This window comes from Robiginitomaculum antarcticum DSM 21748 (assembly GCF_000365025.1).
Classification (GTDB): Bacteria; Pseudomonadota; Alphaproteobacteria; order Caulobacterales; family Maricaulaceae; genus Robiginitomaculum; species Robiginitomaculum antarcticum.
Window position 1 is genome coordinate 228,371 of the sequence record NZ_KB823011.1, and the last position, 56,423, is coordinate 284,793.

The window sequence follows — 56,423 nt, forward strand, 5'->3', positions numbered from 1 at the left end:
ATTGACTTTACTACTTGGCGCGGCGGCACTGCTTGCCTGCCAGCCCGGCGGTAGTGAGAATGCAAAAATTGAGCCGTCCGCGCCCGAACAGGTCGAGACGGTTCAGATTAATCCGAATGTCAAAATCCTGACCGATGGCGCTTTGGCGGGCACGCAGGGCTATGACATTATCGAAAGCCTGACGACGGAAATCGGCCCGCGTCTGGCCGGGACGCCTGAGGAAGCGCGCGCCCGTGAATGGGGCGTGGCTAAGATGAAAGATATCGGACTGTCTAATGTGCGTATTGAGCCGTTCACAATTAACGGCTGGGAGCGCGGCGTCGAGACCGGCATGATCATCTCACCTTATCCGCAGAAAATATATCTGACGGCGCTGGGCGGCTCTGTTGCAACGCCGTCCGGGGGCGTCGAAGCCGATGTTGTTTATTTCCCGACCTTTGAAGACTTAAAAAATGCGCCCGAAGGCGGGCTGGATGGTAAGATTGCCTATATTTCCGGACGTATGGAAAAAGCCCCTGACGGGGCGGGTTATGGCCCGGCTAACCAAAAACGCCGCAGCGGCGCGACAGAGGCGGCCAAGCGCGGAGCCGTCGCCGTGCTTATTCGCAGCGTCGGAACGGATAGTCACCGGTTTCCTCATACCGGACAGATGCGCTACGCCGATGATGTTAAAAAGATTCCTATCGCGGCACTCTCTGCGCCTGATGCGGATCAAATGGACCGCATGTTTGCCAAAGATCAAGATGTGCGCGTCAAGATTGAGCTGGGCCCGCGCGCCGTGGGTGACCGCCCGTCCGGTAATGTTGTCGGCGAAATTGTCGGCAGCGAAAAACCCGACGAAATTATCCTGATCGGCGGACATTTGGACAGCTGGGATCTGGGCACAGGCGCGGTTGATGATGGCGCAGGAATCGGAATCTCCCTTGGCGCAGCCAAAGTTATTATCGATTCGGGATTGCAGCCCAAACGGACAATTCGCGTTGTTATGTTCGGCGCAGAAGAGGTCGGACTGCTGGGCGGCTTCGCTTATGTTGAGGCGCATAAAGGCAAAGACCTCGCCAATCACATATTGGCATCTGAGTCAGATTTCGGCGCGGGTAAAGTCTACGAACTTCGCTCGGGCCTTAAAGGCGGAGATGCTTTTATTGGCGAGTTGCACAGTCAGATTGCCGCATTGGGTATCGAGAAAAGCACGGCGCAGACCAATGGCGGGCCGGATATTGGACCCATGTTTGACGAAGGCGTTCCCGCTATCCGTCTGCAACAGGACGGGACGGATTATTTTGACCTGCACCACACACCGGATGATACGATGGACAAGATTGATAAAGATGATGTCGCGCAAAATGTGGCTGCGTGGACAGCCATGGTTTGGACCGCATCAGAGACCGATTATGACTTTCGCGGCATGAATTAGGAGCGGATATGAAACTTATATTACTTAAATCAGCAACCCTTATCGCGGCCGCGCTTGCTATCGGCGCCCCCGCACAAGCTGCAGAGCCGCTTATTGATCTTTATAAGACGCTTCATGCTAATCCAGAATTGTCCCATATGGAAAGCGAGACGTCTAAAATGCTCGGCGCAGAGCTTGAGACGCTGGGCTTTGATGTCACTTATGAATTTGGCAGCACGGGCACGGTGGCGGTTTTTAAAAACGGTGACGGCCCGACGGTTTTAATCCGCGCGGATATGGACGCGCTTCCGGTAACGGAGGCGACAGGTGCCAGTTATGCCAGCACCAAGATTATGGAAGACCATAATGGAAATATGCAGCCCGTTATGCATGCCTGCGGCCACGATATTCATATGACGGTCTTTATGGGTACGGCGCGTGATCTTATTGCCCGTAAGGCAGAGTGGAGCGGAACGCTTGTCATGATCTTGCAGCCCGCCGAAGAGCTGGGGCAGGGCGCGCGCGCGATGATCGGCGCCGGACTTTTTGATAAATTCCCGCGTCCGGATTATAATCTGGCGCTGCATACCAATTCAGCTATGCCGGCTGGTACGGTCGGCTATACGCCCGGATACGCCTTGGCAAATGTTGACAGCGTTGATATTACCGTGCGCGGCATAGGCGGGCATGGTGCTTATCCCAATACGACCAAAGATCCCATCGTATTGGCCGCGCAGCTTATCCAAGGATTTCAAACCATTGTCAGCCGTGAAATCTCGCCGACCCAACCTGCGGTCGTGACAGTTGGCTCTATCCATGGCGGGACAAAGCACAATATTATCGGCGACGAAGTCAAAATGCAGCTCACCCTGCGCAGCTACAGCCCCGAAGTGCGGCAGCAGACTTTAGCCGCGATCCGCCGTATGGCGGATGGTATGGGCCGCGCATATGGCCTGCCCGAAGACAAGCTACCTATCGTTATCCATCAGGATGAATTTACGCCGGCAGCCTTTAATAATCCCGCTTTGTCAGAGCGCGCAGCCAATCTCATTGCGGGCGCCATTGGCGAGAAGAACGTGATCAAAGTTGACCCCGTTATGGGCGGTGAGGATTTTGGCGAGTTCGGACAGGTAGAACCGAAAATTCCGTCCTTTATCTATTGGCTCGGCGCAGTAGCGCCAGCTGATTATGCGGCCGCAAAAGCCAGCGGCGCGACATTGCCGTCCCTGCATTCTCCGACATTTCTTCCTGATGCGGCTCCGACTATTGACACCGGCGTCAAAGCCATGAGCGCATCTGCGCTGGGGCTGTTTAACGGCCAAGGCTAATAATTTCTAACCTACGGATTACATTATGTCTCTTCCAAAAGTTCTTCAGAACTTGCGCCTGCCTGTGGTTGGCGCGCCAATGTTTATCGTCTCGGGGCCCGAACTTGTCATTGCGCAGTGCAAAGCCGGAATTGTCGGGTCTTTCCCTGCGCTTAATGCCCGCCCGCAACATGTGCTGGATGAATGGCTGACGCGGATTAATATCGAGTTGGATCAGCACAAAAAAGATAATCCGGACGCGATCGTTGCGCCCTATGCGGTTAATCAAATTTGCCACGGCAGTAATAACCGTCTGATGGAAGATATGGCGACATGCGTGAAGCACAAAGTGCCGATTGTGATTACCAGCCTCCAAGCCAATAAAGACGTCTATGAAGCTGTGCATAGCTATGGCGGCATAATTATGCATGACGTGATTAATATCCGGCACACTGAAAAGGCGCTTTCTATGGGCGCGGACGGCATTATCGCGGTATGTACCGGCGCGGGCGGTCATGCAGGGACATTGTCGCCCTTCGCGTTAATTCCGGAGATCCGTAAAATCCACGACGGATTATTATTATGTAGCGGGTCACTGGCCACGGGCGGATCTGTTCTCGGCGCGCAGGCTATCGGTGCGGATTTGGGATATATTGGGACGCGTTTTATTGCGTCCAAAGAGGCTAATGCCGATGAAGGCTATAAGCAAATGTTGGTGGACAGCGCCGCCAAAGATGTCGTTTATTCCTCACTCTTTACAGGCGTCAGCGGGAATTATTTGGCTAAGTCCATCACAGCTGCAGGGATGGATCCTAATAACCTCCCCGAAGCGGATAAATCAGCAATGAATTTCGGCTCTGGCGGTAATAGCGATAAAAAAGCATGGAAAGATATTTGGGGCGCAGGCCAGGGCACAGGAAGTATTAATGATTCGCCGTCAATTGCGGATATAATTGATCGTATGGAATCCGAATATAAAGCCGCGAAAGTGCGAATAAGCTCAAGTTAATTTTCATTATTTGAAATTTACTAAAAAATTCCTGTATTTTTATTGTTCTTTTAACTTCAAAAGAATGAGAGCAATTGCTTTCTGTAGTAATTTAATGCTATTCTTGAATATAATGAACTGCTAATTGCTGTGAAATTCGTGCCTTAATTAACATTTGCGTGTTTTGCTTTTAAATCTTCAGGAAAGTGACTTGAATGATTAAAGAGATAAAGTCATAAATTGCGCGCCTAATAGAGAATTAAATTCAGTAAAAATAGGGAATCTGAATAATGGAAAATATATTTGCTAATTTGAGTACGGCCGAGATCGTTCTTATTGTGTTGGCCTTGCTGCTTGGGCTAATCTTAGGGTGGCTCTTCTTTGGACGTAAAAGTCATGAGGGGGATCTCTCACGCGAAGGAGAAAGCGCCATTCAAAACGAAGCTAGCGAATTGCGCGCGCGGGTGCGAGAGCTGGAGTCCGGAGTTAAATCCCGCGACACCGAGCTGGGCGAAATGCGCGGCAAACTTAAAGCCGCTGCTGCCGAGGGCGCTGCAGCCAGCGCGATTGCCTCTGCTTCAGATAATGACGCACCATCTGGTGATGATGATGCGACATACGCACTGGAATGGCGAAACCGCTATCTAGCTGCCCGCGTAAAATATCTTGAAGGTCGCGTATCTGATGGCGCAAAACCTGCAAAATCAAAGTCTGCGCCTAAAAAAGCAGCCGCTAAAAAATCGTCGAGTAAAAAAGCGACTACGGCCAAAAAAGCGACTACGGCCAAAAAAGCGACCACTAAGACAGTGGCAACGGATGATGCACCTGTGAAACGGGGCCGCGGACGTCCTCGTAAAGATGCAAGCGCAAGCGCAACTGCAACGACGGCCAAACCAAAGACCAAGACTAAACCGAAAACCAAAACCAAAACTAAGGCCAAGGCCAAGACCAAGACGGCAACAGCAACAGGCGAGAAGCGCGGTCGCGGCCGTCCGCGTAAGACCCCTGTCAAGCCGGAAAAAGGCTCCCTTGAGTGGTACCACGAAAATGTACAGCGTTATCACGGCACAGCCGCCAAGGCCGTTGTGAAATCTATCAAAACGCATTTAGGCGCTGCGATGGCAAGTCGCGACTCAGCCTTAGTCGCCTGTTCTGATTCAAAAGAAGTCGATACAGTCGTTAAAAATTGGTGCGTTGATAACCTTAAGCAAAGCAAAGACGCCGCTGAGGCCAATGTTGCCAGCGTTTGCGAAGAAATGAAGAAAGACCGGTTCAAAGACCGCGTCACGTTCTATTATTTATGCGCTAAAAATGCCCGCAAATTGAGCGCTATGAAATAGCTTAGACTTGCATCACTTACAAATTAACCCCGCCTTGTGCGGGGTTTTTTATTGGCACTTTCAAGCTCTTATAGCATTCAATCGCAGATTAATCCCCGCCTTCTTCAGGCCGTCTATATTGGATGTGTGAAGCAAAACCCGAATATATCCGCTTGGCCATGGCCGCATTTTTCCCGAATTGAAGTAGCCTGCCGTCATTGCGGGCAAGGCTATTACTGGCCTGCATTTATGAACGCGTTGGAAGACTTACGCACACATATGGCCCGCCCGATCATTATCCACTCCGCCCACCGCTGCGCGTTACATAATGCGCGGGTCGGCGGCGCGCCTTTATCGCAGCATTTAAAACTCGCCGTGGATATTAGCCTTAAGAGGCATAATTTGCGTGATTTGGCCCGCACAGCCCGCGGCGCAGGCTTTACCGGTTTTGGATTTTACACAACATTTTTACATCTGGATATGGGCCGGCCCCGTCACTGGTTTGGCGGCCTCGAAGCGAGAACATTATGGCAGACATACTTGGATTAGGACTGGACGCCGCAGCCGGCGGTGCATTTGGGTTAATCGGGACGGCGCTGGGCCGCGTGGCGGGTTTTTTCGAGCGCCGCCAGACCCACGCCCAAGAGGTGCGGCAATGGTCACATGAACTCGCCCTGCATGAGCTCCAAATGAAAGCGCGGCAGCAAGAGACTGAAATGCAAATGGCTATCGAGGCGCAGCAGGGCAGTTGGGCGGGACTTGAAGCCTCTATTAATGCCGATAGAGCCTTGGGGCAGGGTAGCCAGTGGGTGGTCAATACGCTGCGTCTGGTCCGTCCATCGCTAACACTGTTATTGTGGCTTATTACCGCCTATATTTTCGCGGTTACGAAACAGGACACCATTATCGAAGCCGCTGTTTTCGCGGCAACTGCGGCGACCCTATGGTGGTTTGGGGATCGCGCGCCCAAGCCAAGGTCAATGTAAGGCTAAATCGCCTATCCGCCGATATTACGGCTCATAATCGTCATCATAATAATAATCATGAGAATGAGGATAACGAACAAATATAGGATAGCTGTCGTGTAGCTGGCGATAATCGTTTTGATCCAACCGCGCCCGAACATTCGCTTGAGACTGATCGGGAGATAGAAAATCAATATGAGCAATATGGATTGAGCGATCTTATTACCGGGGATTGTTGTGCTGAGAATAATGCCGACAAAGATCAATAGAAACATGACGCCGTGAATATAGGCGGCGTGCACCAGATGATCGAATAGTAGCGCATCTTTTCCGCGAATAAATACTGCGCCGGACAACATAGCCACAGGCAACATAAAGAATAATATGCGCGGCAGCCAGGTTTTGAGCCCGGTGTTCAGCGTAGCCGGATTACGGATGATCTGCGTTATAAAATCTGACATGTCATTTGCTGAAATTATACGCTCTTCACCGTTGACACTATTAATTGTAATGGTTCGGTCACCGCTGTCTTTTGTCCGAATTTTAAGGTTTGGAGTATCGACCTCATCATCTCCCCCATGGTTGAAAAAACCGCCGCTGACTTTTTCCCGGACAATATCGAAATCAAGCGTTTCATTTCGACGTTCGATGGCCGCGCGCGGTTCGAAAAAATGGGCTTTGAAGCCCATATCATAATCGTCGGCAGTCAATTCGGCAGCGGCTTTATTTTGCGTAGTATCGAGCTGCGTTAACGACACTTCGAAACTGAAAATTTGCCGTCCCGTCAGGCTTAGAAAGCCAAATAGAATAATTGACATAAATATGTAGACGCGCACCGGCGAGGTCCAATGAGTGCGGCGGCCATTACAATATTCGCGGGCGACTTTACCGGGCCGTATAATCAGGTTCAGCCACGTGCGCCAAATCCGGTTTTCAAACGCAAAAAGCGATGTAAACGCTTCCCAGCCCATACCGAAGATCGAACGTCGCAAATCATCATTTTTCTGGCCGCACTCTTTACAATATAGACCGACTATTGGCGCGCCGCAGGAGAAGCAATTTAGACTTTGATTATTGTCAGGAACACCATCGCCACTTAAAAGGTCACTGTCGGCTAAAACAGCAAGAGCAACGCCTTCTTCTAAGTGATCATCCGGCATGATTTTCCAATTGTTCCCAAATCGCTATCGACAACGTCCCGCACGGGGTTTATGCAATTAGTTGCATAGCGTATAGCCTGTGCATAGGATAAAACTATAGGGGAATGTGGCATGTTTTCAAACAAGATCGTTGCCATAACAGGCGCGGCGGGCGGAATAGGCCTCGGTATCGCGAAGATGTTTGCCAATAATGGTGCGCGCGTCGCGCTGAGCGATTTGAAGGCCCCCGAAGCACAAGCTAAGGAATTGGGCGGCAAAGCCTATGTCTGCGATGTATCCAGCGAGGCGTCCGTAACATCATTTATTGAGGCGGCAGAGGCCGACCTTGGCCCGATCGATATTTATATCTCTAATGCCGGGGTTGGTTTTGGCGACGGCCCGAACGGCGAAGTTGCGGGCGGTAGCAATAAAAGCTGGGAGACCAGCTGGCAGGTCAATGTCATGGGCAGCGTCTACGCAGTGCGCGACCTTGTCCCCAAATGGATTGAACGGGGAGGCGGACGTTTTGTCATTACCGCCAGCGCAGCGGGTCTGCTCAACCAAATTGGCAGCGCATCATATAGCGCGACAAAACACGCCGCTGTTGGCCTCGCTGAAGCGATTGCGATTGCGCATCGCGCGGATAATATTTTCGCGCACTGTATTTGCCCGCAATATGTGCGCAGTAATATGACAAAGGGTCAGAAATTTGCCGAAGAGAGCAAGGATGGATTGCTGGAGCCCAGCGATGTCGCCGCAGCACTAAAAAACGCTATTGCTAATGATGAATTTTTGGTTCTGTCACACCCTGTTGTGGGTGAATATTTCAAAGGCAAAGCGTCGGATTATAACCGCTATATTCACGGCATGGCGAAGCTGAAAAGCAAGATTGCAGCCGAAGATTTACCACTACAAAACCAGGAGTAATTATGCCGCGTTTCGATTTTACTGACCAAGTTGTTCTTATCGCCGGAGCCAGCCGCGGTATTGGCGAAGCCATTGCCCACGGCTTTGCCGAACATGGCGCGCATGTTGTGTGCACATCACGCAAGGTTGAAGATTGTCAGAAAGTGGCTGACGCGATTATCACCAAAGGCGGAAAAGCCAGCGCGATGACGCTTCATTTGGGTCAGCTGTCCGACCACAAAGATGTGCTTGAGAAAATCCAGAAAACCCATGGCCGCTTGGATCATGTTATAAATAACGGCGCGACCAGTCCGCATTTCGGACCGGCCCACGAGGCCAGCCCCGCCGCTTTTGATAAGACGTTTGAAGTGAATACGCGCGGGCCCTATTTTCTCGCGACCAGCGCTTTTAAAATGCTCAAAGAAAATGGCGGCGGGTCCATCGTAAATGTTGCCTCCATTGACGGCCTTCAGCCTGCGGAATTTCGCGTTATTTACGGCATGAGCAAAGCTGCCTTGATTGCGATGACGCAGGGTCTGGCCAAAGAATACAGCCAGTATGGCGTGCGCGTAAATGCACTTCTGCCCGGTTTTACAGATACAAAATTGGCCAGCGCGCTCAAAGACAACCCGGCGATGGATTTATACGTTAAAATGAATCTGGCGATTAAGCGTATGGCGCAGCCCGAGGAAATGGTCGGCGCAGTACTCTATATGACCTCAAAAGAAGCCAGCTATTACACAGGGCAGTGCATGATCGTTGATGGCGGAGCCGTTATTTAATGAGCAGGACAGGACAAAACGCGGCTGATCCGGTTCGCAAGGGTGATGAATTTGACATCAAAGCCATGCATGAACAGCTCAGCAGTGAAATTGAGGGGCTGACTGGCCTGCCTGATGTACGCCAATACCCCAGCGGCGCGTCCAATTTGACTTATGAGCTATCCTATCCGGATCGCACATTAGTCCTACGCCGTCCGCCTATGGGAACAAAGCCCAAAAGTGGTCATGATATGTGGCGTGAATACCGCATCATGCGCGACCTAAAACCCGTTTTTGATGCCGTTCCGCCTGTGCTATATTATACTGATGACGAGAGTATCATCGGCGCGGAATTTTATGTCATGGACAAGGTTGCAGGCCCGCTTATCCATAATGAAATTCCCGAAGATTGGGATTGGGATGCTTCTGACGGGTCGAAGTTATGCGATGAATTTTTCACTAAGCTTGTTGATCTTCATCAGGTGGATTTCAAAGCGGCAGGCCTCGCTGATTTCGGCAAACCCACAGGTTATATCCAGCGCCAAATTCAAGGCTGGAATCGCCGCTATGAGAAAGCGTGGACTCCTGACGTTGAAAAATTCGAAGACGTTCGCAAATGGCTGGATGATAACCGCCCCGCCAAAGAGAACGGCCACGCCATTGTTCATGGCGATTTTCGCATTGATAACTGTATATTAAATGCTGACGATCCCCATAAAATATCAGCCATACTGGATTGGGAAATTAGTGCGTTGGGCGACCCATTGATGGATCTGGGCAATACGCTGGCTTATTGGATAGAGCCAAATGACCCGCCTTATATGCATATGATGGTGCGCCAACCCAGCCGCGCGCCGGGCATGATGACCCGCGCGCAGGTGGCTCAGTTTTACGCGCAGCGCACAGGGCATGATGTGTCTAATATTCCCTATTATTTTGTCTATGGCATTTTCCGTCTGGCGGTCATCATTCAACAAATTTATTACCGCTATTATCACGGACAAACTGATAATGCTCGGTTCAAAGATTACGGGCAGATGACAAATCTGCTCGGCACACTCGCGCGAGAAAAAATTGCTTCCGGCAAATTGTAAAGGACACTAGATATGACTGATATGAATCTTGGAATGAGCGAGCGCGTTAAGCCGCTGGTTGAAGCCGTACGCGATATAGTGCGTAATGAGATTATGCCGCTGGATGTGGAGTATCATCACGAGGTCGGTAAGCATCCGGATGGACGTTTTGCTTTTACAGACCGCCAGACTGAAATTCGCGAAAGCCTGAAAGCTAAAGCGCGCGAGCGCGGCCTGTGGAATTTTTGGCTGACGGATAGCGATAAGGGCTACGGATTGTCGACGGTCGAATATGCCTATCTGGCCGAAGAAATGGGCTGGTGCACCCTTGCGGCGGAAATCTTTAACTGCGCCGCGCCGGACACAGGCAATATGGAAGTTTTAGAGCGTTATGGCGCGCAAGAGCACAAAGATGAATGGCTGGGCGGTCTACTTGACGGTAAAATCCGTAGCGCGTTCTTGATGACAGAGCCGGATGTGGCCAGTTCCGACGCGACTAATCTGGATTTTTCGGCTGTTAAAGACGGCGATGAATGGGTCTTTAATGGTGAGAAATACTGGAGCTCGGGTGCCGGTGATCCGCGCTGCGCTGTTTATATCCTTATGGCCCGCACAGCGCCGCGCGATGGCGACATTCCGCGTCACAGTCAACATTCCATGTTCGCTATTCCCGCGGGACTTCCCGGGGTCACGATTTTGCGCGCCATGGAAGTCTTTGGTAATGACGATGCTCCGCATGGTCATATGCATATCCGGTTTGAAAATGTGCGCGTGCCGGCAAATGCCTTGCTGCTCGGCGAGGGCCGCGGTTTTGAAGTCTCCCAAGGCCGTCTCGGCCCCGGCCGTATTCACCATTGCATGCGCAGTGTCGGTCAAGCCGAACGCGCCTTAGAGCTGATGTGTAAACGCTCATTGAGCCGGACCGCCTTTGGCCGTCCTTTGGCTAAGCTGGGCGCAAATTACGATATCATTGCGCAGTGCCGTATTGAAATTGAGCAATCGCGTCTACTGTGCCTCAAAGCCGCATGGATGATGGATCAGGGCGATAAGCGCGCCGCTGCGCCATGGATCAGCCAAATTAAAGTGGCGGCGCCAAATATGGCCCTCAAAGTCATCGACGAAGCGATGCAAATGCATGGCGGCGTTGGCGTGTCTCAGGACACACCGCTGGCGGCCATGTATGCCGGTATGCGCACGCTGCGCTTTGCCGATGGCCCCGACGCCGTTCACCGTATGCAGGTTGCGCGTAAAGAGCTTCGTCAATATACGAACCAGAAAACATAGCTATTGGAGTTACCTTATGCCGTCATTTGATGTTGTATCGGAAGTCGACCTCGCCGAGGTCGATAATGCCGTTCAAAACGTAACGCGTGAAATATCGACGCGTTACGATTTCAAAGGCTCGTCCGCGCGTCTTGAGCATAAAGACGGCGTGCTGACCGTTCATGCCGATGACGAGCTCAAGCTCAAACAGATGCACGAGATTATTCGCGGGCAGCTTAACAAGCGCGGGATAGAGCCGGGTATGCTCGATTATCAAAAGATCGAGCCGGCGACGGGCATGAGCGTTCGACAAAATATCAATGTCAAACAAGGCCTTGAAAAAGAGCTCGCGAAAAAAATTGTCAAAGATATCAAGACTGAAAAACTAAAGGTTCAAGTCTCTATTCAGGGCGAAGAGCTGCGCGTCTCCGGCAAGAAACGTGATGACCTTCAATCCGCCATGGCCTTTATGAAAGCCATGGGATTAGAGCAGCCTTTGCAGTTTAAGAACTTTAGAGACTAGGTTTAAACTAAGTTAAACTCAAATTGGTGGCCGTTACTCGGCCATTATCACTTTGCCGCCCAGCACCGTGGCGACAGGCTCGACGGACAGGATTTCCGCTTCATCAATCGTCATGATATCGCCGTTAAAGACGGTGAAGTCAGCAACTTTTCCGACTTCAATTGTTCCCAAATTATCCTCTTGAAATGAGGCATAGGCCGGCCAAGCGGTGAACATTTTAAGCGCATTCAGACGCGATACGGCTTCCTCGGGATACCAGCCTTCGCCGGTAAATCCATTTTGATCTTTGCGGGCGACGGCGGCGTAGAACTCAATGCGCGGATCGCCGCGCTCGACCGGTGCGTCGGAACCGCCCGCAACAATCGTACCGCTATTGATTAGGCTTTGCCAGCTATACCCGCCTTTCAGGCGTTCTATGCCGATGCGGGCAGGGGCGAAATGCAAATCACCAATCGCGTGGCTAGGCTGCATAGATGGAATGACGCCAATCGCCGCAAAGCGATCCAGATCGTCAAGGTTTAAAATTTGGGCATGTTCAACACGCCAGCGCGGATCAACCACGCGGCGTTCGCTTTCGGGAACCGCATTAAAGGCCTCTTCATACCAGTCGAGAACCAAACGATTACCGCGATCACCAATGGCATGGGTGCTAACCTGTACACCTTCACGCAGTGCCATTGTGTAAATTTCAAGCGCTTCGTCCTTGTCGAGCATGATCAAACCGCGATTTTGCGGGTCGTCATCATAGGGCTCGAGCAAAGCGGCGCCGCGCGAGCCGAGGGCCCCGTCGACATAAAGTTTGATCGCGCGGGTCGTGACCAATTGGTCGTCCGCACGCGCGTCAGCAGACAGCACGTCAGGCGCGGAGCCGGTATAATCCATCGCATTATAAATGCGCAGAGGCATTTGCCCCTCATCGGAAAGTCCGGTCATGATGGACACATCATCAGGGTCGGCGCTCATATTATGGATGCCGGTCCATCCATAATCGGCATAGACATCGCCTGCGCGGATATAGGCGGCGCGGCGGCGCTCCGGCGTTTCTGTCGGAATAATATCCGCGAGCAGGCCTTGCGCTGTGTCGATCAACATGCCTGTGGGCCGACCGTCAAGTCCACGCAGAATATCGCCGCCAAAGGGTGCCTGCATCTCGACTGTGATACCCGCCAGCTCCAGAGCTTTGGAATTGACAACGCTGGCATGTCCGTCGGCGCGGCTCAGGATAATAGCGCGGTCCGTGCTGATTTGATCGAGATCTTCACGCGTCGGAAAGCGGTTTTCCGGCCAATGGGTTTCAATCCATCCGCGTCCCATGACAGGACTGTCTTCGGGGAGGGTGGCCATATGTGTTGTTGTGCGCCCGACTAAATCTGTGACGGACATTGTGCCCTCGAGATTAAGCGTAAGTTCCCGTTCCCCAATGCCGCGTAAATGGGCATGGGCATCGGTAAAGCCCGGATAAACATAACCCTTAAATATGGCGGATTGTGTTTTCTCGCGGCTATGTCCCGCGCAGGATAAATCAGTGCTGACGCATATGATTTTGCCGTCTGCCACCGCAATATCTCTCAAATCGGCTTGGGCGACATTGCCGGAATAGATCCCGTCTGCAGTGATATAAAGATCAGCAATGGGAAGTTTTTCAATGTCCTCCACGGCAACCTCAGAGGTGCAGGCGGAGAAGGTGATGGCAGCGCTAAAAAGCAGATAAGATAGTTTCATACGGCCTTAATAGGCCCTGTTTTACTCCGGCGAAAGTCTTTTATAATTTAAGCCGTCTGGATAACTTTTTCCGGAGTTTCTGAAAATACCGTATTAAACCCTGTCATCAATTCATTGAAATTCAGCGGTTTGGGAATGGCATAATTCATACCAATATTCTTGCATATCCGAACCTGTTGATAATCCGGGTCTGCTGTCAAGGCGATAATTTTGGTATCGGCATAGGGCGCGCCGCTATTTCTGATCGCTAAAGTAGCCTCAATGCCGTCCATAATCGGCATATGAATATCCATTAAAATGACATCAACATGGCGGGTTTTCAGAATTTCAATTGCGGCTTGTCCATCATCGGCAATTATCATTTCTGCAATTTTAGGCTCTAAGAGAGAACGCACGACCAGTTGATTAATCTGGTTGTCTTCAGCGACCAAAACGGTGAGGCGGCTAATATCGACATCCTTGTTAGCGTTACTATTGACGCTCGCAAATATCTGCGTTTTCTCAGACCTGTCTGAGGTATTCACGGGCGTATCACGCGTTTCTTGAGAGGCCGGGGGGTTCTTTTGCGCCTTTAGACTCTGACGCCGGATGTCTTCAGCGTCATCCATACTTACCCGCCTGACATCACCCGCGCGCGGCAGGGCGCGGCGTTCGCCTTCGCGGCGCTTTAGCGGCAACGTTAAAGCGAAAGTGGTCCCAATAGTGGGCTGGCTTTTAACCGAGACTTTACCGCCCATAACTTCGGACAAGCGCTTGACGATCGACATACCCAGTCCGGTTCCGCCGTAATCCGCAGAGGTTTGGTCAGTCGCCTGCTGAAAGGGCGTGAATACGCCGCGCAATTGCTCGGGCGTCATACCGATGCCTGTGTCACGAATAGCGGTGACAAAATAAGGTAGGCCACTACGCTCTACAACTGTGCAGATGACATCGACCTGACCATTTTTTGTGAATTTGATCGCGTTAGAAAGGAGGTTGTTTAGGCATTGATGATAGCGTAGCGGATCAATGATTAGCGTGTCGGGAACGTTATCTGTAATACGTAAGGTCAGCTTGGTACCGTTACTATTGGCTTTATCATCCCACAACGTCTTGATATTATGTAAGAGCGTACGGGGTGCAGTTAATTCCGGCATGACCTTGACCTTGTCGGCAGCAAGCTTGGCATGATCGAGCGTATCATCCATTAGTTTAAGCAGCATATTGGCGCTGTCTCGAATAATACCCAACTGCTCTGAAATAGTCTCACCGGCCTCTGTCTGCAACAAGGCTTCGGTCATACCCAGAACACCATTCATTGGCGTGCGGATTTCGTGACTCATATTTGCCAGATATTCGTTTTGGGCCTTGTTCATCCGCTCGGCATCTTCAGCCCGGCGGCGCCAAGACTGCAATGACACGCGCTCTTCGGTCTGGTCGATAATAAAACAATTTACTCCGATAGGCTTTCCGGCTTCCGAAAAAATAGGAATGCCTATATTGCGCTGATAGACGACACCGGCCTTGTCGAGAACAACGCGGTAGCAGAAATCCATAACAGACTGGCTCTTAAATCCTTCACTCCAAATTATCCGGATGCGGTCTACATCTTCCGGATGAAGAATCGACCATAATCCATCATTGTAAATCCGGGCCTTCTCACGGTCAGACAGGCGCGATAAAATTGAGTCACTGATAGTGAACTTATTGTCTTTAAAAGAATACTGCCAATATCCTGCTCCGGCCTGCACCATGGCCAGATCCATTAACTGTTCGCGCCGCTGCGTTTTTGTTATATCTTCAGTTAGGACAATTAAAACGCCATTTGACCCATAGGAGTGGCGTGTTTTGATGACGCGTCCATCCAAGGCAGTACGGCTAAATTCGGCGGTATCGCTTTCGTGAAGTGCTGATTTTGAGCGGATGTTATTCCACGTCTCTGCCAGGGTAATATCCGGACCGAAATCACCCCGCCGAATGGCATGCTCGACAATATCTTTACCGCTGCGGCCGGGCAAATATAAATCTTGGGGCATATCATTATGACGCAGAGTAGCAGCGTTGTGGGCCAGGACGTTCAAATTTGGATCAAAAATAACAACGCCGATGTCGAAGGACTCGCCTAAAGTCTTGATGAGGTCATCCAAAGTGACTTCGTTTTTTTTAGTTTTAACCGCTGTGTTCGACACGTTTTTATCTAGTGGTACGTTTTCAGTCATGCTCTTCCCTAACGCGTGCCCACACCGTTCCTTTTTGTGACACATAAAGGAAAAGAAACTGCTAACGAGATCCAACAGGTGATGAGTGGCCTGAGCTTAATATCTTGCTCTAACTTATAAACGTATGAAGTGTTCTGGATTGAGTAAAAACACGAGAGGCTGCCGCGCTGTTTATATTAGCAAAGCTTAAAAAAGTATCACAGCAAACTGCTTCATAACGTACTTAATGTGATGCGATTATGTATGGTATAAGGAAAATGGTGCCGCGAGGGAGAATTGAACTCCCGACCTCATCATTACCAATGATGCGCTCTACCCCTGAGCTACCGCGGCCCTGAACATATTAGGAAGAGGGCAGGCCATTAGCGCAAAGCTCTGCACTTGAAAAGCCCTCAATTGTTGACGCGCTGCACATTGCGGGCCTAGGACAAAGGCTATGAGCGATAATGATAAAACAACTGATAAAAAAGAGGCCGAGCGGCAGCGCAAAGCCAAGGCCCTGCGCGATAATTTACGCCGCCGTAAACAGGCGACTCGCAAAACGCCGCCGCCTGCATAGCGCTCATCGTAAATATGCGGTCATAAAAACGTACAGTTTCCACCTTCTTTTTGCCGCTTGAATTCGCCACACTGGCTTTGTGATTCTCAATAAATAAAGGCTGCCGACAATGGATAAAATCGTAATTACAGGCGGCCGCGCGCTTAAGGGCGAGATTGAAATTAGCGGGGCTAAAAACTCCGCTATCAAGCTTATGGCGCTGTGTCTTCTCACCGATGAGCCACTTGAGCTAACCAATATGCCTGACCTGATGGATACGCGATCCATGGCTCAATTGCTTGAGCATCTGGGCGTTAAGCATGCGCGTGGTCCTGGCGCGCGCATGACATTGCATGCTCCCGATCTGGCCCATACCGAAGCGCCCTATGATCTGGTGCGTAAAATGCGCGCTTCATTTAATGTTCTCGGGCCGATACTGTCGCGCGAGCACAAAGCGCGCGTTTCGCTGCCCGGCGGCTGCGCGATCGGCGCGCGTCCCGTGGATTTGCACCTCAAAGCCATGGAGAGCCTGGGCGCGAAAATAGACCTTGTGGACGGCTATGTCGTGGCAACCGCTAAAGGCGGGCTTAAAGGCGCGGAGATCACTTTCCCGTTCGTCTCTGTCGGGGCGACAGAACACACAATGATGGCGGCCGTTTTGGCTAAAGGCGAAACTGTTTTATATAACGCCGCGCGCGAGCCTGAAATTATTGATCTGGCCAACTGCCTGAACGCGATGGGCGCGCAAATCGTCGGCGCAGGGCGTTCAGAAATCCGTATTAACGGCGTCGACAAGCTGTCGGGCGTAAGCCATGCCGTTGTGCCGGACCGTATCGAAGCGGGCACATATGCGCTGGCCGCCGCGACCACAGGTGGCAAAGTCCGACTGGCCAATGTGCGCTCCGACCATTTGGGCGCGCTATGGCCGCTGATTGCACAGGCGGGCGCCAAAGTCACAATGGATGAGACCGGCGTTGTGATCGAGCGTAACCCCAAGTCGCGTCTGCGTCCCGTTGATGTTGAGACGCAGGCCTATCCGGGCTTTCCGACTGATTTACAGGCGCAATTTATGGCTATGTGCTGTTTGGCCGATGGCGTGTCGATCATCCGCGAGAATATTTTTGAAAACCGCTTCATGCACTGCCCCGAGCTTATCCGACTGGGCGCGAACATAAAAGTTACAGGACGCGAAGCCATTGTGCGCGGCGTGAAAGAGCTTCGCGGCGCGCCGGTTATGGCCACCGATCTGCGCGCCTCGGCCTCTCTGATTGCAGCAGGCCTCGCGGCGCACGGCGAAACCTCGATCAGCCGCGTCTATCATTTAGATCGCGGTTTTGAACATATCGAGGTGAAACTTGGGAATTGCGGTGCTAGGATCAAACGGATGAAGGAATAGGGGCCCGTTATGGCACAAAATGATCGTCTGAGATTACAGGCAATGGACGAACGCGATCTCGTTGTGGTTTCAGCTGCGTTACAAGATGGCATCGCTCAGGTCGGTGACATCAAATTTGATCGAAAAGCCCGGAGTTTCTCACTTATCTTTGCCCGCTTTCGCTGGGAAAAGTCCGACTACGGCAAAGGTGAGCGCATCGGTGCGGCTTTGCGTATAGACGGCGTATTAAATGTGCGTTCGCGCGGTATAGACCGCAGTAATCCCGAGGCCCGCGCTGTGCTGTTGTCTATGGAATTTACCGCAGGCAACACCGCGCCCGAAGGTTTGCTCACCCTTACATTTGCAGGCGATGGCGAAATCGCGCTCGAGGTTGAGGCGCTGGACGTCATGCTCGTTGACGTTACGCCATCGCGCGGCGCGGGCGTCAGGCCAGATCACGATACATGATCGAAACGCGGATCATCGCCGAATTGGTTATTGATAATGATAGCCTCCCGCCCAGCAGTCCGGAAATGGTGCATGAGCGGCGCGTGGCGATATTCGACATTCTCGAAGAAAATGAATTTGCGCTCATTGACGGTCCCGAAGGGCCTTACAGGGTCGATCTGGGCATGATTGAGAAGCGTTTAAAGCTGGGCGTGTCTCATATTGACGGCGCGCCAATCAAAGATGTTATGGTGTCGATGACCGCTTTTCGCCGCGTCATCAAAGACTATTTTATGATCTGCGAGAGCTATCATAACGCCATTCGCACAGCTATGCCGGCGCAGATTGAAGCTATCGATATGGGCCGCCGGGGGCTTCATAATGAAGGCTCACGCATGCTCTCAGACGCACTGCGCCAACATGCTGAAATTGATTTCCAAACCTCGCGCCGCTTATTCACGCTGATTTGCGCGCTGCACCGACGGCCAAAACGGGATGTCATGTCATGAAAAAGCCGCCAAGTTCTATCTTATTCATTTGCCAGCTCAATTCTATCCGCTCGCCTATGGCAGAAGCCCTGATGCGAAAGCATTATGGCGCGCGTAGTTTTGCTGATAGCTGCGGTGTTTATGCCGGAGATCTGGATGACTTCATGGTCTCAGTGCTGGCCGAGCAAGGCATGGATATGTCCGGCCACGAAGCGCAAAGCCTGGCGCAGCTTCAGGATTCAAATTTTGACGCCGTGATCGCTTTTACGCCAAACGCCTTTGAGGCGGCGAAAACTGTGTTCGAAGATACAGAGACGAAGGTGACCCATTGGCCGATGCCGGATCCGACACAAGGTTCGCTGGACGTGCGTGCGCTTATGGACAATTACCGCAGTGTGCGTGAAATGATTAAATCACGTCTCGTCGAGGCTTTTGGCCCGCCAGATTAAGTTTAAACTCTTGAGCTGTAGCTGGTAAAACACATAATAAAACTGGCATTTGGCTGATTAATAACTATATCCATTTCGAAGCGGCCTCTTTTGGGCCGTAAATTACGACAAGGAGCCATTTTGGCGAAAGAAGACTTATTAGAATTTGAAGGTGAAGTTATGGAACTTCTCCCGAATGCAACGTTCCGCGTGCGGTTACTGACCAATGATCATGAGATTATTGCCCATACCGCCGGGCGTATGCGTAAAAACCGTATTCGCGTATTGGCCGGTGACAAAGTCACCGTCGAAATGACGCCCTATGATCTGTCCAAGGGACGGATCACTTACCGCTTTAAATAAACGCGCCCGCGCGGCTATGACAGTCTCCCTTGTTCTAGCCAGCGCGTCCCCGCGGCGAAAGTCGCTGCTCGCGCAAATCGGCATTATGCCGGACGTCATAACCCCCTCAGATATAGACGAAACGCCGGCCGGCGAAGAGCTGCCGCGCCCTCATGCGCTGCGGCTTGCAGAGCAAAAGGCGCTTGCGGTTCATGTAGCAGGGCAATTTACCTTGTCGGCAGATACGGTTGTCGGCGTTGGACGTCGGATTTTGCCTAAGACTACAGACGAAGCCGCCGCCCGGGCCTGTCTGCAGCTGATGAGCGGACGGACGCACCATGTTTATACCGGCGTGTGCTTAATCGGGCCGGATGGCGCTAAGAGCGTCAAAGTTTCGGACACTAAAGTTAAAGTGAAACGCCTGACTGACGGCGAAATTGAACGCTATATCGCGACCAAAGAGTGGGATGGTAAAGCGGGCGGCTACGCCATTCAAGGTCAGTTTGAAGCGTATATTTCCTCTATTCAAGGCAGCTATTCCGGCGTCGTCGGATTGCCGCTTCACACCGTGCAAAATATGCTATCCGGCATGGGGTATAGCAAATGATTATCCAGCGTGAGCGCCGTATTGGCGAGATCCGATACGCCCTTGTCAAAGGTAAAGCCGGCGCGGTCGAATACCATCTTTTCCGTGACAGCCAGGCGGGTTACCCGCGCGCAGGTGATATATTTAATGCGCGCGTAACCACACTGGATAAATCACTCTCCGCAGCCTTTCTGGATTTAGGGTTTGGTCCTGCGGGATTTTTAAACTTCACTCTTGCGACAAATGCCCCCCGGCTTCGCGAAGGCATGATGATCCGCGCCGAGATTTTGCGTGAAGCGGAGGCTGAAAAGGGCCCCGTTGTCAAATTCACCGGCAGGTCTGACGCTGATAAGACCGGACGCATTTCAGGGACTTCCGTTGAGGATGAACTCATTGCGCGCTATCCCAATGCCAAAATCACAGATACGGTCATTGAGGGCTTTGATATATCGCGTGAGCGTGAATTTGCGATTTCGCAGGGCGGGACTTTGACGATTGAGCCGACCCGCGCCGTCACCGCCATTGACGTTGATACCAATACGGGCGGACAAAAACGTGATGTCGCTATCGCCGCAGCCAAAAGCGCGGCGCGGCTTGTGCGGCTATTTAATATTGGCGGACTGATTTTAATCGATTTTCCCGGTCTTCGCAAAAAAAATGAACGGGATCAGAGCTGGAAAGCACTGTCTACGGCGCTGGATAATGATCCGGCGACGACGAAAATTGCGCCTATGTCGCGTTTCGGGACAGTTGAGTTCACACGTCAAAAATCTGGACAGAGCCTGATACAAATGCAGCTGGATCGTTTCGGACAGCTTACACCGGAAACTTTGGCCTTGGACGGGCTTAACCGCCTTATCCGCGAAAGCCGCGTGCATGGCGGCGCCCAGCTGACCCTTTATTTGCCGCAGGCGGCGATGGACTGGCTGTCGAAAAATGAGATTGACTGGAATGATGCTGTGACGGAACGTATTGGCGCGCGGTTTCGTTTAGAACTCGGCCCCGCCATAGATATAGCCTCGGATCGATAATGACTGAAAACGCCGCCAAATGTCCTGTTTGCAAAAACCCTGCCCATGAGGCTTTTGCGCCATTTTGCTCGAAACGCTGCGCCGATGTGGATTTGCATCGCTGGATGAGCGGGCGTTATGCTATTAAAGGTCAAGACGGTGAAGCCGCCATTCCGGCAAATGATACGGGTAAGAATACTGACTTTACAGAATAATTTTGTCAAAAATCTTTTTATTATCAATGAAGTATAGGTCTATATTCATCATCTTTTTGTGTTGTTGGACTTTTCTGAGCTCCACATAACTAAATGTCGAAACTTCAATTCCGGCATCGTGATAGGCGTCGACGAGCGCCCGGCTGACCATGCTGACCGGCACGCAAACAGATCCGGCGCTCGCTGCAAGCAAATTGCGCATTTCGCCTTTAACCGGACCGTTGACAAACCATCCCGACCGCTCTCCATGAATATACCGGCGTTCACTATCGGGCACGCGGCCGTTGTGCGCGTGAAAAACTTTATGGACTGAACGGACAAGTGGGCCGGGGGATTTGCACCAATGCGAGAAAGATAGCGCAATATCGGGTTCAATAGTGTGCATGGCATACAGCGCTTCTGGCACCCACGAAACATATGTCACGCGATCATGTAAGCGGTAAAGGCGTACAAGACTTGCAATCTCGACTTCAAAACCTGCGTCTTTAATATCGATTAGAAACCGGGACTGTGTATTGCCACTTCCGACAATGGCTTGAAGTAGCGCTTCGAATGTCGGAAAGAGGGGAAAGTCGCCGCCAAGACCTTGGTAATCCGCGGCGGTAAAATCGGCGAGGCGGCGTTTTCTGCCGCGCCCGTCTTTGGCCGACTCGTCGTGATAAATCATCGGCGTGCCGCATGCGGCGACGCGGATATCAAATTCTAAATGCTTTACGCCGAAGGCCAGCGCTGCGCGCAGGCCTTCAAGCGAGTTTTCGCGGGTAGAAAACCCCCGAAACCGGTGGGAAATAAGGTCATCTAGACAAATGCTCATATGAAACCGCCCCCGCAATGCGGGGGCGTTAAATCTTATTCCATGTCCTTCGGAACAGGGAAGCCGCGTTTGCGCATAAGCGGCGCAATAGACACATCACGACCGCGGAAGGCGCGAAAGCCGTCTGCAGGGTCAACAGTATCGCCAACGCTCATAATGTTCTCGTATAGGCTTTTAGCGACGGCTTCGTCATAGAAACTTCCGGCTTCTTCAAACGCTTCAGCGGAGTCGGCCGTTAGCGTGTCTGACCACAGATAGCTGTAATAGCCAGCGCTGTAACCCCCGGCAAAAATGTGCCCGAAATGCGGCGTGCGGTGGCGCATAACAATCGCGCTGGGCATGCCAAGCTCAGCCAATGTTTCACGTTCAAACGCGTCGGGGTCAATTTCACCTTCGGCCATATGAAGTTTCATATCGACGAGAGCACTGGCTAGATATTCAACGGTTGAGAAACCTTGGTTAAATGTCTCGGCGTTTTTCATTTTATCCAGTAGATCCTGCGGAATTGGCTCTCCTGTTTCGTAATGTACAGCATAAGTGTTGAGCACTTCCGGAGTTTCAAGCCAATGCTCGTTAAGCTGGCTCGGGAACTCGACATAATCACGCGCGACAGCTGTTCCGGATTGACCGGGATAGGTCACATTAGAGTTCAGACCGTGCAAAGCGTGGCCGAATTCGTGGAACATCGTATTGGCATCATCCCATGAGATCAGTGTTGGCTCGCCTTCCACACCTTTTACAAAGTTGGAATTATTCGTGACGATGACTTTGACGTCTTTGCCATCCATGCGGTGCTGCGTGCGCAGGGCGTTCATCCACGCGCCGGAGCGTTTGCCTGTGCGCGCATAGGGATCAAAATACCACAGGCCTTGAAGATCGCCGTCTTTCATAACCTTCCAGACGCGCACGTCAGGGTGATAGACGGGAACGTCTGTTACCTGTTCAAATTCAAAATCATAGAGACGTCCTGCTGCGTAGAACATGCCTTCGCGAAGCTTTTCCATTTGCAGATAAGGTTTGACCAGGTTGAAATCGAGATCGTATTTATCTTTGCGAACTTTCTCTGCATAATAGCGGTAGTCCCACGGCTTAATAGTGATATTCGCGCCTTCTGTATCGGCCACGGATTGCATGTCGGCAATTTCCTCATTGGCGCGGGCTACTGCGGCGGGCCAGACGGTTTCCATCAAATCAATCGCGTTTTGCGGTGTCTTGGCCATGCGGTCTTCGAGCGCCCAATGGGCATGTGACTCATAGCCCAGCAATTCGGCGCGTTGCTGACGCAGGGTCAGAATTTCTGTGATGATGGCATTATTGTCATTGGCATCGCCATTATCACCGCGATTATAGTATTTATTCCAAACCTCTTCGCGTAATTGGCGGTTGGAACTATAGGTTAGAAACGGATCCATGGAGGAACGCGTATTGGTTACAACCCACTCATTATCTGCGCCCTGCGCCGCCATAGATGTGACGAGCCAATCAGGCAGTCCGGCCAGATCGTTTTCATCCGTAATGACAGTTGTATATTTTTCTTCATCGGCCTGTACGTTTTGACCGAATTGTGTGGTCAGGCTCGAGAGACGCGAATTTATCGCGGTTAGCTGCGCTTTATCTTCATCATTTAAATTTGCGCCCTGACGGACAAATCCAAGATAACGTTCAGTAACCAGACGCTTTTGAATCGGGTTTAAAGTCTCTGCCTCCATATTTTCATAAACGGCTTTGACGCGCGCAAAGAGTTTTTCATTTTGCGTGATACCGTCCGAAAAGGCTGAAAATTTAGGAGACATGCGGGTCTGAATGCCGCGAATTTCATCATTGGCCAGATTGCTGGCATGGACCCCGAAAATGCTTGAGGCGCGGCTTAGCGGCTCGCCAGCGCGCTCCATGGCTAAGATTGTGTTCTCAAATGTTGCAGGCTCGGGATTTTTCGCAATAGCGTCATATTCAGCCTGCGCCATCTCCAGGCCCATGATCAGGTTGGCTTCAAAAGTGGAGGCCTTAACCTCACCCCATGGCGGAACGCCGTCATAAGAACCGCTCCATTCTGCCAGCATGGGCTTATTGGCAATTGAAGCATCAACGGAATTCTCCACTTTCACCGTCTCATTATTGCTGTCGGCGGGCAGTGCTGTGCAGGAAATTAATAAAGCGGCCATTGCGGCGCCGGTCAGTAGTGCGGTTTTTGTCATGTCATGCTCCATTTCTTATATTTAAAACTTTGATTTTAACGTGCGAGGACTTTCATCGCGTCCTCTATTCCGGATAATGTCATGGGGAACATACGATCCTCCCCAATAATCTCTTGAATAATCTGCGTGGACTGGCTGTACTGCCAGTATTCTTTCTGTGTGGGGTTAATCCAGACCAAATGGTCGTAAATGTCCACTAATCTTTTCAGCCAGACCGCCCCGGCTTCTTCATTCCAATGCTCGACGCTACCACCGCGCATTGTCACTTCATACGGACTCATTGCCGCGTCACCAACGATAACAATGCGGTAGTCGGACGGGTATTTGTGCATAATATCCCAAGTTGGCGTGACTTCACGCATGCGGCGCATATTGTCTTTCCAGACATGCTCGTACAGGCAGTTATGGAAGTAGAAATAATCCAGACGTTTGAATTCCGACCGCACAGCGGAGAACAGCTCTTCAGCCTGCTTCACATAGCTATCCATTGAGCCGCCAATGTCAAAAAAGGCGAGGACTTTGACGGCATTGCGCCGTTCGGGGCGCATTTGAATATCCAGCCAGCCTTGTTTGGCCGTGCCTTTAATTGTGCCGGCCAGATCCAGCTCCTCTGCTGCGCCTTCGCGCGCAAATTTACGCAGGCGGCGCAGAGCGACTTTAATATTACGGGTCCCCAGTTCTCTATCGCCGTCAAGGTTTTTGAACTGGCGTTTATCCCACACTTTGACGGCTTTGCCATGACGGCCTTTGTTTTGGCCGATACGTATGCCTTCGGGATTATAGCCATTATTGCCAAAGGGCGAGGTGCCGCCCGTGCCGATATTTTTACTGCCGCCTTCATGCCGTTTATCTTGGTTTTCCAGCCGCTCTTTTAACTTTTCCATCAGCGCGTCAAACCCGCCCGCGGCTTCAATCTCGGCCATTTCTTCGGGCGATAGAAGCTTTTCCATTTGCGCCCTCAGCCAATCTTCGGGAAGATCGACGGCGTCTTGGCCGAAAAAATCCGGCATATAATCCATGCCGCGAAAGACATGGCCGAAGACCTGATCAAATTTATCCAGATCGCGCTCATCTTTGACTAAAGCCGCGCGTGAGACAAAATAAAAGTCATCGACGCTGTCATTGACAACGCCTTTATCCAGCGCTTCGATCAGTGTGAGATATTCACGAATTGAGACCGGAATTTTTGCGGCGCGCAGATCTTCGAAAAAGGTTTGAAACATAGCCTTGTCTAGCGCGTAATTATTCGCTTTCAAAGGGGTCAAAGCGCGCATAATATAAGCTATTCAATTCCGTGAGGCCTGTGCCTTTTTGCACCCGAAGGTGCGTCCATGATCCGAAACGCCGTGATGAGTGACCTTGGTGCGTTATGCGCTCTTGAGAGGAGCCTATTTGCGTCTGACCGCCTCTCGCGGCGCGCTTTACGTTATCATATCCGCAGCCGGCATGCTGTCATGATGTGCGACGTCGTTAATGACCGGATGCGGGGCTACGGTCTTGCGCTACGATATGAAAGTCAGCGCGCGGCGCGGCTCTATTCGCTAGCGGTAGACCCGGATTATCACGGGCAGGGTATTGCCGGGGGGTTAATTGCTGCGCTCGAAGCTACATGCGGGAAATCAGTCATTCGATTGGAAGTGCGCCGCGATAATAATCGCGCCCGCGCATTTTATGAAAAGCAGGGCTATGTTGCTACGGCTACGCGCAATGATTTCTACTCTGATGGTGAGGCCGCTATTCTTATGAAAAAAGGTTTGTAATCATGTCGCAAACACCGCGCATTATTTCCCATATCATTATTGTGGACCGCATTTTAGGCGTCATCAAACCGCTTAAAGGACGGCTAATATTGACGCCGGGCGACTATATAGCGGAGACATATCCGGCCGGCATCAAAGTGTTGCCCCGTACGCGCGTGATAAATCTGTGCAATGATTATGGATATCTGAAAACGGGTTATTATTGCTCGCTTATGGCTGATGCCCGCGGGCAGCGCTGCACGCCGTCCGTGTCCGAAGTCATACATTCCAATTGGAAGCGGCTCTATGCGGAGCGTTTCGCCGCTCTGGAAGCGGCGCTGAATGACGCAGATGTTATTGCAGAGTTGGACAGACAGGATATTTTGGATATCTATTTTGGCCGCGCGGCAAAGCCGGAGTTGCAAGAGTTTACGCGTATGGCGTTCGATGCATTGCGCCTTCCGGCCATGCGCATAACCCTCGGCCGCAAATCCGGACGATTGTCGATACGCAATATTTCTCCTATAAAGATCCGCGATATTACGGATGTAGAGAGATTTAATCTGGCGCTGGACGAATTTTCCGGCGCGCGCTGGTTTAATCCGCGTGCCCGCGAAGGCAGCGAGAAATACTGGTTGGCCATCTTGCATAACCCTCATGATCCGCTCGCCCCGTCAAATCCGGCTGCGCTGAAAAAATTCATTCGTATCGGCAAGACAATGGGCTTTTATGTCGAGCTTATCACAAAGGCCAATTTTGACAGCTTACTGGAATTCGACGCGCTGTTTATTCGCGATACGACGGCAGTCAATAACCACACCTACCGCTTTGCTGAAAAAGCTGAGCGCGAGGGCATAGCCGTTATCGATGATACGCAGTCAATCCTGCGGTGTTGTAACAAAGTCTATTTACAGGAAATGCTTCGGAAACATAATATTCCAGCGCCGCCATCGCAATTTCTCTATCGCCGCCAGAAAGACTTTCCGCAAATTCCCGATAGCGGGTTTCCAAAGGTCCTAAAAGTCCCTGACGGGGCCTTCTCGCTTGGCGTGTATAAGGTTAACTCTCAGGCTGAACTTGCAGAAAAGTCCAAAGAGATGTTCAAAAGCTCTGAAATTATCCTGATGCAGGATTTCGTCAAATCAGACTTCGACTGGCGGCTTGTGACCTTGGGCGGAAAGGTTATTTTTGCCTGTAAGTATCATATGGCGAAGGGGCATTGGCAGATTTACAATCATAAAAGTACCGGCAGCCAATATGGACAGGTAGATTGCGTCCGCATTGATGACGTGCCCGAGACCATATTGAACGCCGCTATTAAAGGCGCCAATATTATCGGCACAGGGTTATATGGCGTTGATCTGAAAGAGGTCGACGGTAAGCCCATCGTTATCGAAATTAACGACAACCCGAATATCGATGCAGGATTTGAAGATCAGCTCTTAAAAGACGAGCTTTACGCCGCTATATTTCGCCATTTTAAAACATTGATTGATCGCTAAGGTTCGGCATAACTGAAACGCTAAGGCAAAACGTCCCTGTCACTGACATTCTCCGTCATAAGCGATGTTGACGCCGGCGTTTCCGGCCATGCAGCTATTGCCATAAGTTTGTCCGTCGCATCCACAAACCGGCAGATATTGCATGGTGCAAACCATTTCGCGCTGCGGCATGCAAATTCCGCTCTGATCGGCATAGCCACAGCCTTTTTGAGCTTCAATGACGCAACGCTCATTCGGATCAGCGCAGGTAAAACCGGCAATCCCGCCGCACATCTGACCCGTCGCCTGTTGATTGCGGCGCGGCGGCTCGGGCTGCGGGTTAGAAGACGGCGGCGGACTGGCGCAGGCCGCTAATATAGCCATGGCCGTCATTAAGAACAGCGCGCGCATTACCGGCACTGGCCCGCATAGGCAGCGCTCACACCCTTAGCATTTGCCGCGCATTCATTGGAGTAGGTCTGTCCGTCACAGCCGCAGACGGGGTTGTAATCGGTTGTGCAAAGTTCAGGCGTGGCGCGGCATGTGCCGGGCGCATCTGCTGCTCCGCATATATCGCTGATATTACGGTGGCAATATTCGCCCGCATTACAGCTTTGCTGACCGGCCACCATGCCGCCGCAATAGCGTGCATTCGGGGGTGGCGTTTGCGTGCCGGGAAAGCCGGGCGGGGGTATATGCTCGCCTTGGGTCGGCGGCGGCCCCGGATCATAGACGGGCGGCTGCGGGGCGCAGGCGGCCAGCCAAAGATATGAGACGAAAATAACGAAGATCAAATATACTGGTTTCATCGCTTTATCCTTTTTTCGGGTCTAAAATTTACCCGTTTTTTTAGTTATGCCATGAAGCTTGTAAACTGTCAGAAACTATAAGCAAAATCAAAGTTAGGAAAAAGACGTTTTAATCCTTATCGTAACTGCGGAAGAAACGGCTGCCGAGCATAGTCAGCATCTGGTAATTGAGAACCCCTGCCGCATCGGCATAAGGTTGCAACTGATCGGCAAGCAGGGTGACAACCTGTCCGGGTTTGGGCGGACGGCGCGTGCCTGTCATGTCCAGTATCGTCAGGTCCATGCTAATGCGGCCCGCCGTCGATAGATTTTGTTTGTCCAGACGTCCTATGACCGTGCCATTGGGAACCAGAGGAAGACCGTCGGCATAACCGACGCCGATCGTGGCGATTGTCATATCGCGCGGGGCGATAAAGCTGGCGCCATATCCGGCGCTTTCGCCTTTTTTAAGCTCATTAACCTGCAAAATCGGCGCTTCGATTTGAACGACAGGGCGTGTGGTTTCCTGCGCGGGGGTCTTCGTCGCCGCAAGACCGTATAGCGCGCATCCCGGACGCACCATATCGAAATGAAAGTCCGCGCCCAGATAGACTCCGGCGCTATTTGACAGGCTGAGCGGCACAGGCGGGAAGGACTTAATAACCGCCGCGAACATTTCGCGCTGTTTTCGGTTTTTGCGGTTATCGGCATCAGGCGCGCAGGCCAGATGGCTCATAAGGTGATCCGGATTGAGCCGCGCGACGAGCGCCGTATCGCTTCGCAGCGCATCAAGTTCTGACCCGTGAAACCCCATACGGTTTATGCCCGTATCAAAATGAATCGCGCAGCGCGGCCGGGCCTCTTGCGACTTAAGCCCCTGATCCCATAAATAAGCCTGCGCCATATTATTGATAACGGGTTTGAGCTTGAAGGCGTAAAACAGCGGCAGTTCACGCGGCGTCGGGCCGTTAAGCACATAAATGCTCGGTGTCTTGCCAATATGATCGCGCAGCGCTTTGCCTTCATGCGCGGTGGAGACAAAGAAATTGCGGCATCCTGCACCGTATAATGCGCGGGCGACATGTTTGGCGCCAAGGCCGTAGGCATCGGCTTTGACCACGGCGCTAACCACGACGGGACGGCCCTTGCGCGCGCAAAGTTTTTTTATGGCTTCATAATTATCCGTCAGCGCCGTCAGATTGACCCTTAATAAGGCCCGACCTGACGGTTTGGGGACAAAGGGCTCGTCATCGCCACCACTCTTTTTAGGCGTAGGGGGACGCGACGCCGTTATCGGGCTTTTGCGTTTAAAGGGCGGGCGTGAATCAGGCATAATCTATCCTTAGCGCTGATTATGACAAAAGCGTAGTAGTGATGTAGAGTATTTGTCGGGGCTTTCAGGGGCGTACTAATATCGCCCCGTTTCAAAACAGGTGAGTAGATGCAACGTAGAATTCATAACGACCCTCGAAGGGTAACTCGCCCTCGTCATATTATCCGGAATAGGCCCTCATTGTTCGGCAGGGATATTTGACGGCTCATATAGATTTGCTAAGATCAACATATGAAAAAGAAGATATCAGGCGGTCTTGTACATGACTTACCCGCTGATTTAGGGGATGCGTTAATTGAAACACCGAACATTACCGCGCTCTGGGAAAACTTAACACCGATTGGGCGAAATGAATTTATTTGCTGGGTCGAAGATGCAAAGCAAGACAAGACGCGCGCCAGACGGATTAAGCGAACGGTAGAAGACCTGACCGAAGGCAAAAAACGTCCCTGCTGCTGGGCGGGCTGTATTCATCGCACTGACAAAATACCCAGCAAATGGCAGCAGGCGGTGTTAATAGATAAAAAGGCTAAAACCAAAATTTAAGTGTGGATTTCGGCCTTTGGCAGTCGTTTTGAGGACAGTACTTATAATCAAGCATCGATCACTAAGGTGCTTGTCTATTTTAGGTGTTAGGGTTTTAGTTGATTTACCATCAGCTATGTCAATCGGCCATCGCGCCAATCTCTACCCGTATTTAACCAAATTTTTGGCCAAGAAGGTGCGATGAAGCCATGTTCTAAATGTCGTAAATTACGCAATTAAATGGCGTTCAGACCGACATAGCCGGCAACCAGAATAATCATGGCTGCAAATCCCTTTCTGGCTATATTCACGCGGGAAGCCAGTTTTTTGGCTATAAAAACTCCAACGAGTCCGCCGAATATTCCGCCTAAAAGCATCAAGCCGAGCAGGTTATAATCAAGCCAGCCCGAAAGGGCATAATTGGCCGACGTTGTCGCGCCGAAAATGGTGACTGAAACCAGTGAGGATGCCGTGGCATTTGACAGGGTCATTCCCGTGGCCAACATCAAGCCCGGCACAATAAGAAATCCGCCGCCTATTCCGAAGAAACCGGCAGCCAGCCCAACAATGAGGCCTAACGGGGCCAGTTTTAGAATAAGCTTTGGCGTTATTGTGATATCAGGATCACCTTCAGATTTTGGCTTTCTGAACATGGATAGCCCTATCGTTGCCATAGCGATGGCAAACCCAATTAAGAGAGTTTGCCCGTCGATCATTTTTGCAAGGCTTGATCCGAGAATGGATCCGAAGAGTCCCGAAGCGGCAAATACGGTGGCGCAAGGCCACTTCACGCGCCCGCCCTTCCAGTGTCCAAAAAGACTGAAAAGAGCGATGGCGGCTACGGCCGCGGCAGATGTGCCAATCGCCATATGAGGATCAGATACCCCGACGACATATAATAAGAGGGGCGCCGCTAAAACGGATCCGCCGCCCCCGAATATGCCTAAAAATAAGCCGACAATAGCGCCGCTTGCAATAGCCAGTCCAATGATCTCTGCCGTGATTTCCATCTTAATTAAAAGCTTTTCGGTTCCACGGCATCCGCATCAGGACGCCGGCCATTGCGCAAGTTCCGCTCAGGCCTGAAAACATTAATCCGCCGCCAATAAAGGCGGAAATGCCAAATAGGACAGGGTGAACAAGGTAGCCTAAAACAACGCCAATGAGCGTTAGAAAACCGGCGGTAATCTGGACTTGACGATTAAGTTCAATCGGGACGGATGTATCTACAACAACCGGCAAATTTGCGCTTTTCCAAGCGTTTAATCCCCCTTCCATAATTGAGGCGTGACCCTCAACATGAGTAGCAAGCTGGTCGCAATTGACCTCTGTCCTGTTCCCCGATCGACAATGAAAAACGACATGCTTTCCCACGTCGAGATCAATATCTCCTTTAGTCAGAGCAGAGAGCGGAATATTAAGCGCGTCTTTGATATATTCGCGCGAATATTCATCCGCCTCACGAATGTCGATAAGTGTGATGTTTCCCGATGTCATGCCGCTGGCGACATCTTCGGGGCTGATTTGATTGAGTTGAGTCATATTAACATCTCCGGGCAGTAAATTGAGGCTAGCGTTTTCATAATGGTCAACGCAGCCGGATCAGAAACTGAGTAATAAATTATCTGACTTTCCCGCCGTGTCGCGACCAGACCTTGATCTCGAAGCACAGCTAAATGCTGTGAAAAAGCAGATTGAGAGAGGCCGGAATCTTTTTGTAAATCACCGACAGAGAGTTCGCCGCCGCTCAGGCGGCACAGTATCATGAGGCGCCGCTCATTCGATAGCGCCCGCAGCATCGCTGCGGCTTCGGACGCCTTGGTCTCGAAAAGCTTGGGATCTAAAAGTGCATTGGTCATATTCATGTCATTATATATATTAGCTATTGCTAAATAAGCAAGTACTAATATATATAATATGACAGAGGAGTTTATGATGATTAATACACAAGCCTTTTTTGACACGAAAACGAATACGGTTACTTATCTGGTATGGCATGATGAAAGCCGCGAAGCGCTGGTGATCGATCCTGTATTGGATTACGAGCCCCATGCCGCGCGTCTGGATACATATTCTGCTGACGGGGTAATAAAGGCCGTTGAAGATAAAGGCCTAACCTTGACGTGGGTGCTTGATACCCACGCACATGCTGATCATCTCTCGGCAGGTCATTATATACGTGAGAAAACCGGGGCTAAACTCGGAATCGGCGCGCATATTGAACAGGTTCAATCTTTCTTTCACCCCTTTTTTGGAGCGCCTAACGAGCCAATACATACTGAGACCTTTGATGCATTATTTAAGGATGGTCAGACATTTCAATTGGGTGATAACACCGTAAAAGTTCTGTTCACCCCAGGGCATACGGCAGCCTGTGTTACCTATTTGATCGCAGATATGGCCTTTGTCGGCGATACATTATTTATGCCGGATTACGGCACGGCGCGCGCTGACTTTCCGGGCGGGAATTCGTCGATATTATATAAATCCATTCAAAAGATTTTATCCTTGCCGGAGACCACGCGCATTATGGTTGGACATGATTACCGCCCTGAAGGTCGCGACGTGCATCGATGGGAAAGTACAGTCGCGGATCAACGCAAAAACATTCACTTAAACGGTAAAACTGAAGCTGACTATGTTGAGATGCGCGATGCCCGCGATGCGACGCTCAGCGCCCCCCGGCTTATCCTGCCGGCTTTACAAGTCAATATCCATGGAGGGGCTCTGCCGCCGGTAGAGCGTGACGGCCATATATATTTAAAGATTCCAATTAACCGGATCTAGGAGGGCAATCACGGCTGACATCAGGCAAGCGCTACTGGCGCTTACTTACCCCACATAGCCGTCATAACGGTCGTCCTGCACAAGATTGCCGAATTTGGTCAGCTCGGCTGTAAAGGACAATTTGACCGTTCCGATCGGGCCATGGCGCTGTTTGCCGACAATAACTTCGGCTTTGCCGTGCAGCTCTTCCATCTCGGTTTGCCACGCCATGTGCTCTTCTGTGCCTTCGCGTGGCTCCGTGCGGGATTTGTAATACTCTTCGCGGAAGACGAACATGACCACGTCAGCGTCTTGCTCAATTGAACCGGACTCACGCAGGTCAGAGAGCTGCGGGCGTTTATCTTCACGCTGCTCCACCTGACGTGAGAGCTGGGCGAGAGCCAGCACGGGAACATCAAGTTCCTTGGCCAGCGCTTTAAGGCCCATCGTGATGGCGGTGATTTCCTGTACTCGGTTATCAGAGCTTTTCATCAAGGCGCCGCCGGAGAGCAGCTGCAAATAGTCAACGACGATAAGATCAAGCCCGCGCGTCCGCTTCAGGCGGCGACAGCGCGCCACCAGTCCGCCAATTGACAAGCCGCCCGTGTCATCAATGAAGAGCGGGATAGCTTGCAGCTCTGCCGCGCTATCTCGAATGGCGTCGAACTGGTCGGGCGTGATTTCGCCGCGCCGGATTTTATTGGACGGGACGCCGCTATGTTCGGCCAGAAGACGCGTGGCGAGTTGCTCGCTGCTCATCTCCAGTGAGAACAGCGCGCAGACGCCGCCTTCAACGGCTTTTTCGTTACCCAGCACGTCTTTTTCGCTTTTGTAATTTCGAGCGACATGAAAAGCGATATTAGCGGCCAGCGCTGATTTACCCATAGAGGGCCGGCCCGCGAGAATAATCAAATCGGATTCGTGAAGCCCGCCAAGCTGCCTGTCCAGATCGACAAGTCCGGTCGAAAGCCCTGACAGCCCGCCATCACGTTCATAGGCGGCCCGCGCCATATTGATGGAGGCGGTGACCGCAGTTTCAAAACTGTCAAACCCGCTCTGCGCGCCGCCGGACTCCGCCAGGTCGAACAGTTTACGTTCGGCCAGTTCAATCTGCTCAATAGCTTCGGCTTCGGTTTCAGGGTTTTCGGCAAATTCACGGATTTCACCACCAACGCGGATCAATTCGCGGCGGATCGCCAGATCGAAAATCAGCTTGGCATAGGCCGGTCCCGCCGCACCGGACGGGGCATTATGGAGCAGGAAGGAGAGATATTCGACGCCGCCAATTTCCGACAGGCCTTCATCTTTTTCGAACCGGTTTTTAAGCACTACAGCATCGGCGAGAGAGCCGCGCTGGATCAGCGTCGCAATGACATCGAAAATGCGCATATGGACGGGATCATAAAAATGCTCGCCGCGCAGAAAATCCCCGAGACGGTTATAAACTTCATTATCGTATAAAATTGCGCCGAGCAGAGCCTGCTCCGCGTCGATATTATGGGGGGCGGTCTGGACGATATCGTCCCCGTCCATGTCGGAATATGTGTCGAGTGCTGTAGCCATGCACATACCTATACAGCCAAGGCGACAAGGTGAAGAGGCCTGCCGCTAAGCGATGTGAATAAAGTTAATGTTTTACGCAGATGCCCACAGCTAGGCCGCTTTTAAACGCCTCCTGTGGGTAAGTCAGTCTGTTTATGAACACCCTGTTGTACTACCACATGTTTCGCATTTTTGACAGGTTCCATTTCTTACAAGGGTGAAATGCCCGCATTCCGGACAGGCGTCCCCCGTATAACCGGCAAATCGGGCCAGCTGCGCCGCGCTGGGCGCAGATGATGCGCCGCCGGAGGATTGGCTTTTCGTCTCGCGGCTCTCTTCGGCTATGTCCTCCTGCACCAGATCATCAGCGTCATTAACCGGCGCGTCTTCGGATGTCGCGCGGAAGGGCACGATATTGGTTGGGTCGGGGGATGTTTCGCGGACAAAACCTTTGGAATAATTGGTCAAAGTGAGCTGCGGATCGCGGGTCTCACGGCTGCGCTCGCTCGCCCCGCCGCCCAGTGCGTCGGGCGTATTCTCGTCACCGCTATTATGGGCCAAATCTTCCCAGCCCAGATAGGAAATACCCAGCTCGCGGAAGATATAATCGAGTATCGAATTGGCCATTTTAATCTTGTCATTTCCCTGCACAGGGCCGGACGGCTCAAAGCGTGTAAAGACAAAAGCTTCGACAAATTCTTCCAGCGGCACGCCATATTGCAGACCGATAGAGATCGCGATGGCGAAATTGTTCATCAGGCTGCGAAAGGCCGCGCCCTCCTTATGCATGTCGATGAAGATCTCGCCCAGATGACCATCCGCAAATTCGCCCGTATGCAGATAGACTTTATGTCCCCCTACTGATGATTTTTGAATATATCCCGTGCGGCGGTCAGGCAGGCGGCGGCGCGCGGCGGGCTTTTCGACCATGCGCTCGATGATTTTTTCGACAATTTTCTCGGCCGCCTTGGCTGTACGCTGGGCTGTTGGCATATCCTCGTCCAGACTGTCGAGCGTCTTGTCGTCGAAAATCGCGCCGGATAAAGGCTGGCTTAGTTTGGAGCCGTCACGATATAGCGCGATGGATTTAAGTCCGATCTCCCACGCCTTACGATAGGCTGCGGCGCAGCTCTCAATCGTAGCATCGCTGGGCAGGTTGACGGTTTTGGATATGGCGCCCGAGATAAAGGGCTGCGCGGCGGCCATCATGTAAAGATGCGCGTCTGCTAATAAGGAGCGCGTGCCGATGCGTCCACAGGGCGTGGCGCAGTCAAAGACAGGTAAATCCCCGGCCTTTAAATGCGGCGCGCCTTCCAGCGTCATCGCGCCGGAAGCATGGATATTGGCCGCTAAGATATCATCTTCGCTAAAGCCGAGCGCGGGCAGCAAGTCATAGGCATGGGCGTCAAGTTGCGCCTCCGTAAGGCCCAGCGCTTCTTTGCAAAACTCGTCTGTGAGCGTGTGGCGGTTAAAACAAAACCGGATATCAAACGCCGTCTTCACGGCTTTATCAATGGCGGTCAGTTCAAGATCAGAAAATCCCTTGGCCGATAATGTCTCGTGATTTATGGCGGGCGCGCCTTTTAGACTGCCGCGGCCCAGCGCGTAGTCGATAATGTCTTTGCGCTGTTTGGCCGGATAACCCAGCGCGGTCAGGGCCTGCGGTACAGCCTGGTTGATGATTTTAAAGCTTCCGCCGCCGGCCAGTTTCTTAAATTTGACCAAAGCGAAGTCCGGCTCAATCCCGGTTGTATCGCAATCCATTAACAGGCCGATTGTGCCGGTCGGCGCGATCACGCTGATCTGGGCATTGCGCAGACCATGCGCTTTGGTCAGCGCCAGAGTTTGCGCCCAGATTTGCGCCGCGCGATCAGCGGCTTCGGGGAAGATGCAATTGGCGGCGTCCAGCGGAGCGGGCACAATAGACAGGCCTTTATAATCCTTCATCGCTGTCTTGCCGTGCGCCGCGGCGGCATGATTGGCGATGACCTTAACGGCGCTAACCTTATTACGTTTATAAGCCGCAAATGCGCCGTGATGCTGCGCTATTTGAGCCGATAATTGATAGGCCGCGCCGGACATTAAGGCGGTAATCGCGCCGGCACTGGCGCGGGCAGGCGCGCTGTCATAGGCAAGGCCGCAGCGCATCAGCATGCCGCCTAAATTGGCATAGCCCAGACCCAATGTACGGTATTCAAAGGAGCGCTGCGCAATGGCTTTGGACGGGAAAGCCGCCATCAGCACAGAGATTTCGAGCGTCAGTGTGAACAGACGGCTGGCATAGACAAAACCGTCCGTATCAAAATCTCTCTCTTCGGTTAGGAATTTAACTAGATTCAGAGAGGCAAGGTTACAGGCCGTATCATCGAGAAACATATATTCACTGCAGGGATTGGACGCGGTGATCTCTCCGTCCTTGGCGCAGGTGTTCCAGTCATTGATTGTGTCGTGAAACTGCAGGCCCGGATCCGCGCTGCTCCATGCGGCGTTGGCGATCTGGTTCCATAGATCCCGCGCGCGAACCGGTTTGGCAACTGCGCCGTCGACGCGGCGTATCAGGTCCCATGTCTCGTCGTTTTCGACCGCCTTGAGAAAAGCGTCTGTAACGCGCACGGTATTATTGGCGTTTTGTCCGGAGACGGTGAGATAGGCTTCGCTGTCCCAATCGGCGGTGAGGTCAGGGACTTCGATGGTGTCTATGCCTTGGCGGGCCAGTTGCAGAGCGCGGGCGACCGCGCCTTCCGGCACGCCGCTGCGGCGCGCGGCTTTAATTTCGCGGGCCAGCGCCGCATTTTTGGCCGGGTCAAAACAGATCTCCGGCGGGCCTTCGCAATTCACACACGCTTTAATGACGGCGTTGAGCCGCTCGCGCAGAACCTTCGCGCCTGCGACCAGCGCCGCGACTTTGGTTTCTTCGCGCGCTTTCCAGCCGATAAAAGCCTCAATGTCGGGATGGTCGATATCGACGACGACCATTTTGGCGGCGCGGCGGGTTGTGCCGCCGGATTTGATCGCGCCCGCGCTTACATCACCGACACGCAAAAAGCTCATTAGGCCGGATGAGGTTCCACCGCCGGAGAGCGGTTCGCCCGCGCCGCGAATATGGGAGAAATTACTGCCCGTACCGCTACCGAATTTAAACAGCCGCGCCTCGCGCACCCATAAATCCATAATGCCGCCATTACCGACCAGATCATCATCGATTTTCTGGATGAAACAGGCATGGGGCTGCGGATGGGTATAGGCGTCTTTGGCCAGCGCGGCCTTTCCCGTCCGGTGGTTGACAATCCAGTGCCCGCTCGGCTCGCCGGTGAGGCCGTAAGCCCAGGCCAGTCCGGTATTAAACCATTGCGGAGAATTGGGCGCGCCCATTTGCGTGGCGAGCATATAGCGCATTTCATCAAAATAGGTCTGCGCGTCATCTTCGCTATCAAAATAGCCGCCCCTCCAGCCCCAATAGGTCCAGCATCCGGCAAGACGGTCAAAAACCTGCCGCGCATCGCTCTCCCCGCCATAGCGATCAGCTTTAGGCATGGCGTCCAGCGCATCAATATCGGCAATACGCGGGCGAAGCCATTCAGGGACATTATCGTCTTTTTCGGCGATGGTTTTGGCGGGAACGCCCGCGCGGCGGAAATATTTCTGCGCCAGGATATCGCACGCCGTCTGTGACCAGGCCTCCGGCGCCAGAAAGTCCTGCGCGGCAGCTATGACGGTGCCATCGGGATCACGCAGCTCGCTGCGCACGCTGGTAAAGCTTATGCCGCTATAGGGCGACTGCCCTGATGTCGTGAAATGACGATTAATGCGCATAGATGGCCTTTCCTCGGCCATTCAATATAGACCCCGAATCGCTATCATTCAACGTGTCTCACTGGAAAGAGTTGGGGATAGCCCAGGTCAGACTTTTCCATGCTGAATCCGAGCAGCCGCCGCATCGGCGCGCTCAGGACAATGTTGAAATAATTATTTAATGTATAAAACTTACACGTTTGGCGTTTTCAGGGGGATAAAAAGCATAGCTTTATGACACAAACCGTCTTAATTTATGTCGAACTATACGTCCTCGGGATTAATATGGTCGCATTTACCGTGTTCGGCATAGACAAGATGGCGGCTAGAAATGGTGACCGCCGTATATAGAGCAAACTTTATTACTGATCGCGGCTCTTGGCGGCTCGCCGGGCAGTATGATGGGGCAACGCATTTTTCGGCATAAAACCCGAAAGCAACCTTTCAAAGCTCAGCTTTATACGATTGCGGTGATACAAATTGGGTTCTGCATTGCGCTGGGTTTTGCGCCATTCCGCAATTTTGTAAGTACAAGCCTCCAAAGTATATTTGGTTTTTAAAGTACCACATTACGTCCGGTTAGAAAAAAAGCCCCGCCGGAGCGGGGCTTTAAGACTTTAACCTTCGAGCAACCTTGGCCCGCGCGGTGGACAATAACGCGGATCCAAATGCTCATCCAGATAATCGTCAACGATATCCAGAGCCTGCTCAAGATGGTGGGTATAGAAATGGTCTGCGCCTTCAATAGGCGTGGCCGTCACAGATGTCCCTTTTTGCGTGCGAATGCGGCTAACTGCGCCGACAACATCATCCGGCGGGATAATCTGATCTTCGGTACCGTAAGTCACCAGACCGGACGCCGGGCAGGGCGCGAGGAAGGCAAAATCATACGTATTGGTCGGCAGGCTCATTGAGATGAAACCGGCTACTTCGGGGCGACGCATCAAAAGCTGCATGCCGATCCACGCGCCGAACTGATAGCCGGAGACCCAGCTAAACGGCGCATTTTGGTTAAAGCTTTGGAGCCAGTCCAGCGCGTAAGCGGCATCCTGCAGCTCTCCGGAGCCATTATCATAAGTGCCCATAGAGCGGCCGACGCCGCGAAAATTAAAGCGCAATACGCTAAAGCCGCGTTCTTTATATTGCTCATACATGGCAACCGGAATGCGGTGATCCATATGTCCGCCCGCTTTGGGGTGGGGCGGCAAAATGATGGCGCAAGGCGCGGCAGGTTCGCTTGACGGGTGATAGCGGCCTTCGAGACGGCCTTCAGGGCCGGCGAAAATGACTTCAGGCATGAAAATCCTTTATGGCGTGCGGCCAATTCGCCGCGCCTGCAAATGCAGGTCTTAATCTTGACTAAAACAGTCGGAATACTTAACTTCCAACTAACTTGTGATTTAGCGCGGCTCATAACAAGGGCGTTGCGAAAAAGCGAGGGTGAACATGCACTTAATGGGTAGGATTAGGCCGTGAAACTGACTGCAAAGGGACGATATGCCGTGATGGCCGTTGCCGACCTCGCCAAATTTGGCGCAGGCGATCCGGTCAGCCTGTCTGAGATTTCGATGCGGCAAGGTATTTCGCTCTCTTTTCTGGAGCAAATTTTTGGCGGTTTGCGCCGCGCCGGACTTGTCGAAAGCTCTCGCGGCGCGCAGGGCGGATATGCGCTGGCCCGACCGGCGGCTACTGTGACCTTGGATCAGATCATCGCCGCCGTAGACGAGCAAGTCCGCGCCCATGGCTGTGACCCGACCAAGCGCGCAGGGTGCACGGGCGGGAACGCTAAATGCCTAACCCATGATTTATGGGGCGCATTAGAGAGCCATATTGGCGAATTTATGTCGCGGATCAGCGTTGCTGACGTGGTCGATGGCCGCGCATTTGCTCTGGAGGCGGCGCAATGAGCAATGATGTAATGACTCGCCTTTACCTCGATCATAATGCCACGACCTTTATGCGTTCTGAGGCGATTGATGCCACGACCGAAGCCATGCATGTGCACGGCAACCCGTCCGCGCAACACGCCGATGGCCGTGCGGCGAGCGGGCTTATATCTACGGCGCGCGAGGCTGTGGGGCTCGCGATGGGCGTCTGCGCGCAGGATGTGATCTTCACCGGCGGCGGGACAGAAGCGGATAATACCGCCGTGTTCTCCGCTTGGACGGCAGGATGCCGCAAAATGCTATTCTCCGCCGCCGATCATCCGGCGACATACCGCGCAGCTGAGCAATGGGGATGCCCGCATGAGTTTATTCCCGTCGACGCGAATGGCGTGACGGATGTGGCTTGGCTTGAACAGCGCCTGAGTAAATGGGATGAAGCCGATGGCCGTCCCTTTGTGTCTGTCGCTGCGGCCAATAGCGAAACCGGCGTGATCCAGCCCGTTGAGGCGGTCGCGGGTTTTGTCGGTGATGCAGGCGGTTTACTGCTGGTCGACGCTGTTCAAGCGTTGGGTAAAATCCCGATGACCTATATCGCCGATTATATTTCTGTCTCTGCGCATAAAATCGGCGGGCCGAAAGGCGTTGGCGCGCTTTATATCTCGCCGGATGCCCCCGCGCAGTCGCTATTGTGTGGAGGCGGACAAGAACGCCGCCGCCGCGCAGGTACGATGAATGTTGCAGGGATTGCAGGTTTTGGCGCTGCGGTAAAAACACTTGACGATATGACGGGCATGAATGCCCTGCGTGATGCCCTCGAAACAGGCCTCAAAGCGATGGAGCCGCGATTGACAGTTTTTGGCGAACATGTAGAGCGTTTGCCCAATACATCATTTTTCGCTGTACCGGATGCCGGCTCCATGACGTTAATGATGCAACTCGACTTGCACGGCATATCGGTTTCAACCGGAACAGCCTGTTCGTCCGGAAAAGTCGGCGAGAGCCGCACGCTCAAAGCGATGGGCGTTTTGGACAAAGCCCCCAAAGGCGCGATCCGCGTTAGTCTCGGGCATGACAACACCCTGTCGGACATTAATAGATTTCTGTCTGCATGGGCCAAAATTAGACACAAAGAACGGAAAGCCGCATGAGCGAAGACCTGAAAATCAAAGAGGCCAAAGACAGCATTGAGCAATCGACCGTTGACGGCGTTCGCGCGCTTGAGGCGGATAAATACAAATATGGCTTTGACAGTGATATCGAACAGGAATTTGCGCCTAAGGGCTTAAATGAGGATATTGTTCGCTTTATTTCGGCCAAAAAAGAAGAGCCGCAATGGCTGCTCGACTGGCGGCTGGAAGCTTATGCGCGCTGGTTAACACTGGACGAGCCGAAATGGGCAAATGTTGATTATCCGGAAATTGATTTTCAGGACGCTTATTATTACGCCGCGCCGAAACGTGATGAGGATAAGCCGCAATCACTCGACGAGGTCGATCCTGAAATTCTCGCTATCTATGAAAAACTCGGCATCAGCCTGAAAGAACAAGAAGTTCTGGCCGGCGTTGCGGGCGCGCCGCGCGTGGCCGTCGATGCGGTTTTAGATAGCGTCTCTGTGGTGACGACCTTTAAAAAAGAGCTGGCCGAGAAAGGCGTGATTTTCTGCTCATTCTCTGAAGCTGTGAAAGAACATCCGGAGCTCGTGCGCAAATATATGGGCACAGTGGTGCCGCAAACCGATAACTTCTATGCGACGCTCAATAATGCCGTCTTTTCGGACGGATCATTTGTTTACATCCCGCCGGGCGTGCGCTGCCCGATGGAGCTCTCGACCTATTTCCGGATGAACGCGCAGGGGACGGGGCAGTTTGAACGCACGCTTATTATTGCAGACAAAGGCTCATATGTGTCTTACCTTGAAGGCTGCACCGCGCCGATGCGCGATGAAAACCAGCTTCACGCGGCCATCGTCGAAATCATTGTCCATGAGGACGCCGAAGTGAAATATTCCACGGTTCAAAACTGGTGGCCGGGCGATAGCGAAGGCAAGGGCGGGGTCTATAATTTCGTCACCAAACGCGCCGATTGCCGGGGCGATAACTCCAAAGTCAGCTGGACGCAGGTCGAGACCGGCTCTGCCGTCACATGGAAATATCCCAGCTGTATTTTGCGCGGCGATAACAGCCAGGGCGAGTTCTATTCCATCGCCATCACCAATGGTCATCAACAGGCCGATACCGGCACAAAAATGATCCATTTGGGCAAAAATACGATTAGCCGCGTCATTTCCAAAGGCATTAGCGCCGGTAAATCCAACAGCACTTATCGCGGGCTTGTCTCTGCCCATCGCAAGGCTACGGGCGCGCGTAATTTTACGCAATGCGACAGCCTTTTAATCGGCGATCAATGCGGCGCGCATACGGTTCCTTATATTGAGAGCGACACGCCGACCGCGCAGTTCGAACACGAAGCGACGACCAGTAAACTCTCCGATGATCAGCTGTTTTATTGCCGTCAGCGCGGCCTGTCCGAAGAAGACGCCGTCGCGCTTTTGGTCAACGGCTTTTGCCGTGACGTGCTGCAAAAACTGCCGATGGAATTTGCAGTCGAAGCGCAGAAATTAGTCGCCATCAGCTTGGAAGGATCAGTCGGATGATCAGATATTTTTGTGTTATCGGCGCGGCGGCTTTTCTCGCCGCATGCGGCAGCCAAGAGCCGCAGGTCCCTGAAGCTCCGGTCAAGCCGGGCACGATACAGGCTCCCGCTACGCCGTCAGTTAGCAATAGCGCTGAGCTGTCGCGTGATGATTTTAACCCGAAATTCGCCTCGTGGCTCGAGCTCGAGCTGGGGATGGATATCGACACAGCCGAGCCGATTATCCGCGAGCGGTTTGGCGATGACATTCAAGAAGAAGGTCAGCTCAGCTTCACGATAGAGCGTATCTATAGCGCTAATGGCCGCACCGTTATTCTTGCGACGCAAGAGGGCGCACTGGACGATTCGATTTCGGCGCAGCAACTTTATGCCGAATTTATCCCCGACTCGCCTCTGACCAATAAATTAGAGTTTTTCGGTCTTCGTCACAAATGCCGCCGCGGCGATAATCCCGGGCAATGGACGACGCAGCTTTGCCCCTAACTCACCGACTATTATGAGCCCAATAATAATTTAATAGAGGAGCCAAAATAATGGCTAAAAAAACTGCCCCGAAACGTACGCTGATTCAGCTCTCCGATAGCGAAGCGAAATATTCTATGTCGCGCGCTTTGGTGCAGGGCGATTTTTGCTTTGTCTCCGGCACGCTGGGCTATGATTATGCCAAGGGCGAACTGCCGCAAAGCGTCGCGCAGCAAACGCTCAATACATTTACCAATATCCAAAGCGCGCTGAAAGCGGCCGGGTTCGAGCTTGGCCATACGGTGCGCGTTCAATACACGGTCGCTAACCGTGATGACGTCGCGAAAATCTTGCCGATCTTAGAGAAATTCTATGGTAAAATCCGCCCCGCTGCGACCATGGTCATTGCGGATTTAGTGGATCCCAAGGGTAAGATTGAAATCGAAGTCACGGCCTATAAAGGATAAAATAAATACCATAGTTAGCCTCATCCTGAGGACGCCACGAAGTGGCGTGGACTCGAAGGATGAGGCGGCGAATTGGGTAGCCAAACCCCGTCCTTCGAGTCCCGCGGCTATCGCCGCGCCTCAGGATGAGGTTGGATTTAAGATAATTATTTATGATTCAAAAAATAAACATCACTGATAAATTTGACCTCTTCAGCGAACACTGGCGACCCAAAACGGTTGCCGAGATCAACGGGCAAGAGTTTAAACTCGCCAAAATTTTCGGCGCGTATCCGTGGCATGCCCATGCCGAAACGGATGAGATGTTTTTCTGCTGGCAAGGGGAGTTTATCCTCGATGTCGAGGGTGAGGACAGCATTGTCGTTAAACAAGGCGAAGCCATCGTCGTCCCCAAAGGCACCGTCCACCGCCCCCGCGCCGAGTCGGAATGTCAGATATTATTGCTGGAAACTGTCGGTACAAAAAATAATGGCAGCGCAGCTGTCGACGTAAAATATGATGCGCCTGTAAGCGAGTGGGTTTAGGTATGCCAATTTTTACCAAATTCAGCCTCATCCTGAGGAGCGCGAAGCGCGTCTCGAAGGGCGAGGCGAGAGGCTGGGTGGCCAAACCCCGCCCTTCGAGTCCCGCAGCTATCGCCGCGCCTCAGGATGAGGTTTGGGTAAAAATTGAGCGCTACATCTCCCGCTCACCCGTGATCGACGCTGCCCAGAGAAAGCAAGGATCCAGAGTTAGGAACTGCATCAAGTCGCTCTGGATCCCAGCTTTCGCTGGGATGAGCGGATTGAGTTTGGGGGTATGTTGTGTATAATTATGCTATCGATCAGACTACTGCAATTGCAGGCCTTGCAGTGTTGGCATCAGTGTTTGCTTCCATAATAGCTTTATATGGTGCTTGGCGAGCAAATAAAATTGCCGAAAAAAACTTATCCGCTTCAGTCGAGTTGCAATTAATTCAGTTTCGTGAAAAATGGATTTCTGAGCTAAGAGAGGAAATGGCAGGCTTTTCAGCTTCTATAACATCACCACATTATGGTGGAGATATCCTAGCAAAAATGCTTTCTCATTTTCACAAAATATCTTTACTTATGAATGATGAGGATCCGCTCTATCCACTTTTAATGATGCAATTGGCTCAAATATCAAAAGCTGCTGTTTATCGGTTAGAAACCGAAACGAATAATACGATGTTGAGTGCTGAAAATGCTTTCAAAGCATCGCCAAAAGAATTTCCATTTCTAAATGATGAAGCCTTCAATATTAATATTTTTGAAAAAATTTCTCGAAACATACTCAAAAATGAGTGGGAACGAGTTAAAACAGACATGAGAAAATATAATGCTAAAAATCAATAATTTACACGCGACTGTTGATGACGGTCAAAAGCAAATCTTAAACGGGCTTTCGCTCGAGGTTCCGGCGGGTGAAGTCCATGCGATTATGGGCCCGAACGGGGCGGGCAAGTCGACTTTGGCTTATGTCCTGACGGGCCGTGACGGCTATGACGTGACAGAGGGTGAGGTCACTTTAGATGGTGAAGACCTGCTGGATATGGAGCCCGAAGAACGGGCGGCAAAGGGCGTGTTTTTGTCCTTTCAATACCCGCTGGAAATTCCGGGCGTGCCGACTATGACGTTTTTACGTACGGCAGTGAATGCCCAGCGCAAGGCGCGCGGGGAGGAGCCGATGGGGGCGCCGGAGTTTCTCAAGACGGCGCGCGCGCTTGCTAAAGAGCTGAAGATCAAACCGGAGATGCTCAAACGTCCGCTGAATGTCGGCTTTTCCGGCGGCGAGAAAAAGCGCATGGAAATTTTCCAGATGATGATGCTTGCGCCGCGCTTTATCGTCATGGACGAAACCGATAGCGGCCTTGATGTTGACGCGCTGCGCATTGTTGCTGACGGTGTGAATAAGCTGCGCGGTGCGGGCCGGGGCATGCTGATTATCACCCATTATCAGCGCCTGCTGGACTATATCGTCCCTGACCGCGTCCATGTGCTGTCGCAAGGCAAAATCGCCGCCAGCGGCGATGCCGACTTTGCCAAGACGCTCGAATCCGAAGGCTATGACGCATATGCCGCATAACACCACAGCCGAACAGCGATTGGGAAGTCCGCTGCCGAGTAAGCGCGACGAAGTCTGGAAATGGACGGATCTGCGCCGCGCGGTGACCGACAAAGCCGGCGGGCTAACATCGGCTGCGCGGCCGAAATTTGATCTCCCGCATGGGGTCAAAATACGGGAAGGCGAAGGCCCCGAAAAGCAATCAAAAAAGTACGGCCACGGCACGATGGCCGCGCTGGCTAAAAGTTTTGGCGGGAAAAGCTGGGAAATCTATGTGCCGTCAGGATTACGACCGGCTGCGCCGCTGGTAATTTCCGACATAGCGCGCGGCCATTGCCGCATCATGATTATGGTCGATAAAGGCGCGCATATTCACCTGTTTGAGCATTATGGCGGCGAGCAGGGCGGCTTTACCAATAGTGATATTCAAATCCATCTGGCCGAAGGCGCAAAGCTGACCCGCACGATCATTCAGGATGATCCGGCTGATCATTGCCGCATTGCCAATGCGCATATCGCCATTGAGGAGGGCGCAAAACTGACGCAGCATTGTCTGGCTTTTGGCGGCGGTCTGGTGCGGATGGAAACCAATCTGACGAGCGAAGGTGAGGGCGTTACCGCTGATATGGGCGCGGCCTATCTGCTGTCCGGAGAGCGGCATTGCGATATGACCAGCGTTATTCGTTTGGCCCATCCGAATTGCACCATCGACCAAGCCGTAAAAGGCGTTGTCGACGATAAAACGCGCGGCGTCTTTCAGGGCAAGTTCCTTGTCGAGCGCGCCGCGCAGCATACTGACGCGCAAATGCGTCATGACGCGCTTATGCTGTCTGATCGCGCGCAGGTTCGCGCCAAGCCCGAGCTTGAGATCTATGCCGATGATGTGGCGTGCGAGCATGGCAATACGCTGGGGCAGCTTGACGAGACCTCTTTGTTTTATATGCGTCAACGCGGCATTCCCATCGCGCAGGCCCGCGCCATGTTGACCGAAGCCTTTGTCAGCAGCGTATTTGATAGCGTCGAAGACGATGATCTGCGTGAGAGCCTTTTGGTTAAGGTGCGCGAATGGTTGGAGGCCCGGTGATGACGTTATGCCTAATTCAAATATTACCTCATCCTGAGGACGCATCGCAGATGCGTGGACTCGAAGGACGGGGTAATATGGAGAGCCAAAATCCGCGCCCTTCGAGTCCCGCGACGTTCGTCGCGCCTCAGGATGAGGATTTTGGTATGATGGGGGCATTTTATGACTTTTAACATCGACGAGATTCGCGCCCAATTTCCGATCCTGTCCCGCGAGATAAACGGCTATCCGCTGGCCTATCTGGATAATGCCGCCAGCGCGCAAAAACCGCGTGCGGTAATTGACGCCATGTCGCGGCAGATGGAAACCAGCTTTGCCAATGTCCATCGCGGCCTGCACAGCATGGCGAATGAGACCACGGCGGCCTTTGAAGGCGCGCGCGGCAAGGTCGCGGCCCTGCTTGGCGCGCCGTCAAGCGAGCAGATCGTCTTCACGCGCGGCACAACCGAAGCGCTCAATCTTGTGGCCTATGGTCTTGCGCACACTCTAAAACCCGGCGATGAAATCCTGATTACGCAGATGGAGCATCACTCCAATATCGTCCCGTGGCATTTTCTGCGCGAGCGCTATGGCGCGGTTTTGAAATTTGCGCCTGTCCTCGACAATGGCACTCTGGATCTGGACGCATTCAAATCCATGTTGTCGGCCAAGACCAAGATTGTGTCGGTTGTGCATATGTCCAATATGCTGGGTACGCTGAACCCTGTCACTGAAATCACCAAATGGGCCAAAGCGGCGGGCGCGACGATGATTGTCGACGGCACGCAGGCCGTGGTCCATAGCCGCGTTAATGTCGCGGAGATCGGCTGTGATTTTTACGCCATGACAGGGCATAAATTATACGGGCCAACCGGCATTGGCGCGCTTTACGGTAAGCCAGCCGCGCTTGAACGTCTGCAGCCCTTTAATGGCGGCGGCGAAATGATCGAAGACGTCTATGAAGACCGCGTGACCTATGCCGATATTCCGCACAGATTTGAGGCGGGAACCCCGCCCATATTAGAAGCCATAGGCCTCGGCGCAGCGATTGACTGGTTCATGGCGCTGGATCGCGACATGGCATGGCAGCATGAAATGGCGTGTTATTATCACGCGCTGGACGGGCTGCGCGATATTGACGGGTTTAAACTGATCGGCGACGCGCCGCAGAAAGGCGCGGTTCTGTCCTTTACCCTCAAAGGCGCGCATCCGCATGATATTGCCCAAATCCTTGATAAATACGGCGTGGCCATTCGCGCCGGACAGCACTGCACGCAGCCGCTCATGGCGCGATATGACATTCATTCCACCGCCCGCGCCAGTTTTGGTGTATATAATACATTAGGCGAAGCTGATCGTCTGGTCGCTGCGGTGAAAAAAGCCCGCCTCTTTTTATCCTAGCCCGAATAGCTATATTGAGACTGTAATGACTGAAGCACCACAAAGAGACAATATTGACCGGCAGCGAGACGCCGAAGCGCTCGCTAATGCGCAAATCCCCGGATTGGCCCCTGAAAATGAGGTGTCTAAGCCCAATACGGACGCTGCGCCCGCGAAACGCGATGTTATTGATGTATCAGGCGCGCCCGTCGAGGCGCCCAGTGACGCTGAGATTGAGCGCATCACTGAAGATGTGATTAACCAGCTTAAATCCGTTTATGACCCCGAAATCCCCGTTGATATTTACGAGCTTGGCCTGATTTATAAAGTCGAGCTTGAAGATGACCGTTTGCTCAAAGTTCAGATGACCCTGACCGCGCCGGGCTGTCCTGTGGCCGGCGAAATGCCCGAATGGGTGCGCGAAGCCTGCGAAGTTGTTGCGGGTGTGCGCAAATGCGAAGTGTCGATGACCTTTGACCCGCCCTGGACAATGGAGCGCATGAGCGATGAGGCGAAATTAGAGCTGAATATGTTATGACCCGTAGACCCAGACCCAAATTAGTCACCCTCTCTGACGCCGCGGCGGCGGAAGTCAAAGATATCTTGGCTGAGCGCGGCGAGGGCCATCTTCGCGTGGGCGTCAAAAATGGCGGCTGTGCGGGTATGGAATATTTCATGGACTATGTGTCCGAGATCAGCCCGCTCGACGAAGTCGTTGAAGATAAAGATGTTTCTATTGTCGTCGACGCGAAAGCGGTTCTCTTCATTTTAGGCAGCGAAATCGATCACGAGACGACTTTGCTGCACAGCAAATTTGTTTTCCGTAACCCCAACCAAACCGATGCCTGTGGCTGCGGCGAGAGCGTGACGATCATTCCGGCGGTTGTTTAGCGGCGCTATAATCTGCGGCATGTTCCAGGCCTGATTTCTACGGGCCATGATATTATGGGATATAGTCATTATTCTACACCGTCTTGCGGCGGCGGGGATTGAATTATAGGCTCGCTTAATGAAACTCTATTGTAATCCGATCTCGCCCTATGCCCGCAAAGCCATGATATTGGCGCGAATTAAAGATATTGATCTGATCGAGGCCTCTGTGACCAAAGACGGCGCGAATGGCTATACGGCCGGAGACAATCCTGCGGGCAAAATTCCGGCGCTGGAGCGTGAGGGTCACGTGACCCTTATGGATAGCCCTGTGATTTGCGACTATCTGGACAGTCTGTCCGATCCGATATTGCCGCAAAACGGTGAGGCGCGATGGACGCAATTGCGTCTCCATGCGCTGGGCGACGCGATATCCGATGCGACTTATAATTACCGGTATGAGACTGTGCGCGACGCCGCGCTGCATTGGCCTGAAATCATCGCGCGTCATGACCAAGCTTTGCGCAATATTATCGGCGCAATCGCGGCGGACGTGGAGGCTTTGTGCGGGCCGTGGGAGTTCGGCAATTTGGCTATTATCTGCGGTCTGGATTATTGCAGCTACCGCGCGGGCCATATTGACTGGCGCGCCGCGCATCCTCCGCTGGCCAAATGGCATGCGCAATTTGCCGCTACGCCAGTGTGGAAAGAGACATATGCCTATCACGCCGACTGAGATTGAAGATGCCATGGCGCAGTTTTCTATGCTCGGGCCAATCCGCACGCGTAAAATGATGGGGGGCCTGACGCTTTATGCCCATGACGTGACATTTGCGTTTTACGCCCCTGATCAGGGCTATTTTTTAAAATCAGACGCGCAGACCCACGCTGATTTTGAAGCCGCCGGTATGGCGCGATTTATATTTGTCGCGAAAAGCGGCAAAAGCGGGACGATGAATTATTTCGCCATGCCGGACGCCGCCTATGACGATCCGGAGATTTGTGAGCATTGGGCCCGCAAATCATTGGACGTCGCGTTGCGCGCTGCGGCCAAGAAAAAGAAGTCTCCGTAGACTATCGGTACGCGTTAAGCCTTTAAAAGCCCTGTTTTAGAAATGACGGCACATCATCACCGAAGCTGCTCTTGCCTTTTGGCGAGGCGTTTCTGGATTTTGGCGCGGGCTTTTTCGCTGCTTTTTTATTAGGCGCAGCTTTTGCCTCGTCACGCCTAGGTTCATAACGCTTAGAGTCGGCGCGTTTGGTCGTGTCGCGCGGTTTTTCCGGCGTCCCGGCGTCAGCGGTCTTCGGCGCGTCCGTTTTGGCAGCGGCCGGTTTTCTGCGCTTTTTCACCGGAGCCATGCTGGCGGTTTCGCCGTGGTCTTTGACAGGACGATCGCGGCGCTCTCCGCGCGGGGAGCGGCTAGACTTACGGTCACGGCCGCGGCCTTTGTTGCGCGCGGTCTTATCACCGGGGCGGACATCGGCGGCCAGACTGATCCCGTCCAGCGTCATTTCCTCTATGCTGTCTTTTTTCAGCATATGCAGGACGCCTTCATAGTTTTTCACGTCGACGGGGGACACCAACATAATCGCTTCGCCGTGACGGCCCGCGCGGCCCGTGCGGCCAATACGGTGGACATAATCTTCGGCGTGGTTGGGCACATCATAATTTAGAACATGGGTGATGGTATCCACATCCAGACCGCGCGCGGCGACGTCAGAGGCCACAAGAATTTTTGTCTTGCCGTCGCGGAAATCCTGCAAGGTCTGCGTGCGCACGCTTTGCGGCAGATCGCCGTGAATAGGCTCGGCATTCAGGCCGTGTTTGTTCAGCGATTTGGCGACAATATCGACATCGCGCTTGCGGTTACAAAAGATGATCGCAAATTCGAATGTGCCGGATTGCTCGATAATGCCGCGCAAGGCATTGCGTTTGGCGCGCGCGTCATTGCTGGGCATTTTAATGATGCGCTGCGTCACATTCTTCGCCGTTGTGCTCTGGCGGGCGACTTCGACGCGCACAGGATTATGTAGGAAGGTCTGAACCAGACGGGTAATTTCCGGCGGCATAGTGGCCGAGAAAAACAGCACTTGGCGCGTAAATGGCGTGATCTCGAAAATGCGCTCAATATCGGGAATAAAGCCCATATCGAGCATGCGGTCCGCTTCGTCGACGATGAGCGTTTGCACGCCCGTCAGCAGAATTTTACCGCGTTCGAATTGATCCAGCAAACGGCCCGGCGTGGCGATCAAAATATCAACGCCCTTATCCAGTTTTCTTTGCTGCTCTGTAAAACTTACGCCGCCAATCAGCAGCGCCATTTCCAGCTTCAGATATTTGCCGTATTCTTCGACATTCTCCGCGACTTGCGCGGCCAGTTCGCGGGTTGGACATATGACGAGGCAACGCGGCATGCGGGCGCGCGCCCGTCCGCGTGATAATTTGTGCATAACGGGCAGAATAAAGGCGCCGGTCTTGCCGGTGCCGGTCTGCGCAATACCTAAAACGTCACGGCCCTGTAGCGCGTGGGGAATGGACTGCGCCTGGATCGGGGTCGGGTATTCATAGCCCTTATCGGCGAGCGCTTTTAAGATTTTCGGGGCGAGGCCCAGCTCGGTAAAAGTCGGTAGATCGCCGTCTTGCGGCGTGGCGGCATTTTGCGCCGGCGTCTGCGCAGCGGCCTCTATCGGGGCGGCGTCTGTTGCCGTGTCCGGAGCGGTTTGCCCGTCTCGGTTCGGGGCTTTGCGGCGAACGCGCGTGCGGGGTTTACGGGCGGGCTCGGGGCGTGTGGGTATAGTCAAAGTATATGTGCTCCCGTAAAAACAGGAGCCTTTCATGCAGGCTCGCTCCGGCGCGTGCATATGCAAGGCATCGGGCGATATATGGGGCGCAAGCCCTCATGGCCTGCCGTCAATATGGGCCGCCCTGTCCCACGCTTTACGCCAAAGGTCAATACGGCGCGGCAGCGGCTGATATTGCGCGGTCAGACCGCCTTCACGGCGAATGCGGCTCGGCGTCGTCCTCCGGCGGCATCGGGCTGTGATGCGCGGCCCTATCCAGTATCGTCAGCAATTTTTCACGCAGCATATCCGCGTCGTCGGGATGGAGCGGCGGCAAGTCCTCATAGGCGATACCCTTTGGCGGCCAATCTTGATCATCCGCTGCCTTTTTGGCTAAGCGCGCCTCGGCCACCAAAGCCGTAACCTGCGCCAGTTCATCAGACGGAGACAGAAAGGCCCGCCCGCAATCGGGGCAGGCTTTTGGGTTGCAAATTCGGTTTCTGGACATTTTATTTCCTTTATCGTTGAGTCATCCCATCAGTCACTGCGTGACAGCCGCCGGAGCGGGTGGCACCCGACCATCGGGCGGGTGAAGGAGGGGGCATCGCCCAAGCGTCATCATGCGGTGACGCATCGGGTCGTCACATTCTCAATTATTTGCGGGCGCGTCCGCGAAGCCGTCTCGTTGCCGGAGACCTAATGGTAAGTGTTTCGCAAAGAGTTAGCTTCGCGGCGATATCTCACGGCCGATACGCGGCTCTCGCTAAGGCCACACTCCGCAGCGCAGAATGCTCCCAAACCCGTTTGATGTAGGCCGTAACCCCACCTCGCCCGGATCCAATACCGATCTCTCATAAGTTCCGAACGTCGACACCCGGCCCGCCACAAGAGACAAGTTTAAAGATAGGGGTGATTGGGGAGGCGGGGACGCATTTATTTTGAAGTGCGGTTTTATGGGGGGAAGGTGAGGGCGAAAGCGGGGATAGCAGGGTAAATAATGGGATCAACGCCTTGTACACCCTCAAAGATACCTGCCTTCTCCCTGATGGGAGAAGGTGGCGACAGCCGGATGAGGGGAAATGCGTGCACAGCGAGCACCGAAAGCCCGCGCCTGATGCAGGCCCTCAATTCAACGCCCCTCACCCGCCCTGTCGGGCACCCGCAACGGCGGCCCGGCTCTCCCATCAGGGAGAGGGCCGATAGACGGGAGTATGGTTTGTAGAATTTGATTGAGCCTCTAAAGGATAAAATCCAAAAGGGAGCCTCATCCGCTCCGGCGGCCCGGTCGAAGGACGGGGCGATGGTGGAGCGCCCAAATGCGCGCCTTGCGTATCGCCACCCGATTAATGCGCTCAACACGGGTCAGCAAGCGTGGATTGTTGGGATGGGGATTGTTGGTTCCGTCCCGTGCAGATAACGTGTCGCGACTCATGTGTCGCGACGCGATGTCGGATTTCGCTGTGGCTCTATCCGACCTACGGTTAAGCGCGAAAGTGTAGGTCAGCTAGAGCTCTGGCGAAAGCTGACAGACGCAAGTCCGCTGTTCTCAATCCAGCCATCCGCCGTCACCCTCGGGCATGACCCGAGGGTCCACGTTTCCGCATATATCGCGCGGCGCGATGAACCCCAAACCAAGCACGCAAACCAACTTAGCCAATCCCCGTCATACATAAAGTCTCCCATGTCGGGGTTTATCGGGTGCCAACGCGGTTTGTTGTCTTGATGAGTTTAATTTTCCGATCCCGATACCTCCGCTTCAGGCTCTTTTCGGGCTGGATAGCATCGGCCATAATCTCATGCTCTTCATACCAGACGAGGTAACGAGCATTCGCACGCGCCGTGAAACTTTTGGGATTTGAACGTGAATAATGCGCCCAATCGCGTGATGCCAAATCAGACGTGACACCGATATAAATAGTGCCGTGGCGCTAGAGGCTATATATACACACAAGGCTGCATGAATTCATTATTACGACATGGATCCTCGGGTCAGGCCCGAGGATGACGGTACTATAATGTGACTTCGCTTTGTGTGCGTCAGCGATAGGTGGTCAATCCCTGCTAAAAGCATCGCCACCGTAACGTGCAGCGCTTGAGTATATATGAAGTCGCGTGTTATTCGCGCAGTATAACATGGGTGAGGCGTGGATATGCTGTTTGCGGGAAAAGCGGATATTACAAAAGATTTTTTTACACTTTGACTATGCAGGTTAAGTTTAAAAATAAAGGCATAAAGTTAAATTAGGTCATTATTGCTAATTTGATCCTTTACGAAATCAATAACAACTTTAATCAAAGAATTAGGGAAAATACTCGCTATTGTATAAGAGCGGATGAAGGTTATAATAAAATTAACGTTAGATGGAGGATGTTGTGGAAGTAAAGACTTGTACAAAAACATATAATGTCTGCAATGAATTTGTAGCGATTAATGAGGGGTATAGGCGTGCAAAACTAATCGACTTGTCTAAAATCGAAATAAAACTTCGATCACCGGAAGGCTCATTGAAGAATAAGTCAGAGTTTGAAGTAAAGTTGGCCGTCTCTCTTTATAGAGAGTTTCTGGCTCTTAATTACGCATATAGGCAGAAGAGGATAATACCAACACAATTGATAGACTGTGTTTGGCATGCCCATATTCTTGATACACTAGCATATGCGAAGGACTGCGTGTATATTTATGGAGAGTTCTTACACCATAATCCATATTTCGGATTAAATGGCCCCGAGGATGAAAAGTGCTTGATTGAGGCATATGAACAAACTTGTAGCCTTTGGAAAAATCATTTTAAACATCGACCAGATTTTTGTGCAACTTTTAACAACTCTGCGAGATGCGGAAATAGTTGCTCATCATGTTCACGCTAAACCATGATTGATCTGGGGGCTGAACAGGAACGGCATATCACATTCTTGGAACGAGAATTTGATGAAAATGGGTTTTTGCAAGATGACCCTCACAATTTGAAACAATCCCTTCTTCGCGAAGTGGTAGAAACAATATTCGAGCCTGCCTTTGAGGGACAAAAGCCTATTCACGGGGCTATAATCTGTTCTCACCCATTCAATAAATATAAGCAAGATCTTCCTTTCGACATTAAAATAAATGATGATACGAATCTGGCGCAGACATACTGCGACGGTGTCACTGTGTTTCGCCTGAGAGGAAATGGTGATCGAGGTGTAGTTGTGCTTACAGAGCCAATCATAAATGAGCTGGATTTATTTACACTTCGAGATGATGTTTTATATAAGCTGTCCGGCAACTCACACACAGAAACCCCATCCAAAGAACTATACGCAGTAAAGAAAGGAAAGTCCGGTGAAATAACAATTCTATGTAGGGAAGGAATTGTAGTTCACAGAGATGCAAGATTAGAGTTTTTCAGGTATCAATATCATTTCAAGTCTAAACTCATGGATTTTATTGAGGCCAAGTGGACGGACAATCCATGGGAAAAGCAAACTTTAGATTCCATATTAAGGATGGCGATCCATATTTTGAGTCCAATACCAGGTGTTGGAGGTACATTTGTGCTCCTCCACCCAGATGACCCAATCGATTATTGCGAGACCTCACACATCATTGAAGAAACTGAATTATTGAATTTGAAGAATTCTATGAGTTTTCCGTGGGGTTTGGATGTAACACAAAGAGCCCACCAGACCATACTCGGAAATCTCATGAAAAATACTGATGGTGCCGTAGTCCTTTCAAGCGATGGGGTAGTTAAGGCTGCGAAGAGTTGGCTTGTCATTCCAAGAGATAAAATTTCTGTGAACGAATCTGATGGTGGTACTCGCCACCTCACTTCTCAGAGTTTTTCATCTATGATCCAAGGGCTTGTTTTCGTTGTTTCGTCAGACGGCCCTGTAACACTTTATTGTGGAGAACAAAAAGTATTCCGAACTAATGAAGATGGATGACCTGCAGAAAGTAAAAGTTAGCAATTATTTTCTAAATAATTAGATCTGAGAATACGGTTCCGCTCAATACAATTTCTTTGGATTATGAACGTTATTAAATCTGCAATTGAACCGTCCCCCCCCCATCAAATACTAAAACTCGTGCCGCAGCCACAGTTCGCGACTGCATTGGGGTTGTTGATTTTGAACGCGGCGCCGATGATTTCGCGGGTATAGTCGATCTCGCTGCCGGTGAGAAATTCGAGGCTCATTTCATCGATCAGGATTTTCGCGCCGTCGCGCTCTATCACGAGGTCATCCTCATTGGCGCTGTCAGCGAAGCCGAATTCATATTGAAAGCCGGAGCAGCCGCCGCCATTGACGGCGACGCGCATATAGGTGCCTGCGCCGGGTTGGCCCATGATTTTTTTGATCTGGGTCGCGGCGTTTTCCGACATGGTGACGGGCAGGGCGGCGGGGACGGCGGGGCTGTTCTTGGCCGTATCGGACTGGTCTGTGGCAGTTTGGCTCATATCATCTCTCATCACTGCGCCGTCATTGCGCCCCTTCATGGGGTGTGCACCGGCGGCTATGCTCTCTATATAGGGGGCGGCGCGCCGATTCCCAAGCCCGGTTTTACACAGGCCGGGTAGAGCCGCGCCGCTATAATGACGATCAGGAGCGGTCATGAGCCAGCCATTTATCACCGATTTCCCGCCTGCCGCGCCGCGCGCCGTCTATGCCAGCCAGCCGGCCAGCGCGCGCGGACGGCGGATCGCCCAGCCCTCGGGCAGTGAGCGCAGTCCGTTTCAGCGCGATAAAGACCGCATCATTCACAGCTCTGCCTTTCGCCGTCTGAAGGGCAAGACGCAGGTCTTTGTCGCCCATGAAGGCGATTATTACCGCACGCGGCTCACCCACAGCCTCG

The 56,423-nt window shown here is 52.4% G+C and carries 60 protein-coding genes and 1 tRNA gene (2 of these 61 running past the window's edge); 41 read left to right on the plus strand and 20 right to left on the minus strand.

Going from position 1 to position 56,423, the window contains the following annotated elements:
- The 6 genes from H142_RS0101095 to H142_RS0101120 form a co-directional block, all read left to right on the plus strand.
- Positions 1–1,417, plus strand: partial view of a M20/M25/M40 family metallo-hydrolase gene (locus H142_RS0101095; RefSeq protein ID WP_033314854.1) — the 3' portion only. Its footprint begins 17 nt before the window's first position; 1,417 of the gene's 1,434 nt are visible here — the last part of the coding sequence; the start codon falls outside the window, past its left edge; it ends in the stop codon at positions 1,415–1,417.
- Positions 1,418–1,425: 8 nt separating this feature from the next.
- A complete protein-coding gene (locus H142_RS0101100) occupies positions 1,426–2,724 on the plus strand; it encodes an amidohydrolase (RefSeq protein WP_017930245.1) in 1,299 nt (432 codons plus the stop codon).
- 25 nt (positions 2,725–2,749) lie between these two features.
- Positions 2,750–3,712 carry an NAD(P)H-dependent flavin oxidoreductase gene (locus H142_RS0101105; protein ID WP_017930246.1) on the plus strand — a complete coding sequence of 321 codons (963 nt, stop codon included), beginning with the start codon at positions 2,750–2,752 and terminating at the stop codon, positions 3,710–3,712.
- Positions 3,713–3,981: 269 nt separating this feature from the next.
- A complete protein-coding gene (locus H142_RS16965) occupies positions 3,982–5,031 on the plus strand; it encodes a DUF2853 family protein (RefSeq protein WP_017930247.1) in 1,050 nt (349 codons plus the stop codon).
- Between the two features lie 51 nt (positions 5,032–5,082).
- Complete coding sequence (locus H142_RS16980) at positions 5,083–5,559, plus strand: D-Ala-D-Ala carboxypeptidase family metallohydrolase (protein ID WP_017930248.1); 477 nt, start codon at positions 5,083–5,085, stop codon at positions 5,557–5,559.
- Complete coding sequence (locus H142_RS0101120) at positions 5,538–5,996, plus strand: hypothetical protein (protein ID WP_017930249.1); 459 nt, start codon at positions 5,538–5,540, stop codon at positions 5,994–5,996. Before H142_RS16980 ends, H142_RS0101120 begins: the two co-directional genes overlap by 22 nt.
- 11 nt (positions 5,997–6,007) lie before the next feature.
- On the opposite strand, the gene H142_RS0101125 is transcribed toward H142_RS0101120, so the two are convergent.
- Entirely contained in the window at positions 6,008–7,135 is a 1,128-nt protein-coding gene (locus H142_RS0101125; protein ID WP_017930250.1) for a DUF3667 domain-containing protein, read from the minus strand.
- A gap of 111 nt (positions 7,136–7,246) precedes the next feature.
- Between H142_RS0101125 and H142_RS0101130 the strand changes: the two genes are divergently transcribed.
- The 5 genes from H142_RS0101130 to H142_RS0101150 are packed head-to-tail and all read left to right on the plus strand — an operon-like array spanning position 7,247 to position 11,640.
- Positions 7,247–8,041, plus strand: coding sequence for an SDR family oxidoreductase (locus H142_RS0101130; protein ID WP_017930251.1), 795 nt, complete (start codon positions 7,247–7,249; stop codon positions 8,039–8,041).
- 2 nt (positions 8,042–8,043) lie between these two features.
- Positions 8,044–8,802 carry a glucose 1-dehydrogenase gene (locus H142_RS0101135; protein ID WP_017930252.1) on the plus strand — a complete coding sequence of 253 codons (759 nt, stop codon included), beginning with the start codon at positions 8,044–8,046 and terminating at the stop codon, positions 8,800–8,802.
- Positions 8,802–9,875 carry a phosphotransferase family protein gene (locus H142_RS0101140; protein WP_017930253.1) on the plus strand — a complete coding sequence of 358 codons (1,074 nt, stop codon included), beginning with the start codon at positions 8,802–8,804 and terminating at the stop codon, positions 9,873–9,875. The genes H142_RS0101135 and H142_RS0101140 overlap by 1 nt, the downstream gene beginning before the upstream one ends.
- 21 nt (positions 9,876–9,896) lie before the next feature.
- Entirely contained in the window at positions 9,897–11,138 is a 1,242-nt protein-coding gene (locus tag H142_RS0101145; RefSeq protein WP_156811917.1) for an acyl-CoA dehydrogenase family protein, read from the plus strand.
- A 16-nt stretch (positions 11,139–11,154) separates the two neighbouring features.
- A complete protein-coding gene (locus H142_RS0101150) occupies positions 11,155–11,640 on the plus strand; it encodes a YajQ family cyclic di-GMP-binding protein (protein ID WP_017930255.1) in 486 nt (161 codons plus the stop codon).
- 33 nt (positions 11,641–11,673) lie between these two features.
- On the opposite strand, the gene H142_RS0101155 is transcribed toward H142_RS0101150, so the two are convergent.
- The 3 genes from H142_RS0101155 to H142_RS0101165 form a co-directional block, all read right to left on the minus strand.
- Entirely contained in the window at positions 11,674–13,362 is a 1,689-nt protein-coding gene (locus H142_RS0101155; RefSeq protein WP_017930256.1) for an amidohydrolase, read from the minus strand.
- A 47-nt stretch (positions 13,363–13,409) separates the two neighbouring features.
- A complete protein-coding gene (locus tag H142_RS0101160; protein WP_017930257.1) occupies positions 13,410–15,560 on the minus strand; it encodes a hybrid sensor histidine kinase/response regulator in 2,151 nt (716 codons plus the stop codon).
- Positions 15,561–15,818: 258 nt separating this feature from the next.
- Positions 15,819–15,893: transfer RNA gene (locus tag H142_RS0101165), tRNA-Thr, on the minus strand.
- Positions 15,894–15,996: 103 nt separating this feature from the next.
- On the opposite strand from H142_RS0101165, the gene H142_RS17120 reads away from it, so the two are divergent.
- From H142_RS17120 to H142_RS0101210, 9 genes are all read left to right on the plus strand, one after another.
- The gene (locus tag H142_RS17120) at positions 15,997–16,119 is read left to right on the plus strand and encodes a hypothetical protein (protein WP_017930258.1); all 123 of its coding nucleotides are present in this window, start codon (positions 15,997–15,999) and stop codon (positions 16,117–16,119) included.
- Positions 16,120–16,228: 109 nt separating this feature from the next.
- Positions 16,229–17,494 (plus strand): UDP-N-acetylglucosamine 1-carboxyvinyltransferase, encoded by a 1,266-nt coding sequence (gene murA, locus H142_RS0101175; protein ID WP_017930259.1) that lies wholly within the window; start codon positions 16,229–16,231, stop codon positions 17,492–17,494.
- 9 nt (positions 17,495–17,503) lie between these two features.
- Positions 17,504–17,941 carry a DUF2948 family protein gene (locus H142_RS13860; RefSeq protein ID WP_017930260.1) on the plus strand — a complete coding sequence of 146 codons (438 nt, stop codon included), beginning with the start codon at positions 17,504–17,506 and terminating at the stop codon, positions 17,939–17,941.
- The gene (locus H142_RS0101185) at positions 17,938–18,429 is read left to right on the plus strand and encodes a UPF0262 family protein (protein WP_017930261.1); all 492 of its coding nucleotides are present in this window, start codon (positions 17,938–17,940) and stop codon (positions 18,427–18,429) included. Before H142_RS13860 ends, H142_RS0101185 begins: the two co-directional genes overlap by 4 nt.
- Complete coding sequence (locus H142_RS0101190; protein ID WP_017930262.1) at positions 18,426–18,857, plus strand: arsenate-mycothiol transferase ArsC; 432 nt, start codon at positions 18,426–18,428, stop codon at positions 18,855–18,857. Before H142_RS0101185 ends, H142_RS0101190 begins: the two co-directional genes overlap by 4 nt.
- A 120-nt stretch (positions 18,858–18,977) precedes the next feature.
- Entirely contained in the window at positions 18,978–19,199 is a 222-nt protein-coding gene (gene infA / locus H142_RS0101195) for a translation initiation factor IF-1 (protein WP_026147690.1), read from the plus strand.
- Between the two features lie 16 nt (positions 19,200–19,215).
- On the plus strand, positions 19,216–19,785 hold the full coding sequence (locus H142_RS0101200; protein WP_017930264.1) for a Maf family protein: 570 nt from the start codon (positions 19,216–19,218) through the stop codon (positions 19,783–19,785).
- Positions 19,782–20,795, plus strand: a complete 1,014-nt coding sequence (locus H142_RS0101205) for a ribonuclease E/G (protein ID WP_017930265.1) — start codon at positions 19,782–19,784, stop codon at positions 20,793–20,795. The genes H142_RS0101200 and H142_RS0101205 overlap by 4 nt, the downstream gene beginning before the upstream one ends.
- Complete coding sequence (locus tag H142_RS0101210) at positions 20,795–20,989, plus strand: DNA gyrase inhibitor YacG (protein WP_017930266.1); 195 nt, start codon at positions 20,795–20,797, stop codon at positions 20,987–20,989. Before H142_RS0101205 ends, H142_RS0101210 begins: the two co-directional genes overlap by 1 nt.
- Here H142_RS0101210 and H142_RS0101215 read toward each other — a convergent pair.
- The 3 genes from H142_RS0101215 to H142_RS0101225 are packed head-to-tail and all read right to left on the minus strand — an operon-like array spanning position 20,979 to position 25,221.
- A complete protein-coding gene (locus H142_RS0101215) occupies positions 20,979–21,803 on the minus strand; it encodes a glycerophosphodiester phosphodiesterase (RefSeq protein ID WP_017930267.1) in 825 nt (274 codons plus the stop codon). The genes H142_RS0101210 and H142_RS0101215 overlap by 11 nt on opposite strands.
- 35 nt (positions 21,804–21,838) lie before the next feature.
- Positions 21,839–23,998, minus strand: coding sequence for a M3 family metallopeptidase (locus tag H142_RS0101220; RefSeq protein WP_199351240.1), 2,160 nt, complete (start codon positions 23,996–23,998; stop codon positions 21,839–21,841).
- A gap of 35 nt (positions 23,999–24,033) precedes the next feature.
- Positions 24,034–25,221, minus strand: coding sequence for a vWA domain-containing protein (locus tag H142_RS0101225; protein ID WP_026147691.1), 1,188 nt, complete (start codon positions 25,219–25,221; stop codon positions 24,034–24,036).
- Positions 25,222–25,329: 108 nt separating this feature from the next.
- On the opposite strand from H142_RS0101225, the gene H142_RS0101230 reads away from it, so the two are divergent.
- Both H142_RS0101230 and H142_RS0101235 read left to right on the plus strand, forming a co-directional pair.
- Positions 25,330–25,758: a GNAT family N-acetyltransferase gene (locus tag H142_RS0101230; protein WP_026147692.1), complete on the plus strand. Its 429-nt coding sequence runs from the start codon at positions 25,330–25,332 to the stop codon at positions 25,756–25,758.
- A 2-nt stretch (positions 25,759–25,760) separates the two neighbouring features.
- Positions 25,761–27,239, plus strand: a complete 1,479-nt coding sequence (locus tag H142_RS0101235; protein ID WP_017930271.1) for a RimK family protein — start codon at positions 25,761–25,763, stop codon at positions 27,237–27,239.
- A 39-nt stretch (positions 27,240–27,278) separates the two neighbouring features.
- Here H142_RS0101235 and H142_RS0101240 read toward each other — a convergent pair whose 3' ends face one another.
- From H142_RS0101240 to alr, 3 genes are all read right to left on the minus strand, one after another.
- Positions 27,279–27,629 carry a Kazal-type serine protease inhibitor family protein gene (locus H142_RS0101240; RefSeq protein WP_026147694.1) on the minus strand — a complete coding sequence of 117 codons (351 nt, stop codon included), beginning with the start codon at positions 27,627–27,629 and terminating at the stop codon, positions 27,279–27,281.
- Positions 27,629–28,027, minus strand: coding sequence for a Kazal-type serine protease inhibitor family protein (locus H142_RS16970; protein ID WP_033314783.1), 399 nt, complete (start codon positions 28,025–28,027; stop codon positions 27,629–27,631). The genes H142_RS0101240 and H142_RS16970 overlap by 1 nt, the downstream gene beginning before the upstream one ends.
- A gap of 109 nt (positions 28,028–28,136) precedes the next feature.
- Positions 28,137–29,339 carry an alanine racemase gene (gene alr / locus H142_RS13870; protein WP_017930272.1) on the minus strand — a complete coding sequence of 401 codons (1,203 nt, stop codon included), beginning with the start codon at positions 29,337–29,339 and terminating at the stop codon, positions 28,137–28,139.
- 231 nt (positions 29,340–29,570) lie between these two features.
- On the opposite strand from alr, the gene H142_RS0101255 reads away from it, so the two are divergent.
- Positions 29,571–29,885: a YdeI/OmpD-associated family protein gene (locus H142_RS0101255; RefSeq protein ID WP_017930273.1), complete on the plus strand. Its 315-nt coding sequence runs from the start codon at positions 29,571–29,573 to the stop codon at positions 29,883–29,885.
- Between the two features lie 215 nt (positions 29,886–30,100).
- Here H142_RS0101255 and H142_RS0101260 read toward each other — a convergent pair whose 3' ends face one another.
- From H142_RS0101260 to H142_RS0101270, 3 genes are read right to left on the minus strand one after another with little or no spacing between them, the layout of a single operon-like run.
- A complete protein-coding gene (locus H142_RS0101260) occupies positions 30,101–30,874 on the minus strand; it encodes a sulfite exporter TauE/SafE family protein (protein WP_017930274.1) in 774 nt (257 codons plus the stop codon).
- Between the two features lies 1 nt (position 30,875).
- Positions 30,876–31,406 (minus strand): rhodanese family protein, encoded by a 531-nt coding sequence (locus tag H142_RS0101265; RefSeq protein ID WP_017930275.1) that lies wholly within the window; start codon positions 31,404–31,406, stop codon positions 30,876–30,878.
- Positions 31,403–31,729, minus strand: coding sequence for an ArsR/SmtB family transcription factor (locus tag H142_RS0101270; protein WP_017930276.1), 327 nt, complete (start codon positions 31,727–31,729; stop codon positions 31,403–31,405). Before H142_RS0101270 ends, H142_RS0101265 begins: the two co-directional genes overlap by 4 nt.
- 67 nt (positions 31,730–31,796) lie before the next feature.
- On the opposite strand from H142_RS0101270, the gene H142_RS0101275 reads away from it, so the two are divergent.
- Positions 31,797–32,651 (plus strand): MBL fold metallo-hydrolase, encoded by an 855-nt coding sequence (locus H142_RS0101275; RefSeq protein ID WP_156811847.1) that lies wholly within the window; start codon positions 31,797–31,799, stop codon positions 32,649–32,651.
- Between the two features lie 45 nt (positions 32,652–32,696).
- On the opposite strand, the gene H142_RS0101280 is transcribed toward H142_RS0101275, so the two are convergent.
- On the minus strand, positions 32,697–34,193 hold the full coding sequence (locus H142_RS0101280; RefSeq protein ID WP_199351241.1) for a replicative DNA helicase: 1,497 nt from the start codon (positions 34,191–34,193) through the stop codon (positions 32,697–32,699).
- 132 nt (positions 34,194–34,325) lie between these two features.
- Positions 34,326–37,985 (minus strand): vitamin B12-dependent ribonucleotide reductase, encoded by a 3,660-nt coding sequence (locus H142_RS0101285; RefSeq protein WP_017930279.1) that lies wholly within the window; start codon positions 37,983–37,985, stop codon positions 34,326–34,328.
- A 347-nt stretch (positions 37,986–38,332) separates the two neighbouring features.
- Between H142_RS0101285 and H142_RS17215 the strand changes: the two genes are divergently transcribed.
- A complete protein-coding gene (locus H142_RS17215; protein ID WP_407689915.1) occupies positions 38,333–38,524 on the plus strand; it encodes a DUF1294 domain-containing protein in 192 nt (63 codons plus the stop codon).
- A 57-nt stretch (positions 38,525–38,581) separates the two neighbouring features.
- Here H142_RS17215 and H142_RS0101295 read toward each other — a convergent pair whose 3' ends face one another.
- Complete coding sequence (locus H142_RS0101295; RefSeq protein WP_017930282.1) at positions 38,582–39,262, minus strand: alpha/beta hydrolase; 681 nt, start codon at positions 39,260–39,262, stop codon at positions 38,582–38,584.
- A 174-nt stretch (positions 39,263–39,436) separates the two neighbouring features.
- On the opposite strand from H142_RS0101295, the gene H142_RS0101300 reads away from it, so the two are divergent.
- The 14 genes from H142_RS0101300 to H142_RS16920 all read left to right on the plus strand — a co-directional run bounded on the left by H142_RS0101300 (position 39,437) and on the right by H142_RS16920 (position 49,881).
- Entirely contained in the window at positions 39,437–39,871 is a 435-nt protein-coding gene (locus tag H142_RS0101300; protein ID WP_026147695.1) for an RrF2 family transcriptional regulator, read from the plus strand.
- Entirely contained in the window at positions 39,868–40,998 is a 1,131-nt protein-coding gene (locus H142_RS0101305) for a cysteine desulfurase family protein (RefSeq protein WP_017930284.1), read from the plus strand. The genes H142_RS0101300 and H142_RS0101305 overlap by 4 nt, the downstream gene beginning before the upstream one ends.
- Complete coding sequence (gene sufB, locus H142_RS0101310) at positions 40,995–42,503, plus strand: Fe-S cluster assembly protein SufB (RefSeq protein ID WP_017930285.1); 1,509 nt, start codon at positions 40,995–40,997, stop codon at positions 42,501–42,503. The genes H142_RS0101305 and sufB overlap by 4 nt, the downstream gene beginning before the upstream one ends.
- On the plus strand, positions 42,500–42,985 hold the full coding sequence (locus tag H142_RS0101315) for a hypothetical protein (RefSeq protein ID WP_017930286.1): 486 nt from the start codon (positions 42,500–42,502) through the stop codon (positions 42,983–42,985). The genes sufB and H142_RS0101315 overlap by 4 nt, the downstream gene beginning before the upstream one ends.
- A 50-nt stretch (positions 42,986–43,035) precedes the next feature.
- Positions 43,036–43,431 carry a Rid family hydrolase gene (locus H142_RS0101320; RefSeq protein ID WP_017930287.1) on the plus strand — a complete coding sequence of 132 codons (396 nt, stop codon included), beginning with the start codon at positions 43,036–43,038 and terminating at the stop codon, positions 43,429–43,431.
- Positions 43,432–43,583: 152 nt separating this feature from the next.
- On the plus strand, positions 43,584–43,955 hold the full coding sequence (locus H142_RS13880; RefSeq protein WP_017930288.1) for a cupin domain-containing protein: 372 nt from the start codon (positions 43,584–43,586) through the stop codon (positions 43,953–43,955).
- Between the two features lie 279 nt (positions 43,956–44,234).
- Positions 44,235–44,786 carry a hypothetical protein gene (locus tag H142_RS0101335; RefSeq protein WP_017930290.1) on the plus strand — a complete coding sequence of 184 codons (552 nt, stop codon included), beginning with the start codon at positions 44,235–44,237 and terminating at the stop codon, positions 44,784–44,786.
- On the plus strand, positions 44,770–45,516 hold the full coding sequence (sufC, locus tag H142_RS0101340) for a Fe-S cluster assembly ATPase SufC (protein WP_017930291.1): 747 nt from the start codon (positions 44,770–44,772) through the stop codon (positions 45,514–45,516). The genes H142_RS0101335 and sufC overlap by 17 nt, the downstream gene beginning before the upstream one ends.
- The gene (sufD, locus tag H142_RS16025) at positions 45,506–46,579 is read left to right on the plus strand and encodes a Fe-S cluster assembly protein SufD (RefSeq protein WP_169331786.1); all 1,074 of its coding nucleotides are present in this window, start codon (positions 45,506–45,508) and stop codon (positions 46,577–46,579) included. The genes sufC and sufD overlap by 11 nt, the downstream gene beginning before the upstream one ends.
- A 162-nt stretch (positions 46,580–46,741) precedes the next feature.
- Positions 46,742–47,959, plus strand: a complete 1,218-nt coding sequence (locus H142_RS0101355; RefSeq protein WP_017930294.1) for an aminotransferase class V-fold PLP-dependent enzyme — start codon at positions 46,742–46,744, stop codon at positions 47,957–47,959.
- A 25-nt stretch (positions 47,960–47,984) separates the two neighbouring features.
- Positions 47,985–48,476, plus strand: a complete 492-nt coding sequence (locus H142_RS13890) for an SUF system Fe-S cluster assembly protein (protein ID WP_017930295.1) — start codon at positions 47,985–47,987, stop codon at positions 48,474–48,476.
- Positions 48,473–48,829, plus strand: coding sequence for a HesB/IscA family protein (locus tag H142_RS0101365; RefSeq protein WP_017930296.1), 357 nt, complete (start codon positions 48,473–48,475; stop codon positions 48,827–48,829). Before H142_RS13890 ends, H142_RS0101365 begins: the two co-directional genes overlap by 4 nt.
- A gap of 118 nt (positions 48,830–48,947) precedes the next feature.
- A complete protein-coding gene (locus H142_RS0101370) occupies positions 48,948–49,544 on the plus strand; it encodes a glutathione S-transferase family protein (protein ID WP_017930297.1) in 597 nt (198 codons plus the stop codon).
- Complete coding sequence (locus H142_RS16920) at positions 49,525–49,881, plus strand: TfoX/Sxy family protein (RefSeq protein WP_017930298.1); 357 nt, start codon at positions 49,525–49,527, stop codon at positions 49,879–49,881. Before H142_RS0101370 ends, H142_RS16920 begins: the two co-directional genes overlap by 20 nt.
- A gap of 22 nt (positions 49,882–49,903) precedes the next feature.
- Here H142_RS16920 and H142_RS0101380 read toward each other — a convergent pair whose 3' ends face one another.
- The 3 genes from H142_RS0101380 to H142_RS17220 all read right to left on the minus strand — a co-directional run bounded on the left by H142_RS0101380 (position 49,904) and on the right by H142_RS17220 (position 53,481).
- Positions 49,904–51,646 (minus strand): DEAD/DEAH box helicase, encoded by a 1,743-nt coding sequence (locus H142_RS0101380; RefSeq protein WP_017930299.1) that lies wholly within the window; start codon positions 51,644–51,646, stop codon positions 49,904–49,906.
- 157 nt (positions 51,647–51,803) lie between these two features.
- Positions 51,804–52,097: a hypothetical protein gene (locus tag H142_RS0101385; RefSeq protein ID WP_017930300.1), complete on the minus strand. Its 294-nt coding sequence runs from the start codon at positions 52,095–52,097 to the stop codon at positions 51,804–51,806.
- A 1,183-nt stretch (positions 52,098–53,280) separates the two neighbouring features.
- On the minus strand, positions 53,281–53,481 hold the full coding sequence (locus tag H142_RS17220) for a GIY-YIG nuclease family protein (RefSeq protein ID WP_407689914.1): 201 nt from the start codon (positions 53,479–53,481) through the stop codon (positions 53,281–53,283).
- Between the two features lie 979 nt (positions 53,482–54,460).
- On the opposite strand from H142_RS17220, the gene H142_RS0101395 reads away from it, so the two are divergent.
- Complete coding sequence (locus H142_RS0101395; protein WP_017930301.1) at positions 54,461–55,516, plus strand: diadenylate cyclase; 1,056 nt, start codon at positions 54,461–54,463, stop codon at positions 55,514–55,516.
- Between the two features lie 125 nt (positions 55,517–55,641).
- Here the strand turns inward: H142_RS0101395 and erpA are convergent, their stop codons facing one another.
- A complete protein-coding gene (erpA, locus tag H142_RS0101400) occupies positions 55,642–56,184 on the minus strand; it encodes an iron-sulfur cluster insertion protein ErpA (protein ID WP_017930302.1) in 543 nt (180 codons plus the stop codon).
- On the opposite strand from erpA, the gene H142_RS0101405 reads away from it, so the two are divergent.
- Positions 56,183–56,423, plus strand: the beginning of a protein-coding gene (locus tag H142_RS0101405; RefSeq protein WP_017930303.1) for a deoxyguanosinetriphosphate triphosphohydrolase. 974 nt of this gene lie beyond the right edge of the window; 241 of the gene's 1,215 nt are visible here — the first part of the coding sequence; its start codon is at positions 56,183–56,185; its stop codon lies beyond the right edge, outside the window. The genes erpA and H142_RS0101405 overlap by 2 nt on opposite strands.

Coding starts and splice junctions, on each gene's coding strand:
- H142_RS0101100 (WP_017930245.1), top strand. CDS start 1,426: ATGAAACTTATATTACTTAAATCAGCAACCCTTATCGCGGCCGCGCTT.
- H142_RS0101105 (WP_017930246.1), top strand. CDS start 2,750: ATGTCTCTTCCAAAAGTTCTTCAGAACTTGCGCCTGCCTGTGGTTGGC.
- H142_RS16965 (WP_017930247.1), top strand. CDS start 3,982: ATGGAAAATATATTTGCTAATTTGAGTACGGCCGAGATCGTTCTTATT.
- H142_RS0101120 (WP_017930249.1), top strand. CDS start 5,538: ATGGCAGACATACTTGGATTAGGACTGGACGCCGCAGCCGGCGGTGCA.
- H142_RS0101125 (WP_017930250.1), bottom strand. CDS start 7,135: ATGCCGGATGATCACTTAGAAGAAGGCGTTGCTCTTGCTGTTTTAGCC.
- H142_RS0101130 (WP_017930251.1), top strand. CDS start 7,247: ATGTTTTCAAACAAGATCGTTGCCATAACAGGCGCGGCGGGCGGAATA.
- H142_RS0101135 (WP_017930252.1), top strand. CDS start 8,044: ATGCCGCGTTTCGATTTTACTGACCAAGTTGTTCTTATCGCCGGAGCC.
- H142_RS0101140 (WP_017930253.1), top strand. CDS start 8,802: ATGAGCAGGACAGGACAAAACGCGGCTGATCCGGTTCGCAAGGGTGAT.
- H142_RS0101145 (WP_156811917.1), top strand. CDS start 9,897: ATGAATCTTGGAATGAGCGAGCGCGTTAAGCCGCTGGTTGAAGCCGTA.
- H142_RS0101150 (WP_017930255.1), top strand. CDS start 11,155: ATGCCGTCATTTGATGTTGTATCGGAAGTCGACCTCGCCGAGGTCGAT.
- H142_RS0101155 (WP_017930256.1), bottom strand. CDS start 13,362: ATGAAACTATCTTATCTGCTTTTTAGCGCTGCCATCACCTTCTCCGCC.
- H142_RS0101160 (WP_017930257.1), bottom strand. CDS start 15,560: ATGACTGAAAACGTACCACTAGATAAAAACGTGTCGAACACAGCGGTT.
- H142_RS17120 (WP_017930258.1), top strand. CDS start 15,997: ATGAGCGATAATGATAAAACAACTGATAAAAAAGAGGCCGAGCGGCAG.
- murA (WP_017930259.1), top strand. CDS start 16,229: ATGGATAAAATCGTAATTACAGGCGGCCGCGCGCTTAAGGGCGAGATT.
- H142_RS13860 (WP_017930260.1), top strand. CDS start 17,504: ATGGCACAAAATGATCGTCTGAGATTACAGGCAATGGACGAACGCGAT.
- H142_RS0101185 (WP_017930261.1), top strand. CDS start 17,938: ATGATCGAAACGCGGATCATCGCCGAATTGGTTATTGATAATGATAGC.
- H142_RS0101190 (WP_017930262.1), top strand. CDS start 18,426: ATGAAAAAGCCGCCAAGTTCTATCTTATTCATTTGCCAGCTCAATTCT.
- H142_RS0101200 (WP_017930264.1), top strand. CDS start 19,216: ATGACAGTCTCCCTTGTTCTAGCCAGCGCGTCCCCGCGGCGAAAGTCG.
- H142_RS0101205 (WP_017930265.1), top strand. CDS start 19,782: ATGATTATCCAGCGTGAGCGCCGTATTGGCGAGATCCGATACGCCCTT.
- H142_RS0101210 (WP_017930266.1), top strand. CDS start 20,795: ATGACTGAAAACGCCGCCAAATGTCCTGTTTGCAAAAACCCTGCCCAT.
- H142_RS0101215 (WP_017930267.1), bottom strand. CDS start 21,803: ATGAGCATTTGTCTAGATGACCTTATTTCCCACCGGTTTCGGGGGTTT.
- H142_RS0101220 (WP_199351240.1), bottom strand. CDS start 23,998: ATGACAAAAACCGCACTACTGACCGGCGCCGCAATGGCCGCTTTATTA.
- H142_RS0101225 (WP_026147691.1), bottom strand. CDS start 25,221: ATGTTTCAAACCTTTTTCGAAGATCTGCGCGCCGCAAAAATTCCGGTC.
- H142_RS0101230 (WP_026147692.1), top strand. CDS start 25,330: ATGATCCGAAACGCCGTGATGAGTGACCTTGGTGCGTTATGCGCTCTT.
- H142_RS0101235 (WP_017930271.1), top strand. CDS start 25,761: ATGTCGCAAACACCGCGCATTATTTCCCATATCATTATTGTGGACCGC.
- H142_RS0101240 (WP_026147694.1), bottom strand. CDS start 27,629: ATGCGCGCGCTGTTCTTAATGACGGCCATGGCTATATTAGCGGCCTGC.
- H142_RS16970 (WP_033314783.1), bottom strand. CDS start 28,027: ATGAAACCAGTATATTTGATCTTCGTTATTTTCGTCTCATATCTTTGG.
- alr (WP_017930272.1), bottom strand. CDS start 29,339: ATGCCTGATTCACGCCCGCCCTTTAAACGCAAAAGCCCGATAACGGCG.
- H142_RS0101255 (WP_017930273.1), top strand. CDS start 29,571: ATGAAAAAGAAGATATCAGGCGGTCTTGTACATGACTTACCCGCTGAT.
- H142_RS0101260 (WP_017930274.1), bottom strand. CDS start 30,874: ATGGAAATCACGGCAGAGATCATTGGACTGGCTATTGCAAGCGGCGCT.
- H142_RS0101265 (WP_017930275.1), bottom strand. CDS start 31,406: ATGACTCAACTCAATCAAATCAGCCCCGAAGATGTCGCCAGCGGCATG.
- H142_RS0101270 (WP_017930276.1), bottom strand. CDS start 31,729: ATGAATATGACCAATGCACTTTTAGATCCCAAGCTTTTCGAGACCAAG.
- H142_RS0101275 (WP_156811847.1), top strand. CDS start 31,797: ATGATGATTAATACACAAGCCTTTTTTGACACGAAAACGAATACGGTT.
- H142_RS0101280 (WP_199351241.1), bottom strand. CDS start 34,193: ATGGCTACAGCACTCGACACATATTCCGACATGGACGGGGACGATATC.
- H142_RS0101285 (WP_017930279.1), bottom strand. CDS start 37,985: ATGCGCATTAATCGTCATTTCACGACATCAGGGCAGTCGCCCTATAGC.
- H142_RS0101295 (WP_017930282.1), bottom strand. CDS start 39,262: ATGCCTGAAGTCATTTTCGCCGGCCCTGAAGGCCGTCTCGAAGGCCGC.
- H142_RS0101305 (WP_017930284.1), top strand. CDS start 39,868: ATGAGCAATGATGTAATGACTCGCCTTTACCTCGATCATAATGCCACG.
- sufB (WP_017930285.1), top strand. CDS start 40,995: ATGAGCGAAGACCTGAAAATCAAAGAGGCCAAAGACAGCATTGAGCAA.
- H142_RS0101315 (WP_017930286.1), top strand. CDS start 42,500: ATGATCAGATATTTTTGTGTTATCGGCGCGGCGGCTTTTCTCGCCGCA.
- H142_RS0101320 (WP_017930287.1), top strand. CDS start 43,036: ATGGCTAAAAAAACTGCCCCGAAACGTACGCTGATTCAGCTCTCCGAT.
- H142_RS13880 (WP_017930288.1), top strand. CDS start 43,584: ATGATTCAAAAAATAAACATCACTGATAAATTTGACCTCTTCAGCGAA.
- sufC (WP_017930291.1), top strand. CDS start 44,770: ATGCTAAAAATCAATAATTTACACGCGACTGTTGATGACGGTCAAAAG.
- sufD (WP_169331786.1), top strand. CDS start 45,506: ATGCCGCATAACACCACAGCCGAACAGCGATTGGGAAGTCCGCTGCCG.
- H142_RS0101355 (WP_017930294.1), top strand. CDS start 46,742: ATGACTTTTAACATCGACGAGATTCGCGCCCAATTTCCGATCCTGTCC.
- H142_RS13890 (WP_017930295.1), top strand. CDS start 47,985: ATGACTGAAGCACCACAAAGAGACAATATTGACCGGCAGCGAGACGCC.
- H142_RS0101365 (WP_017930296.1), top strand. CDS start 48,473: ATGACCCGTAGACCCAGACCCAAATTAGTCACCCTCTCTGACGCCGCG.
- H142_RS0101370 (WP_017930297.1), top strand. CDS start 48,948: ATGAAACTCTATTGTAATCCGATCTCGCCCTATGCCCGCAAAGCCATG.
- H142_RS16920 (WP_017930298.1), top strand. CDS start 49,525: ATGCCTATCACGCCGACTGAGATTGAAGATGCCATGGCGCAGTTTTCT.
- H142_RS0101380 (WP_017930299.1), bottom strand. CDS start 51,646: ATGAAAGGCTCCTGTTTTTACGGGAGCACATATACTTTGACTATACCC.
- H142_RS0101385 (WP_017930300.1), bottom strand. CDS start 52,097: ATGTCCAGAAACCGAATTTGCAACCCAAAAGCCTGCCCCGATTGCGGG.
- H142_RS0101395 (WP_017930301.1), top strand. CDS start 54,461: ATGATTGATCTGGGGGCTGAACAGGAACGGCATATCACATTCTTGGAA.
- erpA (WP_017930302.1), bottom strand. CDS start 56,184: ATGACCGCTCCTGATCGTCATTATAGCGGCGCGGCTCTACCCGGCCTG.